Here is a 57,671-nt window from a genome sequence, read left to right on the forward strand (position 1 = left end):
GAATGTAAATTCGACAAATACCTTATAGATACGTTATTTCAGGGTTTTTACGAAAAAAATGTATATTGATTTTATCGTGCCGACTTACTTAACTAATATTACTATATTCGGACAAAATGAATATTATCATGTCATTTCAGTGATTTTTCACTCTCTTAGCTATCCGATAACTATTTTTTGTTGATTCCTACTTTTTCAGGGATATTGTAGCTGCTATAATGGGACTTATATGACTAAAGAATATTTAATTTATGTTGGTTCAGTGTTTCAGTTGGAGTGGTATTTTAATGAAAATGGTGAAAGCAAAGCTCAAGAGTATTTTAATAGACTAGATGAGAAACAACAATTAAGATTTTTATTTTTAGTCAAACGAATTGGTGATTTTGGTCAAATAAGTAATAAAGAGCAATTTCGTAATGAAGGAGATAAAATTTACGCTTTTAAACCACAACCAGATCGATTTTTATGCTTCTTCTTTACTGGTCAAAAAATTATTGTTACCAATGCTTTTGAGAAAAAACAACAAAAATTACCAAAAAACCAGAAAGAAAAAGCTATCAACTATATGAATGATTATATTAAACGTAACCAAGAAGGAGCATATTATGAAGAAAATTGAAGAACTATCAACTTTTGATAGAATGATGCAAAGCCCCGATTTTAAAGCTAAATTTACATCAGGATATCAGGAATTTTTACTATCTGAGTTATTAATCTCTATTATGGAGAATGATCATATATCCATTGCTCAATTAGCCGAAGAAGTTAATATTCCTCCTGCTGTTATTCAAGATATTTGTTCTGGTCAGCAAAAAGATATGAACATTAGTAATTTTTTACAGATAGTTCAATCTTGTGGTTATCGTCTTATTCTTGAAAAAGGAGAAGAGCGTATTTCTTTAGTAGCGTAAATTTTAAGCTCGCTATCTTAGTTGGGTAAAACGGAATTAAGGTCATAATTTGCTATTTTACCCAAAATATAATACATTGCCAAAAACTGATATTATTTTAAGGAGGTTTAACTATGACTCAAATTATTAATCATCAATCTAATTATCAAAAATTAACCGAAATTGTCAAAACTTTAATTGACAATAATCCTCTTTATCAAGAAAACTTAGATAAAGAGAAAATGCTGGAAGTAATTAATCGTACTTTTGATCCTGTTGCTGTCCCTGATGTTAATAGTATATCTGAGGAAGAATTAATGAAACGGATTAAAAGTATTTTATCTTTACATTTAGTTTCAGGAATGTTAAATGATGTGACTCCAGAGCAAATGCTAATTTTTGATGAATCTGTAAAACATGGAGGTTAAATGGGTTATTTATTAGATACTAGTATTGTGTCAGCATCGCTAAAACAAAATGTCCAAAAATACAAAAACAAAAGTATCTATGACCTTAAAAGATTTAGAACCAGAACTTCTGGCATTAAGTCCATCCGAAAAAGCACAAGCCATCCAACTCTTAGTCCGAAGTTTAAGCAATGTTTGGCAAGGAATTGAAAAAACTCCCGGAGTGTGTGGTGGTGATGCCAGAATCGCCAATACTCGCATCCCTATTTGGTCGCTGGTCAATTATCGCCGCCTAGATGCTTCCGATGCTCGAATATTACAGGATTTTCCCCACTTGAAAGCAGAGGATTTAGTCAATGCTTGGGGTTATGCTGATGCTCATTCAGAGGAGATTGAGGCTGCCATTCATAGGAATGAGGAAAGTTGAAAAATGGCACGTCTTTATGCCGATGAAAATTTTCCTCTGCCTATTGTAGAGTTGCTGCGGATATTTGGTCACGATGTCCTTACTACTGAAGAAACAGGAAACTCTAGATTAGGAATTCCCGATGAAGATGTTCTAGAATTTGCGATCATGGATAAACGCGCTGTTTTGACACGTAATTGGGATGATTTCAGGCGACTGCACCGATCTCAACCTAACCATTTTGGAATTATCCTCTGCAAGGAAGACTTAAATACAGAAAGACAAGCAGCGCTTATCAATAATGCTATTTCTAGTGAAGGTACTCTTGAAAATAGATTAGTTAGAGTAATTCGTCCACAGCAATAATCGGAAAAATTATTCAGGACGCAGATATTTTGATAGCTGCTACTGCTATTATTCATAATTTAGTTTTAGTTTCTCACGATTCTGATTTAATTAGGGTTAAAGATTTACAGTTAGAAAATTAGTTCTGGACGTAAAATATATTTTTGTATATACTTAATATTAAGTAACCACACTCCTATTATCAGGAAAATCCAACCTTATGAAAATTAAAGCAATAATTCATACAGCCGAAGAAGGCGGTTATTGGGCTGAAGTACCAATTTTTCATGGATGTTACACTCAAGGAGAAACCATTGAAGAAGTATTAGAGAATCTTAAAGAAGTAATCAGTTTATATGCAGAGGATGAACCAGAAAACTTACTGAGCTATTTTATGATCACACAATAAATGTAAATTATTTATTTTTTAACTCTATTTTTTCTTGTAATTTATTGATTTGTTGTTGTAATTGTTCAATTTGACCATCTTTTTCTTCTAACCGACGATAAAGTTCTTGAACAGATTTCTCTAAATTTTGATTATCATTAGAGTTATTACTAGATTGTACTGAATTATTCTCACCTAGTTTTATTGGTAATTGTTGCTGTGGATTAGATTCAGTATTTTTAATACTTGAATTTGGTGTTTTTGAATTAGGAGATGTATTTTCAGATTTATTGGTTTCATTTTTATTAATATTAGAATCATTAAAAACATTTCCAATACGACCACGACCACCATATTCTAAAGAAAATCCTACTCTTGTTTCCTGACCTGTAACACTTAAAGTAGTTTTAAAACCAAGTTCTGATCCACCTTTTTGATTTAAATTATATCCTGTCCGAAAACCAAGAGATGTGGTAGAAAAACTTGCATCTTCTAATGGAACGCTATGACTAGCGGTAGCACTAAAGTTAATATGTTCATTGGCTATAAAACCAGCACCTATACCGAACGCAATACTATCTTGATCAAATTCTAAAGATTTGTTATAAGCTAAAGAACCTAATAAAACTACTGGGTCTTTTAATAATGTAGCTGATGTTTGTACATTAATTCCTAAAGGATAGGATACCCCTACTGATAATCGAGGATCTAAAACTGCTTGAGGTGCAAAACGATATTCTAAAGCTAAACCTCCTGCGATATCTGTTTCTGTGTTTGTTGTGGTGATTGACTCATTTATAAACTGTTGCTTTTCTTCTCTAATGAATAAGGAAGGAGCTACATTACCATAGATGCTAATATTCTTATTAAAATTATAACTGCCAGAAAAAGAAAGATTAAAATTGTTATCTATACGAGTTAATGTACCAGGATCACCAAAAAAGTCAACAAATTCTCTTTGTTGTCCATAAGGACTATAATTTATTCCCAATGTATAAACATAACTTCCCGCTTCACTATCTGGTAATCTTAAAGGATCAATAGGAACTTGAGCTAATACAGGAAGAGGAAAGAGGGAAATAATCAGGCTTGCAATTAGTTTTTTCATTAGTTTTTGACTCCTTTACCTAACCTATATAAACGATTTTTAGCCCAATCTAGAGTATTATTTTGCTCTTGTTTAACCTGACTTAATAAAGTTCGAGGCGTTAAAGGAATTAACGTTACTCCTTCAAAACCTTTCTCATTAATTAAATCATTGAGATGGATGATTTTCCGTCCCCAAGAAGGATCAGCTATGACTACCCAATCTCCTACCATTCCTACTGCTAAAACATAATGAAGTTGAGGTTTTGTAACATGAAGAATTAAGGGTACACCACCACGATTAAAATAATCAGATAAATTGGCAGGTGCAATTTTAATTCCTCTGGATACAATACCTTTTTTAGCTAAGGATTTTTGGAGAGCAAAAGCATTAATACCTTTTCCTTCTTCTGGATTTTTACCACTTTCTTTAATGGCTTGATTTGATAATTCTAATATTTCGGTTTCACTGGTATTTATGCCGTAATAATATCTTAGTAATGTGGCTACTGCTGCGGGTCCACAGGTATAGTAACTGGTTTGTCCTACTACTCCTTGATAGCGGATATTTCGATATGACTGAGGTAAAGCTGTAGCGGAAACAGTAGTCAAGTTAAAAATACTTAAAATAAATAATCCTTGTATTAATTCCTGTGGCTCTACCGCTCCCTTTATGATATTTTCGGTAAAATATCCCTGAAACCCCTACACCGATTGGATTTGAGGTTTTAATATTTTCAAAAAGATTAAACCCATGTACACCAATGGTTTTGGATATATTAAAAGGATGTTTGATCATAAGGGGAACGGTAGAACCATTCCTGTTTAATTTTAGAGCTATTCATAATCAAGAATATTTGATTTATTTGTGAACCTAAATTAGGTTATGAGAATAAATAGACTTACAAACATTTAAGCCTGTAAGTCTAAATTCAATTTATTAGTAGTAATGGTTCACTTACCACCCCATATTGCTGCGGTTATTCCAACCACGAAGGGCTGTCCCAGCACAAGCACCGTTTCTCGCCCATGCACAGCTAACGGAACCAGCGCCTATCGCTGCTGAAGAACCCCAATTTTGATGCCAAGGTCGTCCAGCTTGGATGTTTTGATAAGCATTAACACCCACACCAGCGGCTGCTCCTCCTACGTAACTAGCAGCTACCCACCAAAATTCACCTTCTACCTTTTCCAATTCTTGAGCAGATAGCTCTTGACCTTGAGGAAGCACAACAAAGTAATCTGCTTCTGGTGTTAAACTAGATTTATTATTTTTGCCAGAATCTTTGTCATTTTTATTGCGTGCAGAAGTTTGAGGAATAATTTCTAAAATTTGTTTACCTTCCAGACTAGCTTCACCTTTTAGAGCGATATAGTCTTTAACAGGAATCATTTGAACTGCACCAGGAGTATCTTTGGTTGCTGGAGTCAGGACTACAGAATTTTCAGCAGCATTGCTTTGAAGTTCTTGCTTTTCACTTCTTTTCTGCTCAATTACAGGGTTTGCTAAAACAGGAGCTAAACTAGCATTAGTCATTACAAGGGTCATCAAACTTGTTAAAAAGATTTTGCTATTCATGTCTTCGTTTTATAATCTACTAACAAACTTATTTTACTTCCTTATATCTAAACATGAGTATTGCTTGGTACATGATTTGGTGCATAATTTTTCGTACATTTGGTTATATTTAAACACCAGCAAGATTTGGTATACAATTTCAGTACATTTAGTGTATTTGGTGCAATTTGGTACATTTTTAGTGGAATTTGGTTAAATTTATTTGTTTAACATCCTGATGTATAATTAAAACGGTTAATAAATTAACTTTCCATAAATGCTTACTTGTTTGACTCCATTAGGTAGGGGTTTAGCATTGCTAAACCCTTACAACTTGTAATAGGATAAAAATTATAATTTCAACAGTTTAGAGTGTAACTACAGATGAATAATATTGAAGATATTTTACAATACATTGATAATTTGATGTTTGAGGAAACTGAATCAAATCTAACTCCCATAGAGAAAACAATATTAACAGGTGTTTGGCAAAAACAAGCATATTCTATAATAGCTAAAAATTTTCACTGTAGTGAATCTAAAATCAAACAGGAAGCAGCTAAATTATGGAAAAAATTAGGTCAAGTATTAGGAGAAGACATTAATAGTGATAATGTTCGTTCTAGAGTAGAAAAGAAATATCGTGTTTCTCAAGCTTCCCATTCCGGGGATTGTTTGTTACTTGATAATATTAATATTGGTGGTCAATTTATACAAACTAATAACTATAGACAAGAGCATTTTAAACCTCCCCAACCCAAACACCAAACCCCAATAATTGATTTAACAAAAGTACCAGAATTAAACTATAATTATGGACGCAATTCAGAAGTTACTACTCTGAAAGAGTGGATATTAGAAAATAAAACCAGACTAATCACAATTTATGGATTAAGTGGAATTGGTAAAACTGCTTTAACTCTGAAACTAATCTCAGAAATTAAAACAGAATTTGATTATATTATTTATCGCAGTCTTGATCATCTTCCTCAACTAATAACTCTTAAAGATAAACTTAAACAATTTTTTTCTCAATCACAATCAAACCCATTACCTGAAATCATAGATTATTTTAACTCATCTCGTTGTTTACTAATCATTGATGACGTAGATAATATTTTTCAATTTGGTAACTTAGCAGGTCAATATTTAACAGAGTATAAAGATTATAGTAAATTTTTCCAACAAATTGCCACATCATCTCATCAAAGTTGTTTAATTTTGATTAGTTCAGCAAAACCCCCAGATATAGAAACTTTAGAAATTCAAAACAAACACACAAAAACATTACATCTTCAAGGTTTAGGAAAAGATGCTAAAGCAATATTGAGAGAAAAAGGTTTAAAAGATGAGGATAAATGGGATGAATTAATAAGACTTTATCAAGGTCATCCTGATTGGTTAAATATCATTATATTAACTATAATAGAATTTTTTAATGGTAAAGTATCCCTATTTATAACAGCTAATGATGATCTATTTTTAGGAGATATAGAAGCACTTTTAGAAAATCATTTAGAACGTTTATCAGAATTAGAAAATAAGGTTATCAACTGGTTAGCAACACAAAATGAACCTATAGATATTTTCCAAAAACCCGCTGATTTTGAATTATCAAATGCTAGATTTTTGCAAATTATACAATCTTTAACACGACGGTGTTTAGTAGAAAAAGTGTTAAGAGAAGAAGGAGTTAAATTTCAGTTAAATTCTTTATTAAAAGTATATTTGGACATGAAATAAAGGAGAAAGATTTGAGCTACGATAACGCTTGTAAATATTTAGCTGAACAGTATCCTGCTGATTTTGTGCGTTGGTTACTGGGGGTAGAACCAACACAAATTGAAGTATTGAAAACAGAATTAACACTTGAACCCATTTGTGCTGATTCTGTGACATTTCTGCAAACAGCAAACCAAATTCTGCATATTGAATTTCAGACTTTACCTAAATCTAAAACTCCCCTTAATTTCCGAATGCTTGATTATTCTGTCAGGTTGAAGCGTCAATATAAATGTCCTGTAACTCAGGTGTTAATATTTTTGCAGGAAACTGATAATGAAGTCGCTTTTACTGAAGAATATCGAGATCATACCACCATTCACAAATTTGAGGTTGTGCGTCTTTGGGAACAAGATTCAAGGACATTTTTAGATAATTCCGCATTATTACCTTTAGCAACTTTAACCCGCACTGACTCAGCACAAAGTTTATTATCCCAAGTAGCTCAAAAAGTCGCTACAATTCCAGATAGGGAACAGCAACAAAATATTGCTGGTTGTGTAGAAGTTCTCGCAGGTTTACGGTTTGAAAAAGATTTAGTTCGTCAATTTCTCCGGGAGGATATTATGAAAGAGTCTGTCATTTATCAAGATATCGTGCAAAAAGAAGCATTGAAAATGATTAATCGTCTTTTAAAACGGCGTTTTGGTGATGTTAATGATCCATTAATGACCAAGATTAGAAATTTATCTGCTGACGATTTAGAAGATTTAGGAGAAGCCTTATTTGATTTTTATGAAGTTGCTGACTTGGTAACTTGGTTAAATCAAAAAGTTAGCAATTAGAAAGATAATATTTTTAAAAGAGACGTTATCAATAACGTCTCTAAAGTCATTAAAACTCCGCGTTTTCTGGTGTGCGAGGGAACGGAATGACATCCCGAATATTCCCCATACCTGTCATAAATTGTACCAACCTTTCAAACCCCAAACCGAAACCAGCATGGGGAACAGTACCATAACGACGCAAATCTAAATACCACCACAAATCTTCCGGGTTCATACCTTGTGCTAATACCCGTTTTTCTAAAACATCAAGTCTTTCTTCCCGTTGTGAACCACCAATAATTTCCCCTATTTTCGGTGCGAGAATATCCATAGCGCGGACGGTTTTTTCATCGTCACTTAACCGCATATAAAAAGCTTTGATTTGTGCGGGATAATCTGTAACAATGACAGGCTTTTTAAACAGGTTTTCGGCTAAATAGCGTTCATGTTCTGATTGTAAATCTGCACCCCAACTCACAGGATAATCAAATTTAACATCGGCTTTTTCTAGAAGTTTGACTGCTTCTGTATAAGTCAACCGTTCAAATTGATTGTTAATAATGTTATTTGCAGTTTCTAAAACAGTATTATCAATCCGTTCATTGAAAAATTCCATGTCTTCAGGACAGGTTTCCATCACATATTTAAAAATGTGTTTGAGAAACTCCTCAGCCAAATCCATATCACCTTCTAAATCACAAAAAGCCATTTCTGGTTCAACCATCCAAAATTCGGCTAAGTGACGCGAAGTATTAGAATTTTCCGCCCGGAATGTGGGACCAAAGGTATAGACATTAGTAAAAGCCATAGCCATAATTTCGGCTTCTAATTGGCCACTAACTGTTAAATATGCCGGTTTACTAAAGAAGTCTTGGCTATAATCAATTTCCTGATTTTCGGTTTTGGGAACATTCTTTAAGTTGAAATTCGTAACACTAAATAATTCCCCCGCACCTTCACAATCACTAGCGGTAATAATGGGAGTATGTACCCATAAAAAGCCCCGTTGTTGAAAAAATTGGTGAATAGCAGTCGCGCAAGCATTTCTCACCCGGAATACCGCACCAAAGGAGTTAGTTCGAGGACGCAAATGGGCAATGGTTCGCAGAAACTCAAAGGAATGACGTTTCTTTTGCAGAGGATAGGTATCAGGATCAGCGTCTCCGTATACTTTCACTGTATCTGCTTTTAATTCTATTCTTTGTCCTTTTCCTTGAGAAGCTACTAGCACTCCTGATACTTCTATAGAAGCACCTGTATTGATTTGTTTTAATATTCCTTGATAATCTGGTAAGTCTTGATTAATGACAACTTGCAAATTCCCCAAAGATGAACCATCATTAACTTCCAGAAACGCAAATCCTTTCAATTCGCGTTTTGTTCTTACCCAACCTTGGACTACCAAAGTTTCTTCGGGTTTACCACTTCTTAATATTTCAGCAATACGACGATTTAGCATTTTCTAAAATTTGTATTTTTTAAAGGATCAGATCCCCGACTTCTTGAAGAAGTCGGGGATCTTAGAAGTCGGGGATATTTTAAATCACCCCACCCAAGATTTTAATAACCAACCTATAATAACGCCTAAACCACCAAAACGAATAGCTTGCCAAAAAGGTCTTTTCAGGCTATTCCAAGAAAACAACTGGCTTTCTAAGTTGATTTCTAAGGTTTCTAACTGTTTTTGCAGGCGGCTTAGTTCGTTCTTAATTTCTGGAGTCTGCTTTCTATTTTGCTTTAAATTTTTTAATTCCTGTTGCCATTGTGCCTTTTGTTGTTGATCATTTTGCACTTGGGTATATCTATCTTTCAAGAATCGCAGTGAAGTTTCTACCTCCTCTAATTCCTGTGCAAAATCTGGCTGGGGATTTTCGTCTAAATTAGTCATTGGTGATTAGTCATTGGCTATGATGATTAAATCATAACTTTTACTCTTAACTCAGCACTTAGTCTTATGTCACAAACTAGCCAACTAAATGAAATTAGCACTCTAGAACTAGCACAGGCACTCATGGAAAGGCTGAGTATCTCTCCTAATGATTGGCATCGTCTCAAGTCTAACCGCAATTCCCGCGCTAGTGAACAGGCAGCCGCCGCAATGGTATTTTTGGTCAAAAATGAACCCCAAGAGGCACAGGCAAGGCTACAACAGGCTGTAGGCTGGCTAGATAAGTCAATTTCCGCCCCTCCCTGCCCAACTCACGGACATCAGCGTGAGGAAATTAAGGAATAGGGAAATATATATCTTTTTGCCTGTTCCCTTTCATCTTCGCAAAGATAATAAACGACGGCTTTCTAATTGCTTACAAAGCGTGAGTTCTGTACCTTTGCGATTCCATTCTACTTGATCAAAAATCTGATGCAGTAAAGACATACCCCGTCCACTTTCCGCTTCGTCTGGTGGTAAATAGTCATCGGGATCACTATCATCTTCGAGGGAGGGAGTGAAGCCGCTACCCTGATCTGAGATAATCCACCAATACTGATTATCTATTAATGAGAACCGAACGACGACGAATTTGCCGGGATCAAGATTATTCCCATGTTTAGCGGCATTTACTAGGGCTTCTTGGAGTCCTAGTCGCAGTTCAGATTGTAATTTTGCCGGAATATCAGTCAAGAGTAAATCTAGGATTGGACAAAGATAAAGGGTGGAGGCAAAACTAATTGTCCCCCAATAACGCCCAACTGGACGAAGAGAAATGGTAATCACAAGAGAAACCCCGTAGCTTTATATTTAGCTAGACATCAGTTTGCTTTTTTGGGCATTCTGATCAAAATTAGGTAGTCATGCTGCCTTCAAACTTGCGTCTGTAAAACTAAATTTATAAAAATGCTAGAGCATAACAATTCAGTGGGAGAATTCATATTGCTTATTTACAATTTGCTTAAGTTAATCTGTTCATTTAGCAGATGAGTAAAAACTGCTATTTTTGAACAAGAGGAGAAAGATATTCTCGTTAACTGCTCATTTTGTAATTAACACAATTTTATTCACCTTTATTAAGATTCTATGCAGCTTCGATTTCTTTAAAACAAAATGAGTTTCTATTTTTATGTAATTTCATTCTAGCATTATGAGTATCCACTAGACTACAAATTTCTGATTTTTATTTTTGTGAAGAATTAACTATCCTGATCATTGTCCGATAACACCAGAAAAGCGGCTGCTTCTACATGAGCCGTTTGCGGAAAAAAGTCCGCAGGTTGCACCCTTGTGAGTTTATATAGCCCCTCTTCGCAAAGTAACTTTAGGTCACGGGCAAGAGTGGCTACTTTACAACTGACGTAAACAATTCGAGATGGTTTCAGGTTTCTTAATGTTTTGATAACGTTAGCTTCACATCCTTTTCGGGGTGGATCAAGTAAGACCACGTCTGGTATAATTTCCAAATTCTGGAGAATTTTTTCCACTGGGCCGACTTGGAAAGTCACATTATTAATTCCATTCTGTTGGGCATTAACAATTGCCTGTTCTACTGCTGTTGATTGCAATTCTAACCCGGTGACGTGCCGTGCTTGTTTGGCCAGGGGCAAAGTTAAAGTTCCTACACCACAATAGGCATCTACTAGGACTTCATGACCTTGTAAATTTAGTTCTGACTGAATCACCTCTAAAAGTGCTTCGGCTGTTTCTGTGTACACTTGGAAAAAGGTATCTGGTCCGATTTGAAAATCCAGTCCGGCGAATTTTTCTCGCAGGTAAGGAATTCCAGCTAGACAACGGGTTTCTGATCCAAATATAGCATTTGTGCGATCGCTATTGCGGTTGAGTGACACGCAGACCAATTGAGGATAACGCTGTAACCATTGCTGTGCCTGGGTTTCGATTCCTGGTAAATTCCAATCTTTGACGACCAAAGTTAGCAGCATTTCTCCTGTGCGGCGGCCAATGCGTAAACCCAAATGGCGAATTAAGCCTTTGTGGCGGGTTTCGTCATAAATTGACCAACCCTGCTTTTGAATATCTAATTTTATTTCAGCTAATAAAGGATTTAACTGCTGGTCTTGAACGGGACATTGATTCAAGTTAATTAATTTATGGCTACCTTTTTGATAATATCCAGCTTGGACATGACCTGTAGCAGACATACCAATAGGATAAGTAACTTTGTTGCGATAACCAAAGGATGCAGCAGCCACTAAAACTGGATCTATTGGTGGATTTACAAAACCGCCAATTCTTTCTAAAGCTTGGGTTACTTGATTGCGTTTGGCTGATAACTGGTAATCATATTTAATATGTTGCCATTGACAACCACCACATTTATCAGCGACAATACAACTTGGACGCACCCGTTGAGGCGAAGCTTGCAATAATTCCTGCACCTGTCCATGAGCATATTTTGGCTTAACATTGAATAATTTGACAAGTAGGATATCTCCTGGTACGGTATCAGGAACAAACACCACCCGTTGCTCAAAGCGTCCCACACCATCACCAGTGTCGCTTAAATCAGTAATTTCCAGTTCGATAATTTCATCTTGTCGCCACATTGTATTAGTCATTAGTCAGTTATAAGGGAAGAGGGAACTTTTTCACAGGGAAGGGAGAGTTCCCAATGTAGAATTGTAAATTCATTTATCCCTATCTTCCCATACACTTCACGAATGTCCCTCTAAGTCGGTAAACTAGCAGATATAAATATTTCAGGTCATTTAGATAATCATGACTGTAATTAGCCAAGTTATTCTCCAAGCTGACGACGAACTGCGTTACCCCAGCAGTGGCGAACTCAAAAACATCAAAGCATTTTTGGAAACAGGTGTAAAGCGGACAAGAATCGCTGCTACCCTTTCAGAAAACGAGAAAAAGATCGTTCAAGAAGCTACCAAAAAACTTTGGCAAAAACGCCCTGACTTTATCTCCCCTGGTGGTAATGCTTACGGCGAAAAACAACGGGCTTTGTGTATTCGGGACTTTGGCTGGTATTTACGCCTAATTACCTACGGTGTACTTGCTGGTGACAAAGAACCCATTGAAAAAATTGGTTTGGTTGGTGTGCGGGAAATGTACAACTCTCTAGGTGTTCCTGTTCCTGGAATGGTAGAAGCTATCACTTCCCTCAAACAAGCGTCTTTGGATTTATTGAATGCAGAAGACGCTGGGGAAACCGCACCTTACTTTGATTACATCATTCAAGCGATGTCTTAAAGGTCTTTAATTCCCCACAATTGGTAGTGGCTATGGCAATATCCATCAGGTTATTAACCAGTTGTGGGGATATGTTATGATTATCGTCAGTTTTTACGTTACTTATAACAAAAAAAGCGACAGGCTTATGATAGGCTGTCGGCGATTAGTGTGTTCCCTATTAATGACTCGGCTAGAGTTTAGTTACTATTAATTATACCAACATGGCGATTTCTATGGGAGGATCTAAATCATATATATATGTGATTTACGTCACTTAATAGGAACAACTGAAATCGAAGTTGGGTTTTTATTCGGTAAAAACAAAGAATATCCATAACACTAATAAGCTTGATATTATTAACATTAGCTACACCTAGCGTAGCTTCAATGAATCGAAAAGAATATAAATATTGTGAAAACTGATACTATATTCTATCAACTATTTCAAACTTTATCTAGTATCTTTTTTAACTAAATAGGTGGCCGTAAAATAACCAAAATGTGTGAAGAAAAGTAAAATCTCTCAAAACTTCTTCACTCTTGCCTCTGTCCTTGCCATAACGACAATTTTTAACGCCAACCTACTTAATTGGCAAACCATTATACAGCACTTTTCGGAGACATATTTTAGTTACAAAGATATTCAATCAATGCTGCAAAATTATGTTGAAATCTTAAAAGATAGAGTTTATGGATAAAAATTGCTGGAAACCTATCAAACTTTTATATGTAGTTAGGCTTTAGCCCTTTCGACGAGTTAATTAGGAAGATTTAAACATGAAAACCCTGATTATTGATAACTACGACTCTTATACTTTTAACCTTTACCAATTGATTGCAGAAGTTAATGGAGAGTATCCAACTGTAATTTATAATGATCAAGTTATATGGGATGAACTGAAACAATGGGAATTTGATAACATCGTAATTTCACCAGGTCCTGGCCGTCCAGAGAAATCAAAAGATTTTGGGATCTGTCGTCAAATGATTGAAAATGCCCAAGTACCACTTCTAGGCGTTTGCTTGGGACATCAGGGACTAGGATTTGGCTATGGAGGAAAAGTTATTCACGCACCTGAAGTTCGGCATGGTCGGCTCAGTGAGGTTTATCATACTGCTACTGATTTGTTTACAGGAATACCTTCTCCTTTTTCTGTGGTGCGCTATCATTCTTTGCTGGTTGCAGATGACCTACCGGACTGTTTAGAAAAAATAGCGTGGACAGAGGACAACCTGATTATGGGAATGCGCCATCGCTCTTTACCAATGTGGGGTGTACAGTTTCATCCAGAGTCAATCTGTACTGAGTATGGACATACTTTGTTTGAGAATTTTCAAGAGATTACTCGGAAATTTGCCCAAGAGCAAGGCAAAAGCCTGAAAAAACATTATTGGACAGGAAATAACGGGAATGGAACTTTACCCACAAATTCTACTAAGAAAAAACAGCAACAGGAATTTGAACTTTGTACGCGCAAATTGAATTTGTGTCCCGATACAGAACAGATGTTTGTACATTTGTTTAGTAAATCAGCCAGTGCATTTTGGTTAGATAGCAGTCGGGTTGAACCTGGTCTTTCTCGCTTTTCTTTCATGGGAGATAACAGTGGTGAAAACAGTCTCCTAATCCATTATCGGACGCAAGGGCAAGAACTGACAATTACACAGTCCGATAATGTCAGTTTCAAAACAGAGGGAATTTTTGATTATCTCCAGCGGGAAATTGAACGGCGACATTGCTCATCTGAGCATTTACCTTTTGATTTCAATTGTGGGTTTGTGGGTTATTTTGGCTATGAATTAAAGGCAGAATCTGGAGGAAAATTCAATCACACATCTGCCTTACCTGATGCCATGTTTATGTTAGCAGATAGAATGATTGCAGTTGATCACCAAGAGCAAACTATCTATCTGCTTTGTCTAATTCAGAAAGGAAAAACAGCCTCCGCCGAAGATTGGTTTGAAGCGATCAAAAACCAAATTGACAATCTTCCTCCTCTGTCGCCTATTGTTCCTCAAAACAAAAAAACACCTGTTATTTTTAGATTGAGCAGGTCTGAAAAGACTTATCTTGATGATATTGAAAAATGTTTACAAGAAATTCACGAAGGAGAAACTTATCAAGTTTGTTTAACAAACCAGATTTACACAGATACAACACCTGATCCGCTAGAGTTCTATCGTTCATTACGCCGCATCAATCCTGCTCCTTATGCTGCATTTTTGCGCTTTGGTGATGTGGGAATTGCCTGTTCATCTCCAGAACGATTTCTGCAAATTGATCGCCAAGGTTGGGCAGAAACAAAACCTATCAAGGGAACGTTACCACGAGGAAAAACACCCGCAGAAGATTTTATCCTCTGTGAACAATTGCGGAACAGTGAAAAAGATCGAGCGGAAAATCTGATGATTGTGGATTTACTTAGAAATGATTTGGGACGGGTTTGTGCAGTGGGAACGGTTCATGTTCCCAAATTAATGGCTGTGGAAACCTACGCTACAGTACATCAATTGGTGACAACAATTCGCGGTCAATTACGAGCTAATATGAGTGCCGTAGACTGCATTCGGAACGCCTTTCCTGGGGGTTCTATGACGGGCGCACCTAAGATTAGAACCCTGGAAATTATTGATAAATTAGAGCAAGAAGCGCGGGGAGTTTACTCTGGGTCTATTGGCTTTTTAGGATTAAATGGTTCAGCCGATTTGAATATTGTTATTCGTACCGCTGTCCTGACCCCAGAACAAACTTCGATTGGTGTTGGTGGTGGTATTGTAGCACTTTCTGATCCCCAGATGGAGTTTGAAGAAATCATGCTGAAAGCTAAGGCATTGATTCAGGCAATGATGATCACAACAAATGGAAGCAATTATCAAAGTATTGTGGCAATCCCTGAGTGCGAACAATTTACAACAGAGATATGTGCGTTTACGGATCTACCACCTGCTATTTGTATTCCCCTCAATAATTGGGGGGGAGTGCCAACATTGATAACTAAGATTTTACGTCAAAATCGCGCCACCCATTAACCGCTCATACCTATACTTCAACTCATCCTGCATTAATGGCCAACGCGCTAAACTTGCATCCATCTCAATCACCTTTTCCGCTGCTTGTCGTGCTAACAGCAAAATGTCCTCATCTTCCACCAAACTAGCCAAAGTAAAATCCGCTACACCTGATTGGCGAGTTCCCATCACTTCTCCAGGACCGCGAAACCGCATATCCATTTCCGAGATAAAAAAACCATCTTGGGACTGTTCCAACACTTTCAAGCGTTGTTGAGCATCAGGACTTCTAGAACTACTCATTAATAAACAATAAGATTGCGCTGCACCCCGTCCTACACGCCCCCGTAATTGGTGCAATTGTGATAAACCAAATCTTTCCGCGTGTTCAATCAGCATCACAGTGGCATTAGGAACATCCACTCCCACCTCAATCACAGTGGTAGAAACGATAATTTGAGTTTCATTATCGCGGAATTTGTGAATTGCTGCTTCTTTTTCGGCTGAAGTCATGCGTCCATGCAATAACCCAATTTGAAAATCAGGAAAAACACTTTCTTGTAACTTTTGATGTTCATCTACAGCCGAACGTAAATCTAATTTTTCCGATTCTTCTACCAAAGGCAAAACTATATAAACTTGTCTACCTTGGGCAACTTCTCGACGGATTAAATCGTAAGCCTGGGGACGTTGTTGACCACTTAACATTGTGGTTTTAATTTGTTGTCTTCCCGGTGGTAATTCATCAATTTGACTAACATCTAAATCCCCATGTACAGTTAATGCCAAAGTCCGAGGAATGGGCGTAGCTGTCATGGTTAAAACATGAGGTTGTTCGCCTTTTTGCTGTAACTTTGCCCGTTGTTGTACCCCAAAACGATGCTGTTCATCTATTACTACTAAGCCCAAATGTTGAAAATTAACTTTATCTTGAATTAAGGCATGAGTCCCGACTAATAAAGGTAACTCTCCTGTTTCTAACTGAGAATGAATTTCTCTTCTTTTGGCTATTTTTGTCGAACCTGTTAATAATTCCACAGGCAAATGTAGTAAGTTAAACCAACTAACTAACTTACGATAATGCTGTTCTGCTAATACTTCCGTGGGAGCCATTAACGCCGCTTGATAACCTGATTGAATTGCTGCCAAAATAGCAATAACAGCAACCACAGTTTTCCCTGAACCAACATCACCCTGAACTAAGCGATTCATGGCTACAGGTTTTTGTAAATCGGTGAGAATTTCATTAACAACTCGTTGTTGTGCGCCGGTCAGTTGAAAAGGGAGAATTTCGTTAAATTCTTCTAATAATTTACCTGTGGGTGCAAGTATGGCACTAGTTTGAATTTCTCGCGCTTTTTTTTGCCGTTGCAATAAGCCCAGTTGTAAGTAGAAAAATTCATCAAATACTAACCGACGACGAGCAATTTTTAAGGAGTCACTATCTTTAGGAAAATGAATATTAGGAATTGCATCTTTCAATTCCATCAAAGCATATTTTTCTCGTAAACCTTTAGGTAAAGGATCTTTTAAATTCACTGCTGCTGTTAAAGCGATCATCATTGCCTGTCTGACTGTATTAGCCATTACTCCTTCAGTCAGGGCGTAAATGGGAACAACTCGCCCAATAGTGAGAGAATCAATGGTATCTCCTGGATTTGCCAAAACTTCCAATTCTGGGTTATCCAAAGTTAAACCATATTTACCACCTTTTACTAATCCACAAGCTGCTAACATACTACCTACAGGATATAGGCGTTTTAAACTTTCTTGCCAACCACGACTACTAAAACGCGCACCTGCATAAAAACGGGTAACTTTAATTTGTCCAGTATTATCTTTGAGGATTAATTCTAAAATTGATAATTTCTTATTTTTAGGACTGGTGAAAAAATTAAACCGTTTTACTGTCGCTATGATAGTTACTGTTTCTCCTCCTGCCAACTCACTAATATTTACTTGACGGGCATAATCAATATGATCACGAGGATAATAAAATAGTAAATCACGGACTGTATATAAATTTAATCGCCCTAAATTCTCGGATTTTCTGATGCCAATTTCTGGTAAATCTCTCAGTTGTTTATCCAGTGTTGGTGCTAGTCTTTTACTAACTTCGGCAACAATTGGAGTTGTGGGATGTTGATTTTTAGATTCGTAATTTATTTGAGGTTCTTCTGTTTCTAGTTCTTGTTGAAGTTGATTTAGATATCTTCTAACTTCTGCTACTAAATGTTGTCTTTCTGGTAATGTTAAATTTGGATAATTGGCAAATTGCATTCCTACTTGATGCCAGCGGAGTCTTTCTTTTGGTGGTAAAGCAGTTGGGAAATTACCAAAAGTCAAACAAAGAAATTCACTAAAGCGATATTGCTTACCTACTAAATCTATAAAGCCTTTTTCTGCCTCAAATGCTAAAGCTTTATGTAATCTTATCCAATCGGGCATTTCATTAGTCATTGGTTAATTGTCAGTTGTCAGTTGTTAGTAGGGGCGAAGCATTTGGAAGATAAATTATCGGTCATTGCCAAAAATAGTTCTCCAAATGCTTCGCCCGTAGTATGTAGTTTTAATAGATATATATTTTCAATAACCTATACAGGTTCTAATTTTTAATTTTGCATTTTTCATTCCGCCCTGCGGTACTAATCCTCAAACCAACTAGCACGCCAAGCGGCTTCAGCTTCAGCAATTTTAAGTTCTCGTTGTCTTTTTTGATATTCTCGTCCGAGTTTATTCAATTGCATTAAAATATTACGAACTGCCTTGCGTTCTGACAATAGTGTTGCTTCAGCAAATTCTATTTCTCCTAGTCGTAAGTGAATAGCCATAATCTGAGTGAGGCTAGAATCTTCGGAATCTTCCTCATTACTAATTTCTATGACTAAGTTTAATAAATTGGGAGGGCTGGGTATCATATTACTAGAAGCTTCTGAAGAAGCAGCAGCAGCGGTGGCAGCGACTAAAATCGGTTCTGGTAGTTTTTTGGGTAAAACCCCTGTTTTTTGGATGAAGATATTAGCTGATTGGGAGACTTTTTTTAAAGTTTCTTGAATCTCTTCTTCTAAATTTTGTTGCCATTCAACTAGTTCTATGGGGTTAGAAGGATCTAATGCTTGAGGTTGTTGTTCGTTTTCTTCGTTTTCTTCGTTTTCTTCTTCCTCCTCAATTTCTACAACTGCTTCTGTTTGGGTAACTTCTGGAGGTTGAATATAACTAATTAATTCTTTAGCGGCTTGTTGACTTAATTTACGAAGGCTTTGTTGTAATTTTTGCCGTTGATTTAGTGATAAGTTCAGAAATTCATCAGGATATCCTTGGGTACACAGGTAATAACTAGCCAAAATCAATTGTTTTTGTAAGGCTGATCCCAAGGTATTTATATATTTAGTATAGGCTAAATTGAGTTCGTGAGCGATCGCACTAATCGCCTCTTTTAATTCAGTAATGTCTTTTTCTATCCGTTCAATTGCTCTTGTCATAACTTTAAGCTAATTAGTTGTCGGTTGTCAGTTGTTAGTTGTCAGTTGTCAGTAGGGGCGAAGCATTTGGAAGATAAATTATCGGTCATTGCCAAAAATAGTTCTCCAAATGCTTGTTAGTTGCTTTCTGTAGTACAAATATACGGATTTTAAATAAATAATCATCATTTAAATAAAATACAGGCCACGCAGAACGCGCTGGCCTGTAAATGGGAATAGTTATTAGTCAAAAATAAAAGTCCATAATCAACAACCAATTATTAAGTATATATTCTTAACAACTGACCACTGACAACTGACCACTGACTAATCACAAAATTACTTAGCACCCATTTGGGCAGCAACTTCATCAGCAAAGCTCATTTCGTTCTTTTCAATGCCTTCACCGAGTACATAGCGCACAAAGCGACTAACTTGAATTTCTTCGCCAACTTTGGATTTTACTTGTTTCACCAATTCTTCTACCGAAATACTTTGATCACGGATATAAGGTTGATCTAGTAAAGTCATTTCTTTGAGGCGCTTATCAATTCTACCTTGAACAATCTTTTCTTTGATGTTCTCTGGTTTGTTACCCAAGTCGTCCTTACCCATTTCGATGCCTTTTTCTTTAGTGACAATTTCGGCAGGGATTTGGTCTACGCTAACGTATTCAACGTTGGGACAAGCGGCAACTTGCATTGCTGCATTTTTAGCCAAACTTTGGAACTCTTCATTAGCAGCGGCTGAAGCACTTTGAGCGGTCAATTCCACTAATACACCAACCCGACCACCAGTGTGAATGTAGCTATCTGCTACTCCTGGTGTATCAGTGGTGAGAGAGAAATTCACAAAGCGCCGCACTTGAATATTTTCACCAAGAGTAGCAATGGTTTCTTTGATGAATTCATCAACAGTGACGCTGGACTTTTCAATATATGGTTGAGTTAATAAAGACTCAACACTATCAGCAGTTGCAGCTTGTTGTGCTAGATTCTTAACTAAGGTTTTAAAAGCTTCATTGCGGGCAACAAAGTCAGTTTGGCAGTTGACCTCTATGAGTACACCTATCTGTCCATCAGCTTGAATATAGGTGTCTACTAAACCTTCTGCGGCAATGCGAGCGCTTCCTTTGTCAGCTTTAGCAATACCTTTTTGCCGTAGCCAGGTTATGGATTCTTCGACATCGCCATTATTTTCCTTCAGTGCCTTTTTGCAGTCCATCATGCCAGCACCGGTTTTTTGGCGTAGCTCTTGGACGAGTTTCGCAGATATTTCCGCCATATTGCCTCAATTCTTAACTTGACAGATACAAATATTATTCAAGATTATCAGACGATCAGGACTCATTTGAAAATCATTTAAGAGACTTCCAATCAAAAAAAATATCCCGATCTGTAGTATGGATGTAGGGGTAAAGCGCAGTCCCTTGAAGCCGGGGAATAAATTCCCTGTCTAAAAGCTAAAGTCGGTTAAAACCGAATATTTTAGCGTAAATAGGATAATTATTGATTTTGAGTTAACCAGAGTGCGTTTTAACGCACTTTAGTTTTTAGACCGGAACTTAAGTTCTGGGCGGGAATGTTGCAGCCAAACAAATAAGTTATCCCTAGCCTAAGTTGACACCAATGAGAGCTGCTAAACCCCTACTTATTTGCCAGACTACTTATGCTTCGCCTTCAGATTCAGTGCTATCACTTTCATCATATTCGTAATCTTCGTCAGCATAATCATCGTAATCTTCTTCTGCTTCTAGTTGACCGTGACGGCCTTCGTAGATAGCATCTGCTAATTTACCAACAATTAGCTTAATGGATCTGATTGCGTCGTCGTTGGCTGGGATAGGAATATCCACAACGTCTGGATCACAATTTGTATCCAACATGGACACAATGGGAATACCTAATTTTTCGCATTCTTGAACTGCGTTATATTCCCGCTTCTGGTCAACAATAACCACGATATCGGGAACTTTCCTCATGTTTTTAATGCCGCCCAAGTATTTTTGTAGCTTCGTCATTTCCCGACGCAGCATAGAGGCTTCTTTCTTTGGCAATAAATCCAGTGCGCCGGTTTCTTCTCTCCGCTCTAAATCTTTGAGACGCTCGGCTCTGGTTTTAATGGTTGCCCAGTTGGTGAGCATTCCACCCAACCAACGTTGGTTAATGTAGTGAGAACCACAACGGAGGGCTTCTTGGGCAATAATTCCCGCTGCTTGGCGCTTAGTGCCAACAAACAGGAATTTTTTACCTTGCTCTGATTGTGTCCGCATATAATTATACGCGTTATCCATCAACTGGGCTGTTTGTACCAAGTCAATAATATGTACACCATTTCGTGAGGTGTAGATATAAGGAGCCATTTTAGGGTTCCAACGTCTGGTCTGGTGACCAAAGTGAACACCTGACTCCATCATTTGAGCCAAGGAAACTACTGGCATATTTTGTTACTCCTATTCGGGTTAAACCTCCATCTAGGTGCATTTCTCAATTTAAGAAACACCCGAATTCCCAGATGTGCGGATTTTAGACAACTGTACTAGGGTAACACAAATATATTGAATTTTGTGGTGAACTTGGATTTTTTATTTTCCGTATCATTATTTGAAGGATACTGAAAGAGCTAAAAATCATGCTAATTTAGTAATATAGTTAACATTTGATTACGATACAAAACTATATGAATACGATTTTAATTATTGAAGATGAAGTTCAAATCAGAAACAATCTTAGGCAGATATTGCACTTATCAGATTTTGATACATTAGTTGCAGAAAATGGGTTACAGGGTTTAGAGTTGGCTAAAGATAAACATCCTGATTTGATAATTTGCGAAGTATAGCTGGGGAAATTGCCAAAAAAGCTGATAGAGAAGCTGATTTAACTATTGATATCTCAGAGGATGTTTGAAAAGTGGTATTCCGTAATTTTCATCACATTGCTACCCCCCTTAGTCCCCCCTTGTAAAGGGGGGAAACAATAAATAGGGTGGGGTAAAAAATATTTGATACATCAACCATAACTTTTCAAACACCCTCTCAGATGGTATGGCGCAAATATCTCCTGCAAAAATAGCTAAAATTACTGAATAAATAATTAAGAATGCCTTTAAATTTTCTCCGCCTAATACACCAGTGAAGATTGTCGGAAATAGTCATAATAATGCCTTTTATTTGTCTGTAATTGACTATGGACGTGGTATGACTCAGGAGCAAATTAATAATGTTGGGGCTTATGTCCAATTTGAACGTAAAATGTATGAACAACAAGGTTATGGTTTAGGATTATTAATTGCTAAAAGATTGGTAGAACTACATGGAGGAGAGTTTTCCATTGAGAGTATCTATGGGGCGCAAACTATTATGAGAATTGTGCTTCCTCAGCCGAAATTTTAAGAAATTCTGGTCATAGACTTGACTAGAAAAGCAAGAGAGAAGATTTAGAATGTATTCAAAGCTATATCGAACATTTTGGGAAGGGAACAGGGAACAGAAGAAGATGTCAGGGTTTTCGGCATTTTCCCTATAATGGAAATTGTGGATTTGTGGAGATATAGAAAAAAATGACTAAGCTACGGGTGGGTTTACTGTTTGGTGGACGTTCTGGAGAACATGAAGTTTCAATAATTTCGGCACGGGCGATCGCTCAAGCCCTCAGTTTAGAAGAAAATGCTAATAAATACGAAATTTTGGCTTTTTATATCCAAAAAGATGGTGTTTGGCAAGCAGGAGAAGTTGCACAACAAGTTTTAACATCTGGTGTTCCCCAAGAAATCCCCTCCATAACCCCTAATTTATGGCAATTCCCGCCCGAAACTGCCCAAGTTGAGCTTTGGTTTCCCGTTCTTCACGGTCCCAATGGCGAAGATGGTACAATTCAAGGTTTATTGACTTTAACCCAAGTTCCCTTTGTTGGGTCTGGGGTATTGGGTTCAGCAATGGGAATGGATAAAATTGCCATGAAAATGGCCTTTGCCCAAGCGGGACTACCTCAAGTAAAATATAAAGCTGTGACGAGGGCGCAAGTTTGGTCAAATGCTTGTGTATTTCCCAAATTGTGTGATGAAATTGAAGTTGCATTAGGCTATCCCTGTTTTGTCAAACCTGCTAATCTAGGTTCATCGGTAGGAATTGCTAAAGTGCGATCGCGTCAAGAATTAGAAACAGCTTTAGATAATGCAGCCACCCATGACAGACGGATTATTGTCGAAGCTGGAGTTGTGGCCAGGGAAGTGGAATGTGCAGTTTTAGGTAACGACAACCCCAGAGTTTCCGTCATTGGTGAAATTACCTTTGAGAGTGATTTTTACGATTACGAAACTAAATATACCCCAGGGAAAGCCGATTTATTCATTCCTGCAAACTTACCAGAGGTGGTAGCACAACAAATTCAAGATATGGCTTTACAAGCTTTTGCGGCTGTTGATGCGGCTGGGTTATCCAGAGTAGACTTTTTTTATGTGGAAGCTACGGGAGAAATTTTCATCAACGAAATTAATACTTTTCCAGGTTTTACCTCTACAAGTATGTATCCCCAACTCTGGGCTAATACGGATATACCCTTTGCCAAATTAGTAGATCAGTTAATTCTACTAGCAATTTCAAGACATTCTCCAATTAATTAAGGGGATTAGGGAGAGAAGATAGCGGATTAGGTAAAGAGGGAAAATAAATATTTTCCTCTTGTCTAAACTATGATTTGTGTGATTAATTTGATTAACGTGATGGATAATGAGCAAGAGGTTAAAAAAAATAGATTTATTAGAGTTTTTCTAGTAAATCTACTGATAAAGTACCCTGGGATCTGGTTCTTGAGTTTGTTCCTAATTCCTATAGGAGTTGCAATTTTTGCATATCATCAACTGAGTTATATTAGCTATGTACCACAAAAAGAACAAAAAGAAACCCCACTTATCCCTGTACAATCAACCATTTCCACATTTTCCGATCCGAGTAATCCTCTACCTTTATGGTTGATAATTGCAGTTATCTTCTGCTGTTCTAGTGGTTCTTTTGTAATTTTCTACCTACTGCAAAACTCAAGAGAAGGCACAAAAGCTATTCAACGCACTCGCAATAGTCAAAAATTGTCCTCGCCGAAACGTCATAAATCCCCAAATTTTCCATCTGACAGCAAAAATTTGCTCATAATTTCGCCACCAGAGAAAATCTATCCCCTCAATACCAATGCGGAATTTGTCAGAGACAGACAAGATTCACGATTCCTCTAGAAACTTGTAAACACAAGATTTTTAAGAAAGTGCCAACTTGGCAACCAAGTTTTAATTACCTAAGTTACATTGATGCAAGATAAACAAATTCAATATTGTGGCTATTAGAGGCTAATACATATTGATTTTTTTCATGCAGTACCAGAGTTTATGCTAACATTTTTCAAGCATAAATAACAATGATTTACAAATAATTGATTGACCATTGATGGAGTCAAAAATAATCACAATAATCAGGTTTGACATTTGCTGCAATGGGAATATTAACCGCATCTAGATACTGTTTTTGCTACATTACCCCCCCAATGACTTGACAGTATTTGTATATATTTCTAAACGCTACAGCAGTAAATGTAGAGTGGGAGATTTCAGGCTTTTGGTATGCCTCCTCCCACTCTCTTTTTATTTTGTGTAGGGGTGAAGCATTCGCACGAGAAAAATATGGAACAAACAGATAAACTATATTGGCGAATGCTTCACCCTTTCCACGAGAAAAATATGGAACAAACAGATAAACTATATTGGCGAATGCTTCACCCTTTCCCATAAAAATGACAAAGAAATCCATCTATTAAATTTATGCCCTACAATTCCAATATTCACCACCGTCGTTCCATCCGATTAAAAAGATACGACTATACTCAACGGGGAGCATATTTTGTCACCATTTGCACCCATCAACGTAATTGTTTATTTGGTGAAATTGTAGATGGTGAAATAAAATTAAATACAAATGGCGAGATAGCAAGGGGTTCTTGGTTATCTATTCCTCGACATTTTAAAAATGTCGAGTTAGATGAATTTGTGATCATGCCCAATCATTTACATGGGATTATTATCATTGATAGTTCTGAGGTGGTGGGCGAAGCATTGGCAAATCAAGATTTTTCACAATTGTTTTCTGAGGTGGTGGGCGAAGCATTGGCAAATCAAGATTTTTCACAATTGTTTTCTGAGGTGGCGGGCGAAGCATTGGCAAATCAAGATTTTTCAAAACAACAAAATTTATCAAGCCAATGCTTCGCCCCTACAGTCTATACGGGTGAAACAGTTAAAATTAATGGGACAAAACCACAATCTTTGGCGGCAATAACTCAAAATTATAAATCAGTTTCTACACGCCAAATTAATCGGATGAATAAAGCTAAAGGAAATGTAATTTGGCAGCGTAATTATTATGAACATATTATCCGCAATGAGGAAGCATTAAATAATATTCGTGAATACATTGTCAACAATTCGATAAATTGGGTAAAAGATCAGGAAAATCCTGCTAATTTTCAGACAATGCAATTATTATCTAATAAAAATCCAATCAGATTTATTTAAAAGAAATTGGTATCTTTTAAAAACTCCAAAATTGCGGCATTCACAACAGTAGAAGAACCAGTTGAGGCATCATGATAGCAATTTTGCAAAATTTGTAACCGAGAATTGGGAAGATGTTGATGTAATTTTTCCCCATGACTAGCAGGAAACCAACTATCTTGATCTCCCCATAATACCAAAGTTGGACATTCAATATTTTTGAGATTTTTTTGAATATTACTCAACATACTTGGCTGATTTGTTCGCAAATTCTCAATTTCTTGAGCAGCAATTTGTAAATCTTCCGCAACTTTTACCAAAGTCCCCGGAATTTCAATAAATGGGTAAGTAATCCAGTAAATATCTTCCTCTGTTAACAGGGAAGGATCATACAATACCTTTCGTCTTTCTGTTCCCATAACTTTTCTAACTAAAGGTGCAAACCAATATGCGAGACGTAAATTATCAACTGCATGGATAATCTCTATTGGTGTTTGTGCCAGTAAACCCATAGACCAATGAGGTAAGCTTTCTGTAAAAATAGGGGCATTAATTACTACTAAACGTCCGATTAAATCAGGATTTTTACCAGCTAATCCTAAAGAAATTAATGCTCCTATAGATTCTGCTACTATTATGGGTGGTTCATCACATAAAGCTTGAATAATGCGTTTTAATTCAATAATTTGATGTCCATTTTCTTCTCGACGAGATACAGGCTTTTCGGAAAAACCAAAACCTTTAAAATCACAACAAATTACCCGAAAATGTTGAGATAATGGTTCAATACTATGTCGCCAATTATAACTCCAACTGCCTAAACCATGTAATAGAATTAGCGGTTTACCTCGACCTTTTTCACCATAAGCTATTTGAATTGGATAACCTTGAGCATCAGGAATAACGAGATATTGCCGTCCTTGAGGAAAATTATCTTGCCACCAATCTTTCATAATTTTATAGGATAATTTAATTACCAGTGAAGACTTGCCATAATATTCTTAGTAATATCACGGGGATGGATATTAAGACAATAGCCAGTAGAAATAAACCCACAGCAAAAATGAGGATAAATGATTTATCTGCTTTTTGATTTTGCTGAGGAGATTTTAAAGATTCTTCCAATAAAATAATATTGTAATTATTAGCTTTCCACGCAAAATCAAACAAGTCTCCTAACATGGGAATAGCCCCAACTAAGGAATCAACAATTACATTCATTACCATCCTGCCTAATGTGGCTGTAGGTACGCCTAATTGTGCAGCTTCAATGATAATATAAAATGAAAGTATGAGTCCTAAAGCATCACCTCCTATGGGAAGTAATCCAATAATAGGATCTAAACCAATTCCTACTTGTGTTCCGGGAACGGTAATTATATTATCTAATACCTTACTAAATTGACGTAGACGCTTTAATCGAGGTGCATAAGCATCAGGTGTAATTGAAAACTGTTCAGAAGAATTAGGCATTATTAATAATTTTCGATGACTTGATGATCAACTTTTCTATTATCTCATTTATCTAACTAAAATTTTTTCATATTTGCTTAATAAAATTGTAGCTAGATTAACTATTCTTTGATAATTGTCGAATCGGTTTATATTATCAGCATTTTTGCTTAATTAATGTTTAGAAAAATGTCTAAATAAGTACCATAATACAGCTATATTAACTATGAAAACTAACATTTTCAAAACTGTCAAGCCTTGAATTAACTCAAATATTTCGGGAAGAATACTAATACCAACTAATCCAATAACTAATATCTTTGCCCAGGTTTTCTCATACCATAAACCTACAGATTCAATTGCGGTAACTAAAGCATAAATTCCCGCAGCCATACCACTAAATTTTAAAGTTGAACTTTTGATATTAATGACTTTTTCTAAAAGCCATTCAATTATCTCCAGTTTTCCTTCTAAAACATAGGATTGAGAGAGCATAATTAGAGCTTCATGATTTTTCAAAGCTAAAAGTAAAACGAGGGATGTTGCCGCTAATAGTAAAGCAACAAATCCCTTATAGATAACGATTGCCACTAAACCAGGAGGACGCTTTTTATTCATTAAATTTTGATTATTGATGATTTATAGAAATTCGGTTTGATTTTTGTATCCTTCATAAAAATAAGTAGGGTGTGTAAAACCCTTGCTTTTCGGTTTGATAGTTGTCAACAGAACACAGACTCCAAGTATTGACAGCAGGACTATAGACGAGCCAATAGTAGCATAACCGAGTCCGCTTTTCTCATGTTGTTTGGTGAGAATATCCCCCAGTGTTGCCCCAAATGGTCAAGTCAGAACAAATGCCACCCAAAACAAGATAACTTGGGAAATTTCGGTATAATAATATGCTGCCAGTACGAAAGCAAGTAAACTAGCAATTAAAACATATCCGCAGGATCAGCAGATTGGAGTTTATTAGTAGCAATTACTCCGGAAATAGCACACATAATTATAGTTAATAATAGCACTTGTAAACCACGAATTATGGTCATATACATGGGCAAATTTGTCGCTGTTCGGGTTAGCTGATAAAGTCCTAAAGATACGGCTACCCCTGGGAAAAATCCCAAAGCTGCTAAAATTAAAGCTTCTTCAAAAATAATAGTTAGTAAATAAAAATGACGATATCCGATGGCTTTAAAAGTTGCATATTCTCGCAAATGGGCATTAACATCTGTGGAAAGAACTTGATAAACAATAATTACTCCAACCACAAATCCCATTGATACACCGAGATTAAAAATAAACCCAATGGGAGAATTGCTCCTCCAAAAGTTATTTTCAAGTTCAATAAATTCCTGATGGGTGAGAACCTTAACATCATCTTTCAAATAAGCCTTTAATTGGGCAACAACTTGGTCAGTTTTATAACCTGGTTTGATTTTAACTAAACCGATGTTCACACTACTTGTAGGCTGCCTGGCAAAGATTTGGGAGAAGTTATTTGCACTGGTAATTAAACTACCGTCAGCGGCAAAGGAAGCACCAAGTTTAAATAAACCACCAATAGTAATTGTGCTACCATTAATTTCAGTTGTGACAGTTTTACCTTCTTGAATTTTCTTTATTGCTTGTTGATATTCTCCTCTGGCTGCCCGATCAAATAAAACTGTATTTGGTAATTTAATCTTCTGTAATTGTTGATTAATTTCTGGTAAATCAAAAGCTGGTTGATCTGGATTTATCCCAATAATTAAGACTCCGGTTTCCAAATGTGTTTGGGGATTCTTCCAAATAATATGATTGCAATACATAGCTTCAGCCGATTTCACCCCCGGTATATCCATTGCTTGATACAGTCGTCTCCGGGAAAAAATAGACATACTTTGTAAACTACGGGCTTGGGGACTAATGAGAATAATATCAGCTTGTAAACTGCGATGTAATCTAGTATTGCTGTCATATAAAGCAGTTTGAAAGCCTGACTGCATAAACATAAGAACATCAGCGAAAGCAATACCTGATATTGCTACGAATAAACGACTTTTTTCATGAGTAAGTTGCAACCAACCCAAAGGAGTTCGTCGTCGAAATTGTTGAAAAATACTAATCATAGGAATGATAATTGACAACTAACAACTAACAACTGACAACTGTACGGGCGAAGCATTTGGAGAACTATTTTTGGCAATGACCGATAATTTATCTTCCAAATGCACAACTAACTAAAGACTAATAATTACCTTAACTTGCATATTAGTAAATTTAGCTGCTTGCTGACTGGAAGCTGTATTTAGTCGGATATGAACCTTGACTATTCTGTTATCAATATTGCTAGAAGGATCTGTATTAGTGAGATTTTGCTTGCTTACCTGTAAACCGATTCTTTCTACTTTTCCTTGCAATTCTTGAGAAAAAATATCACCAACTATCCGCACCTGTTTACCTTGAATAATTTTGGTAATATCACTTTCGTAAACTTCAGCAATTACATACATTTGACTGGTTTTACCAATGTCAGCAATGCCATTATTAGTAATTAATTCTCCTGGGTGGGTATGGATTTCAAATACTTGTCCATTTTGAGGAGATTTTACATAAGCTTTCTGGAGATTAATAGTAGCTTTTTTCACTAATACTTCTGCCCGATTTAATTCGGCTATTGCAGCTTCTACATCTACTTTCCTAACTTCAGAAATCTGATCTAGTGTTGCTGAAGCTTCCTTTTTTCGTTGTTGGCTACTTAATTCCAGCTTTTTTAATTGTGATTGTGCCGCTTCAAGACTTTTTTTAGCCGTTTCTACATTCAAGCTTTTACTATCTCTTTGAGACGCAGAAATTGCCCCTTCTGTATATAATTCTTGATAACGTTTATTTTCAGATTCAGCATTGAGTAATTCTGCTTGCAATTTTTCTAGAGTTGCTTTTTGAGTATCAATATCACCTTGACTTTCTACAGTTAATCTGTCAATTATCGCTTTTTGAGCCGTAATTTCTCCTTGTTTAACACCTGCTTGAATTTGAGCTATTTTAGATTGAATTATCCTCACTTCTGCCTTGGCTTCTGTTAATTCTGCTTGCAAGCGATCGCTATTATCTAAAATAGCAATTGCCTGTCCTACTTTGACCATATCTCCCTCCTGAATTAATATCTTTTCGACTCGACTTCCTTCTCCAGATACAGGTGCTGATAATTTAATTACTTCCCCTTCTGGTTCAATTCTACCTAGGGCTGTGACTGTTTTTATCTCTGGTATTGCTATCGCACCAGTTGCTAATTTTTGATTATCTATATCCCGAAATTTTAGGACAATAAAAACACTAATACTAGCCACAGATAAAGATGCCAGCATAGCAATAGCAATAGCTAATCGGAGAATAGACTGAGAAGATAATGAACCTTGTAGCTTGTGGTTTTGCACAACTGCATACCTTTTCAGTGCTGTTTCAAAATTAGTTAATGAAAAATACGAGGTAGAAACCGCAATCCTGGAAAACCTAAAAATGTAGATCTAGACAAAATCGGTTTAGTCAATTTATTGCATTACAGATGACAAATCAATTCTAGATTTTTGACAGAAACGAACATTTAGAGATGATATGCCAGAATAGAAAGTCAGATGGTTAACCAATGACAGTTTTAATAAAAATAGTATGTTTTTGACAAAATGATTTAATTTAAATTCACTCTTAATTTCTGATAAAAAACGTAAATACTGACAATTTAAGTTTTATCAATTAAAACAAACCCCGTTTCCCATTTGGACGCACTGTGAGCCAATTGGTCTTAGCTACAGCCAATTGCTCATCAGTTATTTTAGCACCAGTAAGATTAGCTCCAGACAAATTAGCTCCCCGCAGATTAGCTTGACTGAGGTTTGCACTTCTGAGGTTTGCACTTCTGAGGTCTGCTGCTTCTAAATCAGCATTATTAAAATAAGCCTTGCTTAAATCCGCATCTTTGAAATTTGCTTCTTTTAAACTTGCTCTCCCAAAGTCGGTATTGTGAAGATTAGTTCCTTGAAAATTGGATTTATAAAATTGAGCAGCATGAAAATTAGCTGCTGATAAGTTAGAGTTAGCCACAATCAAGCGGATAAAATTGTAGCCAGCAAAATCTCGTCGTCCTTTCTGATATGCTGCTATTAGACTTCGGGAATCTAATGTTCGCGCAGCGAATGGGTCACCATGATAATTTACATCTCTAGCTGCTGATTTTGGCGCTGATTTAGATGCAAATTCTCCACCCTGAGTTTGTCCATGTTTCCATTCCATTCCTCCTGGTGTCTTGTCTTTTCTAGCTCGAATAGATGCAGCTAATTTTGCTACACTATCATTGTTAGCACGAGTATAATTAATAGAATCAATACCAGAATTTGAATTGTTCTGTGTTGATGCAGAGCCGGAGGGTTTGGATAGTAATCCTTGGGCTAAACTATCTAAATATGGCTCCATGTCCAAAGCTTTGAGTACGTCTTGCGCTACCTGATAGCGATTGCGTACTGTTACCTCCAACATTTTTTTCAATACATTGGTCAAATGGTCGCTGATGTCTACCAGATGCTCCCACATCATGTCCCCTGTGGTGGGATTGTATTCTAAATCTTTAGGAATTTTGGCAGTCAGCAAATAAATACAAGTCACTCCTACTGCATAGATATCACTGGCATAAACCGGACGCATCGCCATTTGTTCTGGGGGTGCAAAACCAGGGGTTCCTATCGCATAAGCTGTTAAAGCTGATTGTTCTGATTGACTGGTTGTGACTTGACTAAATTGGTTTTTGACAGCACCAAAATCAATTAGTACCAATCTGGCATCTTGAGAACGACGAATTAAGTTAGCTGGTTTAAGATCACGGTGAATTACCTGTTGCTCGTGGATATATTGCAGCAAGGGCATGATTTCACTTAAAAATTGTCTGACTCCGGTTTCACTATAAACTCCATTTTTTTTCACTTCTTGCTGGAGAGTAAAACCGCTCACATATTCTTGAACTAAATAAAATTGATTGTTATCTTCAAAATAGTCCAGCAGCCTCGGTATTTGGGGATGATTACCGATCTTACCTAAAGTTTCCGCTTCTCTGGCAAATAGCTCCCGTGCCATTTTTAATATGTACGGAGTCGTACTTGATGGACGTAATTGCTTAATTACACAAGGAGGTTTCCCTGGCAGCTTTTCTTCTATTGCTAAAAATGTTGCCCCAAAACCACCTTGAGTAATTGGTTTCATCGTCCGAAAGCGATCATGCAACAATAATTGCGAGCCACAAGCTTGACAAGTTTGAACAGATGCTGAATTTTTGGGATCGGGACAAGTCGGATTTACGCAGTAGCTCATGCACTATTAACTCATTGCAAGATGATTGACACTCCCCGGTCTAAAGACACGGGGATTCTTGGTTCAACGAGACCACTTAAACTAGTGGTCTGTCAAATTTATTTTTGACGGGTTTTTGGTAATGCGGGCATACTATGGCTAACGCCACGCTGCGCTATCGACAAGTGTTACAGTGAGCTTGCGATGCCCTGAGCTTGTCCAAGGGTCGAACTGCTCAATACAAGTCTTGCCCGCGTGAGCGAGACGCTCACACTACAGTCCATCATTTTTATCTTGACAGACTACTAGGAGGAAACTAGAACAATGCAGTAGAACCGCATAGATTTAATTGTCAAGGTACAGAAAAGCCATTAGGCAGTTAGGTTTTTAGACAGATTGATTACCCTTCCTGTGAAAAATAGTATAACACTAATCGTCACTGGTGACTCTTGCCTATTACCTATTTACAGACTAGATAGCACCTCTTTAGCAGCAGCTAATGTCTGTTCAATATCTTCGGAAGTATGTGCTAAAGAAGTAAAACCAGCCTCAAATTGAGATGGGGCTAGGTAAATACCATGCTCTAACATTCCGCGATGGAAACGACCAAATTTAGCTGTATCAGCCTTTTTGGCATCTTCATAGTTATGCACAGGTCCAGCGGTGAAGAATAGCCCAAACATGGCACTAATATGACCACCACAGGCAGCATGACCCGTATCTGCACAGATTTTTAGCAATCCATCAGCTAACTGTTTGGTAATTTTTTCTAAATACTCATAAGTACCGGGTTTGCTGAGTAGTTCCAGGGTTTTAATTCCTGCTGTCATGGCTAAAGGATTACCGGAAAGAGTTCCAGCTTGATAAACAGGCCCTGCGGGGGCAACCATTGACATAATCTCACGACGACCACCGTAAGCACCGACGGGTAAACCACCACCAATGACTTTACCCATTGTAGTTAAGTCGGGGGTAACACCAAATTTAGCTTGTGCGCCACCGTAGGCAATGCGGAAGCCTGTCATGACTTCATCAAATACTAATAATGCCCCATATTCTTGAGTAAGTTCCCGTAGTCCTTCTAGGAAACCAGCATCAGGGGTAATAAAACCAGCGTTACCAACTACGGGTTCAAGAATAACTCCGGCGATTTCGTGGGGGTTTTGTTCAAATAAGGCTTTTACGGCTTCCAAATCATTGAAAGGCGCGGTTAAGGTGTTGGCTGTGACGGATTTTGGTACTCCTGGGGAGTCGGGTAAACCCAGGGTAGCAACACCAGAACCGGCTTTGACCAGGAACATATCTGCGTGTCCGTGATAGCAGCCTTCAAATTTGATCAATTTTTCTCGATTTGTAAAGGCTCGCATCAGGCGTAATACCGCCATACAAGCTTCTGTTCCAGAGTTGACGAATCTGACCATTTCAACGCTAGGAACAGCATCAATGACCATTTCGGCTAAAACGTTTTCGAGAGCGCAGGGAGCGCCAAAACTTGTGCCTTTATCTAGGGCTGCGTGTAGTGCGGATATGACTTCTGGATGAGCATGACCACAAATAGCGGGGCCCCAAGTCCCAACATAGTCAATGTATTTGTTGCCGTCTACATCCCAAATATATGCGCCATTCACACGATCAAATACGATGGGTTGTCCACCGACGGATTTAAAAGCGCGAACAGGAGAACTGACTCCTCCGGGCATGAGGTTTTGAGCAGCAGCAAAGATTTCTTGTGATTTTGTGGTTTTAATTGTGGTGTTTACCAAGGGTATCTCCTATGAGGTGGTGATTAAAATTGAGCTTCTATCTTAGGATAGGGTGAAAAGTTGCTTGTGAATTTCTCTGGTATGGGATTAGCTGAAAATGGTATCTTGAGTCAAAGAATTATTGTAAATTAACTGGTATGTCTTCTTCTGAACTGAAATCGCTTTCATCTGCTATCCCTGTGGAAAAAATTCGCTACGATGACAAGGGTTTAGTGCCGGCAATTATCCAAGATTATTTGGATGGAACTGTGTTAATGATGGCTTGGATGAATCGGGAATCGTTGCAAAGGACTTTGGACACTGGGGAAACTTGGTTTTGGAGTCGTTCCCGGCAGGAATTTTGGCACAAGGGCGCGACTTCTGGACATATTCAGAAGGTACAAACTATTCGTTATGACTGTGATAGTGATGCTCTGTTAATCGGGGTGGAGCAGTTGGGTGATGTAGCTTGTCATACTGGAGAACGTAGTTGTTTTCATCGGGTTGATGGCACGGTGACACCACCACCAGGGGATAGTTTATCACAATTGTTTGCGGTAATTTGCGATCGCCGTGATCACCCCAATGAAGATTCTTATACCTGCAAGTTATTGGCTGGTGGTGATAATAAGATTTTGAAAAAGATTGGTGAGGAAAGCGCGGAGGTAGTCATGGCCTGTAAGGATGATGATGCCGATGGAATTGCTGGTGAAGTTGCGGATTTGTTTTATCATACTCTTGTAGCCTTAGCGTATCATCAGGTTGATTTAACAGCAGTTTATCGGAAGTTGCAAGAAAGAAGGAAATAGGCGAATTTATGAAGAGAAGACCGCTCACGAATAATAGTTGCCAAAGAGGGAATATTAGACTATAAGCAACTCCGAAATTTTCGGCAGCGTTAATTGTTTTGGCTCATCCAACTGGGGTTAAATACGACTAACCCCAGTATACTATGTTATTTTGAGATTAGATCATTTTCACAAATCATCAGTTATCTTATTTGATACGAACCACAGAGGCACAGAGGCACAGAGGACGCAGAGGTGGAGAGAAAGGAGACTGTTAGATTTTATTTAGCAACGCTATCTTTGTAATTATTCGCTTTTCACCCCTTTACTAAAAATCCGATAGTACAACCAGGTACTAAATTCTTTGATGGGAAATAGGATATAAGTCAAAGGATTTACTGTGACAATAATATTTCTAAAATCCCGTTTTGCAAAAAATACAATCCCCTTTGCAACCTGATTTGCTGACATCACACCATAAGGATTTAATTGACTTTTGAAAGGTCCTAAAATTAATTTGCGAATGACACAAACTTGATCTAATCTTTTAAGGGTGACAATATCCCCTAATGCTCTTTTGCTCAGTTCATACAAGGGGCTTAAAGCTGAGGAAACTTCCGCTTCTGAAGTATTTACCCAAATTTCTTTAGTGGCTTTGTCTTGGGGTCCTGTGACAGTTGCAGAAAAAACATCTATTAATTCCAAAGCAGAAAATGTGTTAACTTGATAGGAATTTTGAATGGCGGCTGAAGTGCGATCGCCATAAACATTTATGCCATGATTGATAATGAGAATATCAACTTTATTTAAACTTTCTTTTAGTTGATCTTCATTACCCAATTCCCATTTTACAATTTTGACCCGCTCTTGAATTGCGATTTTTTCAGGATTCGTTGTTAATGCCACAACTTTAGCATTATGCTTTAATAATTCCGCTGCTAATGCTTGTCCTAATGCACCGGAAGCACCTGTTAAGGCTACGGTTTTACCTTTAAGAGAAAGTCCTGTTCCTAATATTTTATCCACTAGGGGAAAAACACCACTATAGTAAGCATTAACATCATCAAAATGATGTCGCCAATGATAGGTTCTATTTACCCACAAAACTGAGGGAATTGTGTCTAAAGGTCCGGGTAAATGATTGTAGTCTGTGTCTATTGTTCCTTGAAAATATCGCAGAGATGCGCCGTATAAAAACGTAACTGCATAAGCAACTCCTAACCATAATCCCCATTGATGCGCTAGTAAGGCAATTATTGTTAATATTGTTACTAATATACCCGATTCGACGATATCGTGATACAACTGGGAATCTACGTAGGCTTTTTGGGAAATTAACGTTAAATCCCGCCGATACACAGCATGATGTTTATTATGCCATTTCGCTAACCATGTTATCTGATGACACAAAGCATGGTAAGCATCTCTGACAATTTCCGCGAGTAAGAGGGAGGAAAATCCCCAGGTTGTGAACTGGATACAGTTGTTTACTAACACCGAATCAATAGTTAAGCTTTGAGCCAAAATCATCATCTTTCTGGTGATACCACTTTTTCTTAATTAAACCAAGTTATTACCATCTTTGTCTAAAGTTATATCAATCCCTGATTTGCTCAATTAATCGCTGTTCTAGTAAATCTAATAATTCATCTACATTTTTTCCCACTTCTTGAAAACAGGTTTCTGGTGATGATTTGGGTGCAAATTGAATTAACTTAATTTCCCCTTTCCCAATTCCAATCATCACTACTTCTGTTTCCGGTTTGTTATTATCAATAATTCCTAAGATTTCTTGGAGACGATTTTCAACTCGCTCGTTTAATTTTTCTATTTCGGTTTGGGGACAATAGACAAAATGGGGAGTTGGTTGTAAATCAATCCCAATAGTTCCCTGACGATTACCATTTTCTAACCACAATCCCCAAAAAAGTGCGGCTAGTTCTAACTGATTGTTTTTGACAAATCTATCTAATTGTCCGCGCCATTTGTTCTCTGCTGTTTCGGGTTGAGGAATACTAAACATGATGATTAATTTGTAATTTTATTTTTGCTATTTTAACCCAGATTGCACACGCCATAAACTGGTGTAAATGCCATTTTTCTCTAGTAGTTGTTCATGAGTTCCGGCTTCGACTAATTTGCCATATTCCATGACATAAATGCAATCAGCATTGCGAATGGTGGAAAGACGGTGAGCGATCGCTATTGTGGTACGATTGACCGTAATCCGTTCTAAAGAACGTTGAATAGCAGCTTCTGTTTCATTGTCTACCGCTGAGGTAGCTTCATCTAAGATCAAAATTGGTGGATCTTTTAATACTGCGCGAGCAATTGCAATCCGTTGTCTTTGTCCTCCCGATAATTTCTGCCCTCGTTCCCCAACTATTGTCTCATAACCTTGGGGCAAACTCATAATAAAATCATGAGCCTCGGCTATTTTCGCCGCCATGATGATGTTTTCATCGGTAGCGGTAAAAGTCCCATAGGCAATATTTTCTCCCACTGTACCATGAAATAAAAACACATCCTGACTCACCAAACCAATAGAGCGGCGTAAATCTCGCAAATTTAATTGTTGTAAATCAATTCCATCCAGAGTAATTTTACCACTTTGCACCTCATAAAATCGCAGTAATAGTTTAACTAAAGTGCTTTTTCCTGAACCCGTCGAACCCACAATTGCAATTGTATTTCCTGCGGGAATTTCCAAAGATAAATTGTGAATAATTGGATTTCTATTTTGATAAGCAAAACTCACATTTTGAAATTCCAAAGCCCCCCGAATCATATCTACAGGTAAATCAATATTTCCCGGATGAATTGTCATGGGAGTATCTAACAAATCCATAACTCGATTAGTAGAAGCCATTGCCCTTTGATATAAATCAAAAGTATCACCTAATCTGGTTAATGGCCACAGTAAAAGCTGGACTAAAAACACCAAAGAACTATAAGCACCTACAGCCAATCTTCCTTCTACCGCTGCCATACCGCCAAATAATAGTAATATTGTAAAGGCGATTAAAATGAACATCCGAATAATCGGAATATACCCCGCAGATAAAGCAATTGCTTTCGCATTACTTTGACGATAAGCATTACTTTCAGATTCTACCCGCGCCGCTTCATAAGCTTCTGCTGTAAAACTTTTAATAGTGGTAATTCCACTCAAATTATTAGATAATCTCCCATTTAATAAACCGACTTTTTCCCGAACTTCTGCATAACGAGGCGCAAGAAATTTCTGAAAAATTATCGAACCAAAGAGAATAAATGGCATAGGCAAAATTGCCATCCCAGCTACACTAGGAGCTAAAATAAAAAACGCAGCCCCAACAATAATAATAGTTGTAGTTACTTGAATAATGTCATTTGCACCCACATCCAAAAACCGCTCTAATTGGTTAACATCATCACTCAAAATAGACATTAAACCACCGGTGCTGCGTTCTTCAAAATAAGCTAATTCTAATTCTTGCAAATGTTTATATGCGTCCAGTCGTAAATTATGCTGAATATTCTGTCCCAAATTGCGCCATAGTAACTTATAGGCATATTCAAACAATGACTCCAATACCCAGGTAATCACCGTCAACAAGGATAAAATCAGAAATTGCCCATAAATATCTTTTACGCCTAATCGGGCGATGATAGAATCTTGTTGCTTGACTACCACATCCACCGCAATCCCAATTAATACAGGGGGTGCTAAGTCAAAAACTTTATTGAGGATAGAAGCACCAATGGCCAGTCGAATTTGTTTAGTATACTGATGTCCATATTTAAATAGCCGCTGGAGGGGACGAACAGAATGTTTACGCCTTTTGGATAATCGGAGAGATTTAAATGGCATAGCCATATTAATTGATAATTACTTGCAGTTAATACTACCACATAATTGAGTTGATTTGTGATCAATATTGAAGCAATAGATACAGTTATCTTCCTTTAGGAACAGAAGAGATAATTTTGAAAAATTGGTAACTTGTAATTTGGCAAACTTCACTTTTGGGAATTATATTAGAAAATATTGTCGCTAAAATAATTATTCCCCGCAGCAAACAGCAGGGTATAATAACCGTATCAATAAACCAGATGTGCTAATTTTCAGTGAAGACTACCAAAACAGCAAATATTCCTCCTAAAACTTAGGGAATATGCCATATCAATCTTGATTTTGTGCAAAAATGCCAGTAATGTTGAGCAAATCTCCCTCCCAAAACCAGAACCAGACGTAAAAACTAGACAAATCAATATTATGTCTACTCCCAATCATCAGCAACTCTCACTCCCAGAAGCCAAGAAAATACTCAACAAATTTAACTGTCTGGATATTGCCCCCATTCTTAAACCGTCCGAAAAAGTTCCCACTCGTGAGGCATTAATTTTTCTCACCAGTCTTACTGATTATCAAATCTTAGGTATTTGTGCTGATACAGCCGCAGAGGGAATTTTAGCCATGAAAACCTATTCTCGCGCTTTGGGTTATCAAGCACCAATTGATTTACCACAACCAGAAGGCCCAGTTTACATCAAGTTAAATGGCAAAAATGGCTTGTGTTATCTTGATTCCTATGCTGGACATCATCGGGGAGTGTTAGTATCTTGCCAGTCTTATCAAGAGGGAGGAGTTAACGAGATGTATGGACATTTACCCCTCGATTTATTTGTCTAGAATTTCGTTTACAATCATCTTTAGGGTGGGCTATGCCCACCTCATTCTTAATCACTAATTACCGCATAATATGAGCATTGTTACATTACAGTCAGTTAAGAAAGATTTTGGAATTAAAGAACTTTTAAAAGATGCTAATTTCAGCCTTGATACTAATGATAAAGTTGGTTTAATCGGCACTAATGGTTCTGGTAAATCAACTTTATTAAAAATGATTGCTAGACTAGAATCAATTGATAGTGGGCAAATTTTAGTGAATTCTGGGGCAAAAATTGTTTACTTGCCTCAACAGCCCGATATGGACGAAAATCACACTGTTTTAGAACAGGTATTCGCTGATAGTGGTGAACAAATGAACCTCGTCAAAGAATATGAAGAATTATCTGATAAATTGGCACATTATCCCGATGATAGTCAGTTAATGTCTCGTCTTTCTACTGTGATGGAGCGCATGGATGCAACTGGTGCATGGGAAGTAGAAACTAACGCCAAAATCATTTTAACAAAGTTAGGAATTGTTGATTTTGATGTGAAAGTTGGCACATTATCAGGGGGATATCGCAAACGAATTGCTTTAGCAGCAGCCTTGATATCAGAACCTGATTTATTATTAATGGATGAACCAACAAACCATCTTGATGCTTTGTCTGTAGAATGGTTACAAAGTTATTTAAATCGCTATCGCGGCGCACTTTTATTAATTACTCATGATCGTTATTTTTTAGATAAAGTTACTAATAGAATTATCGAAATTGATCGAGGTGATATTTACAATTACACAGGTAATTATTCCTATTATTTAGAAAAGAAAGCTTTAGCTGAAGAATCTGCTGTTAGCACTCAGCGGAAACATCAAGGTCTTTTACGCCGCGAATTAGAATGGTTAAAGAAAGGCCCAAAAGCTAGAAGTACCAAACAAAAAGCCAGAATTGATCGCGCTCATGAATTGAGAGATACTGAATTTAAAGAAATTAATGGTAAGGTTGATATTTCTACCGTTGGCCGACGGATTGGTAAGAAGGTTATTGAACTCAAAAATGTTAGTAAAGCCTACAATAACAGGACTTTAATTCATAATTTTACTTATGAATTTAGTCCAGAAGATCGGATTGGTATTATTGGCGGTAATGGTGCAGGTAAATCTACTTTAATGGATATTATGACTGCCAGAATCAAACCAGATTCCGGTAGTGTGGAAATTGGGACTACAATTCATATTGGTTATTTTAACCAACATTCAGAAGAATTGTTGACGGCTGTAGATGATAATCAACGAGTGATTGATTACATTAAGGAAGAAGGAGAATTTATTCAAATTTCCGACGGGACAAAAATCACTGCTTCCCAAATGTTAGAGAGATTTTTGTTTCCAGGAAATCAACAATATGCACCCATTAATAAACTTTCTGGTGGAGAAAAACGCCGTTTATTTTTATTACGGATTCTCATTAGTGCGCCCAATGTGTTGATTTTGGATGAACCGACTAATGATTTAGATGTGCAGACATTAGCAGTATTAGAAGACTATTTAGAAGATTTTAATGGTTGTGTGATTGTAGTTTCTCATGATCGTTACTTTTTAGATCGGACAGTAGACAGAATTTTTGCCTTAGAAGAAGGTGGAGGTTTACGTCAATATCCGGGTAATTATTCCATCTATTTAGATTATAAAAAAGCTGAAGAAGCAGAAAAACAAGAACCGTCAAAAACTGTAATTGTAGAATCAAAGGTTGTATCTCCAGTTGCAGAGACTAAAAAAGCCCGGAGGTTATCCAATTGGGAAAGACGGGAATTTGAGGAATTAGAACATAAAATTGCCAAGTTAGAAACAGAAAAAACAGCAGCAGAAAAGAAATTAACAACTGTGGTTGGAAATTATAGCCAAGTGCAAAAGCTATATGAAGAGGTGGAAACTCTCAAGAAAAATATTGATTTGTCCACAGAACGCTGGTTGGAATTAGCGGAAATGGATTCTTAGGTTGCAATTAAATTAATCGTCTTGTTGAAATCTTCAAATATACGTAGGGTGGGTTAGCAAAAGCGTAACCCACCATCTGATTAGGTAGTTATGTAAAATAAATTGCATATCTCATATAATTTATGCTTATAAGAGCTAATATATAGCTCCAACTTATTTAATAATTTAGGGATCTATTTATATTTAAGTTAATAGGCAAAAGTGACAAAATTGCAGCAATTATGTCCCTTTTTTTGGCTATTTTCAGTCCGTAATTGTCTATTTTTTAGTGATATTTTCAACCTAAAAGGGCAATTTTACGGATATTTGTGCGGAAAATGCTGTTATCATCAAGCTATTGAAGGTGACAAAACTGAAACAATTATGTCACTTTTATTTTGTCTAAGTCTCTAGACAGATGTTTTTATTTTTAATAGGATGTAGTCAGGAAATGAAAAATTACAACATTTCCAGATTTTTTGATTTTTTAAACCAAGGAGAATACCAAGATGGCTAATATTCAAATCTTTGAAATTAATGAAGATGGAGAATTACTAGTAAATGATCCAGCATTAGCAGGGGCGCTTCAAGAGTTAACGCCTGAAGAACTTAACATGATAACTGGTGGTAGAGGTTTTAACATCGGTAAATGTTCTCCTGATTCTACAGGTTTTAACATCGGTAACTGTACGGTCACTAAAACTGAAACTGTAATTGTAAAAGTAAAAGCACTACAATAGCTGCGATTTCGCTCACTAAATAAGCTGCGATTTCATAGCATCAAACCCAACAAATGCCTTGGGTTAAGCTGTTGCTTAACCCAACCTACAAGAAATTGCGAAGGGTAACATAAGGAATTTCTCAGATGACAATAATAGAAACTGTAAAACAAGCCAACTTGGTACGTGCGCGATTAATATCAGATAAAGTTTTTGAATTAATCATTTTGCCAACAGAACAGTGTAACTTTCGTTGTATTTATTGCTATGAAGATTTTTCCATAGGGAGAATGAAACCTGAAGTAATCTCAGGTATCAAAGCTCTTTTAGACAAACGATCTTCAAAGTTGAATTTTTTAAATCTATCCTGGTTTGGTGGTGAACCCCTGATTGCTAAGGATATTGTTTTAGATATCTCTGAATATGCTACATCTTTAGCAGCCAAAAATTCTCATTTGCAGTATTCAGGATCTATGACAACCAATGGTTATTTACTAGATATTAATACTGCTTCTGCTTTAGCTAATGTAGGGGTTACACATTACCAAATTTCCCTTGATGGACCAAAGGAAATTCATGATCAGAGCCGGATTCGAGCAGATGGTAAAGGTACATTTGAGCAAATTTGGAATAATTTACTAGCAATACGGGATAGTTCATTACCAGTTGCCATCTTGTTACGTCTTCATTTTAATCCAGATACATTTAACTTTCTTGATCCTCTGTTGGAAGATATTAAAAGAGAATTTTTACCCGATTCCAGGTTCTCTATTTTATTTAAAGGTATTGAGCATCTTGGTGGACCTAATGATAGTTCAATCAAGGTTTTTTCAGAGACTGAGAAGGAAGCAGCTAATAAAATACTTCAATCTAAATTATTTGGTGATGATTTAAAATCATCACAGAATGGTGATACACCAGCAGACTATGTTTGTTACGCTTCCCGTCCTAACTCTTTAATGATTCGTGCTAATGGAAAAGTCGGTAAATGTACAGTAGCGCTTACAGATGAACGTAATGACGTTGGTACTTTACAGCCAGATGGTCAGCTTAAACTTATACCAGGGCGTTTTGCTCCTTGGGTTCGTGGAATTGAAACCCTTGATTTTGAAACATTAGGTTGTCCTTTAGTTTCATTACCCAGTAGCGATGAAATTAGTGCTAATTTATCAAGAAAGTCTGTTGCTGTGTAAAAAAGGATTTTTTTCTCGTTTCCTCGTTCCCAGTCTTCGACTGGGAATGCTACTGAGAGGCTCTGCCTCCATAATTTAGTATCAATGAAGGCAGAGCCTTCCGTAATTCATTCCCATACAGAGTATGGTCTGCCTCCATAATTTAGTATCAATGAAGGCAGAGCCTTCCGTAATTCATTCCCATACAGAGTATGGGAACGAGAAACTATCATATCATTTGTTTATAATGAATGATAAAGAATAAAATACCCCATTTTAATATTATTAAAGATGGGGTTTTGTCTATTCTGAAATTAGTTAAATACTAATACTGTTGAGAATAAGTCCGGGTTGGAGATATTCGTAATTTACTAAACGTCCCTTATTATTCAATTCAATTTTTCTCTGTACCACACTCAATTCTTGCTGAAATTTATTCACAACTTGGTCAGCATTTGGATCTGTAAATTCTTCCTCTTCATAATATCCCAGTCTGTCATAACGATAGTCTGAAAGTATGTACACAGTTGATAATTGGGTATTTGTGGGCTTTGCTGGTGGTAGAAAATCTATCAGGGCTTGACGGTCTTCAATATCACCGTTTTGTTGAATTTCTTGATAAGCAGCTAGGGGCATATTAGGAATAAAACCCATGTATTCATATTGGGAGAAATTAACCGCCGAATGCTGAGGACCACAAATATATATGATAGTAGTAACAATCTCAACTAATTGTTCTAAGGTATCAATGCGATCGCTCATACCCTTAACTCTACCACCATCCTGAGCCACCAATTCCCGCGCCCAAGCTTGTAGTTCTCCGTCTGCTTTCAAGTCTGCTGGACTCTTGTAATAAAGCTGCAAATAGTTAAATACAAACTTATTAATCGCATTCCATAACAAAATTCCATCATCCCGATAAGGATAATGTGGCAAGTTTTTCACATCATCTACACCGCGATTTTTGAGTTCCCTGGGTAGAGCAAACTGGTCTAGACTCCAACTTTTATAGGCATCTACCACAATTTGCAATGATTCTTGCAGAGTTCCTGCTAATAATTCATCCACAAAACCGCCCCTACTAACCAGACGTTTGCGAGCTAAATCATTATTAGCCAACATAAACCGGAAATGGGGTCTGAGTAATATTCTCAGAGGATGATTTTCAGCCAGTTGACGCGGGGTGACAACAGCAAAGGGTTCCATTACTAAGTGAGTCCGACATAAATGGCTACTCATTTCATGATGATTAGCATCAGCAATTTGCACGCAGGACTTAGCATAAAACCAGGTTAAAGGGTCATCAAAAGGAGTCAGCAAGGGGCTGGCTTTACCTGCTTTGGGATTGATTTGAATGGCTACAGGGACTAATTGTCCTCGATCTTGAAAGCCCGAACTGCGCCAACAGAAAAAGGCCAGAGGTGCTGGTAGGTACTTTTTTCCTTTGGCATAAGTGCCACCTTGAATGAACGCCAAGGATCTATAATCAGCGACATATAGATTTCCTGTTGCCAATCTTTCGATTAAATTAATAGAATTGCCAAACTTAGCCTGTAATTCTTCGATGGTAAAGGCAAAGTTAGCTGGCATTTGCTTAATTTGACGTAAAACCATCGGATTCACCCCACAAAGCCGTTGTTCGGCGAAAGAATCATCGGTTTCATAGGTTTTCATCACATTAGGTTTTTGCAAAATTGGGAAAAAGTCCTCATAATCTTGCAATTCATCTAAAGGATCCCACATAGCATGAGTTTTAACAGCCATCATATTCAGAGGAAGTTCTGCTGCCTCTAATGTCCGTTCAGCAATATACTTAGTAGAGAAATTCTCTGCGGGAGGTACGCTTTTGAGCATCGCCATAGGAGGCAAAAAATCATACATGAATTGATACTCTTTGCGTCCTTTCTCTAGACAAGATTGGCGTTGTGCGGGGTTCGGGTCATTTTGAGGTAGAAATGGCTGCATGATATTTATTTATGATATGGACTAGGATATTTGGCTTAAGTAAGAGCGACGAGCTTTACCCACGCTAATAATAACATTGGTCAACATTTCTAATGCTAAGTCTTTCCCCGGACAAATGCGGCCAGCATGACGGGAACCAACGGAATTAAAACCCATGTGAAAAGGGCAAAGATTTTCTCTGTCTGCATTAAATTCATAAGCAGTTTTTCCCCAAAAATCTTCACTTAACATCCCCAAAAGCATAGGAATTAAAATTTTAGTTCCTTTCGGAAAGGTTCGCGCTTTACCCGCCAATGTCACCGTAAATGGTTCTGTAGCAACTCGGTGGGAGGCACTTACAGGCATAAACAGACGGGCGCATTCTAACAGAAAAAGTTGAATACTAGGACGATCATTAAGATCGAGCCTGTCCCAATAACTCTTAATGTCAATTTTATCAGTTTGACGACCTTGGTAAGCAGGAAGGGATTGATAACCCAATGCTGTTTTTCCCAAGTGTAGTGGCCCTTGCAACCCGGCAATACTCATTAAAGACACCATCAGTTTTGCAAGTTCTCGCCGCGTCATTTTATGATATTTAGGGTCGTTCTCTTGAAAATTAGCTAAGGCTGGAGAATTTTCGTAAATCGTCGCTACTTGCTCTACCAGTTCAGGAACTTGACGAAATCCCCATATATTTAACTTTTCTAAACTACTGCTGCCAGCAAAATAATATAATGTTCCCCTTTTGGTATAGTGCAAGGTTGTAATAATTTTTATTGTTGCTTGATCATCAGGATTAATACCAAAAATAACATAGTGAAGATACCGGACTAAAAAGCCCATCCAATCCCCTTGATCATTATTGAAAAATTCTTCTAAAGTATTATTGGTAATTCTATCTACATAATCAGCCGCTAACTTATTGAACAACCGTTGTGCTACTTGATCATTTTGACGCATTACCATTTCTTCATTAAAGAAGTAATTATCAACACACTTACGGAAAGCATGATAATTTTCCCCTCCGGCGGCTGCGTCTGAGAGAGTAATTAAAAGAACATTGCGACCTCCTTGATCAACTCCTGGACCATGACTAGAACTAAGCATGGAAGTTCCTAGTCTCCAGTCACGGGCTTGGGGTGAGGTTAAGGCGGTTTCTAGGGTTTTAAAGTCTCCTAAGACTACTTCCCCTGCACAACAAAAGGCATCCCCCAGCACTTGCCTTTTCCTATCTAGGTAAGGTGGATTATTGGCAATTGTTCCCTCTACAAAACTGATTATAGGTAGAAAGGTACGGCTGACTAGGTTTTGAGGGTTCTCTATTGCCCAAGCCTGAAAGTTATTCAGGGCTTTGTCTAACAATGATGGCTGAAGATTGGTTTTTGGTATGGTAGTTGGCTGCATAAAGGTTATTTTTCTTCCTAAGTATAAATAAATTTAGTCCATAATCAAGATGTTCAGATCCCCGACTTCTTTAAGAAGTCGGGGATCTATGTTCTATTATATTTAAACAACTTCTTAAAAAAACTTCCCATGAGCCAAACTGCCATAAATCTCGTTGCTATATTCGTCTTTCTCATGACTTTTTCCAGCCTGTTAGGACCATTAATACATCTTTCCCCAACGATACCAGCTTTAGCTACTGTGACATTTTTAGGAATTGCAACTTTAGATAATTTCAGCTTTCAGGGAAAGGGAGGAACGATAGTATTAGATTTAGTGGCGCGATTTTCTCCAGAATATAAAGAACGCATTTTACATCATGAAGCAGGTCATTTTCTCGTGGCTTACCTGTTAGGAATTCCGGTGACTAGCTACACTCTCAGCGCGTGGGAAGCTTGGAAAAAAGGACAACCAGGACAAGGGGGAATAACTTTAGAAGATAGGGAGTTAACAGCGCAAATAGAAAAAAGTCAAATTACTGCTCAAATGTTAGACCGTTATTGTACTATTTGGATGGCGGGAATTGCGGCGGAAACTTTGGTTTTCAATTCGGCTGAAGGTGGCAATGATGATAAAATTAAGTTAAATGAATTTTTGCAAGTTATCGGGTTTTCGGCAGCAGGTTATCAGCAAAAACAACGGTTTCATCTTCTTCAATCTAAAAATCTGATTCAGGAAAATTGGGATAGTTATCAAGCTTTGGTGACAGCAATGAGAAAAAGAGCTTCGATTGTCGAGTGTTTAGAAATAATTACCTCACACAAAGGCACTCCAGACGGGGAGAAAATGAGCGGTTATCACTAGAAATCTTTGACACTGAATCGGACGCACCTTCAAGGGTTTTCGGCATTCTCCTTATAATTCTTGCGTCCTGAAAATCCTCAAATCCTATAAATTCTGGTATGTTCACGCCCGAATATCAGGCAGTTAACCGTTTCCAAGAGAGTTCTTTGCCAATTTGATCCCAGTTCCAGCGTAATAAATGAGCGGGCTGATTAGCGGCAAATGTTGGTAAATTAATAGCTTGTCTAGGTGCGTCCGTAGCGAGGCTAATGGCGGTTTCTACGTCACAAATTCCCCATTTGACCAGATTTTGCACTCCCACTAATAATGGTAGGGTTGTTCCCGTTAATGTCCCATCTTGTAATCTGGCTGTACCGTTGATAATTTCTATTTGTCGGGTATCCCAAGGATAGATGCCGTCGGGTAATCCTAATGGTGCAAGGGCATCACTGACAATGAATAATCTTTCACTGGCACGCAGAAGAATTTTTAAGATCATCGGGGCAACGTGCTGACCATCGGCAATAAAAGCACAAAACACATCAGGATTGTTCATTGCTGCGCCTAATAGCCCTGGTTCGCGGTGGTGTAGGGGTGGCATGGCGTTGAAGGAATGAGTTATCATTGTAGCACCTTGAGTAAAGGCTTGTTGGGCTTCCGCTGCGGTGGCTTGAGAATGTCCTAAGCTGACGGTGATTCCCAAAGAACGCAAATATGGGATGACTTTCCCGGTGGTGTCTAATTCTGGTGCGAGGGTGATGAGTTTGACGATATGGGCATAATCTCCCAATACACGTTTAATTTGATCTATGGTGAGGGGAAGAAGATACTCGGCTGGATGTGCGCCGCGTTTGTAGTAGTTTAAAAATGGTCCTTCGAGGTGGACTCCGAGAATTTCTGCGGAGGTTGGAGAATTGGGGGTATAATTGGCGAGAATGGCAAGCGATCGCTGAATATTTTCGATAGAGGTGGTCACTAAGGTTGGTAAATAACCGTCAACTCCTGCTTCCCAAAGAAATGAAGAGATTTTTGGCAGCATAGAGGAATTTTTTACTGTTAATTCTGGAAAGGCCAAACCCAGTCCACCATTAATTTGTAAATCCACACCACCTAAAGAAATCCAGTCTCCAGACACATCTAAAACTTGTAAGTCTTGTCGTACAACTTTTTCCCATGCTGTATTCATAGACATAATTTGCTCAATTATGCCTGCTTGGTTAACTAAGATTCTTTGTAAATCTTGATAACCGGGGACTTTTGCGTTGATAATATCTACATTTGCCAGCATGGTATTTTTGTCAGTTGTTCGTTGTTCGTTGTCAGTTGTCAGTTGTCATTGGGAAGAAATATTCCCCTACTTCCCCTACTTCCCCTACTTCCCCCACTTCCCCTACTTCCTCTACTTCCCCTACTTCCCCTACTTCCTCTACTTCCCCAGTCCCCAATCCCCAGTCCCTAAATTATATGAGTCTCGAAGTTGGTATTATCATGGGTAGTGATTCCGATTTGCCTACAATGAAGGATGCGATCGCTATTTGCGAAGAATTTGGTATTGTAGTTGAAGTTGCCATTGTCTCTGCCCATCGTACCCCAGAACGAATGTTTGAATATGCTAAAACTGCACATCAACGCGGTATCAAGGTAATTATTGCTGGTGCAGGTGGTGCGGCACATCTTCCTGGTATGGTAGCATCTTTAACTCCTTTACCTGTTATTGGTGTTCCCGTCGCTACTCGAAATTTACAAGGTGTGGATTCTTTATATTCTATAGTGCAAATGCCAGCAGGAATACCTGTTGCTACTGTCGCTATTGGAAATTCTAAAAACGCTGGACTTTTAGCTGTCCAAATTCTTGCTACTCACCAACCAGAATTACTCGAAAAAGTGCAAGTTTATCGCCAAAGTCTTTGTAATATGGTCATGGAAAAGCAAGCTAAACTAGATCAGTTTGGATATGAAAAATATTTGCAACAATAGATATTAACATGATTTCATATATAAGCCGTGAACCCTCCTATTAACACCTCAGCCCAAACCCAAAATCGCAAAGCAGATCATATCCGCATCTGTTTAGAAGATAATGTCCAATCTCCAGTAATTACCACTGGGTTAGAAAAATATCGCTTTACCCATACTTGTTTACCAGAAATTGATGGTAAGGATATTGATGTGAGTACGACATTTTTGGGAAAATATCTCCATGCACCTTTGTTAATTTCCTCCATGACGGGAGGTACAGAACAAGCGGGAATTATTAACCGTCGTCTAGCCGAAGTTGCCCAAGAATACAAATTAGCAATGGGTGTAGGATCTGTAAGAGTGGCAGTGGAAAAACCCCAAGTTGCAAATACCTTTGCTGTTCGTAAATATGCGCCGGATATTCTCCTCTTTGCTAATTTAGGCGCGGTACAGCTTAATTATGATTATGGTATTGATGAATGTTTGCGAATTATTGATCTGGTGGAAGCCGATGCTTTGATTTTACATATTAACCCTTTGCAGGAATTCATTCAACCCAGGGGTGATACTAACTTTCATGGATTACTTGACAAAATATCTAACTTGTGCAACAACTTACCAGTTCCCGTAATTGCCAAAGAAGTAGGTAATGGAATTTCTGCAACTATGGCAGAAAAACTGATAGCTGTGGGAGTGCAAGCTATTGATGTGGCTGGCGCTGGTGGTACGTCTTGGGCAATGGTTGAAAGTGAACGGGCAGAAACTGTCTTACAGCGGCGTTTGGGGCAAACATTTGGGGACTGGGGGATACCCACAGCCGATTGTATTGCCAGTATTCGGGAGCATGATCCCGATGTTCCCTTAATTGCATCTGGGGGCTTACGCAATGGTTTAGATGTGGCTAAAGCGATCGCTTTAGGGGCTGATATTGCTGGTTTAGCAATGCCCTTTCTCAAAGCAGCAGCAGTATCGGAAGCGGCTGTAGTAGAATTGACAGAGGTATTAATTGCCGAAATCACCACTGTCTTATTTTGCACTGCTAACACCAATCTGTATAAATTAAAACAATCTCAAAATTTACAGTTAATAATTGACAAATAACAACTGACAACTGTACGGGCGAAGCATTTGGAGAACTATTTTTGGCAATGATCGATAATTTATCTTCTAAATGCTTCGCCCCTACTAACAACTAACAACTGACTTATAAATAACCAATGAATAATTTTCTTAAACAAACCTTAGCAAGTTTAATTGGCAGTTTACTAGGACTGACAATTTTCTCTGGAGTCAGCACAGTGGGATTCTTATTAATATTAATTGCGGTTGCTAGTTCTCAAAGTTCAACCCCAACAGTGAAAGATAAGTCAGTTTTAGTTTTCGACTTGTCTATGAATATCACCGATAGTGAACCTAATTCCAGTCAATTATTGCAAAAAACTTTTAGCGGTGTTGAAGAAAATAACATCACACTTCGCAAAATTGTGGAAACCTTAGATAAAGCCGGACGTGATCAAAATATTGTGGGTATTTATATAGATGGAACTAATGCTAATAGTGCAGTTGGTTATGCTTCCTTGAAAGAAATCCGTCAAGCATTAGAAAAATTCCGCAAAACTGGCAAAAAAATAATTGCTTATAGTACAGATTGGAGTGAAAAAGAATATTATTTAAGTTCCGTAGCCAATCAAATCGTAGTTAATCCTATGGGAGCAATGGAAATGAACGGTTTAAGTTCACAACCAATGTTCTTAGCGGGAGCATTTGAAAAATACGGTGTTGGGGTGCAGATTGTGCGGGTTGGTAAATTTAAGGGTGCAGTAGAACCGTTAATCCTCAATAAACTCAGCCCAGAGAACCGGGAACAAACGCAGAAATTGTTAGATGATGTGTGGGGAGAGTGGCGGAAATCTGTGGGTACAAGTAGAAACATTCTACCCCAAAAATTGCAAGCGATCGCTAATAGTCAACCAATTTTAGAAGCCACAGCAGCTAAATCTAATGGTTTAGTAGATACAATTGCTTATGAAGATCAAGTATTTACTGATTTGAAAAAATTAACTGGTAAGCAGGAAAAAGATAAAACATTCACAAAAATCAGCTTGAGTAATTATGCAGAAGTTCCTGGAAAATCCTTAGATTCAGATCATAAAATTGCCATTGTTTATGCAGAAGGAGAAATAGTCAACGGTAGCGGTGACGAAGGACAAATTGGCGGTGATAACTTTGCAAAAGTATTCTCAAAAATTAGGCAAAATAATCAAATAAAAGCAGTAGTTTTAAGAATTAATAGCCCTGGTGGTAGTGCTACCGCAGCCGAAATCATGCAGCGAGAAATCAAATTAACTCGTCAAATTAAACCCGTCATCGTTTCCATGGGAGATGTGGCTGCTTCCGGTGGTTATTGGATTGCTAGTGATTCCAACCGCATTTTTGCCCAAGCTAACACAATTACAGGTTCTATTGGTGTTTTTGGCGTATTATTTAATGGTCAAAAATTGGGCAATAATAATGGCATAACTTGGGATTCCGTGAAAACATCCCAATATGCAGATCAACAAACCATTTCCCGTCCTAAATCACCTCAAGAATTAGCAGTTTATCAACGCAGTGTTAACCGCATTTATAACCTATTCTTGGAGAAAGTTTCCCAAGGACGGAAAATCCCAACTGCAAAAGTAGCAGAAATCGCCCAAGGAAGAGTTTGGTCAGGAACAGCAGCCAAACAAATCGGTCTAGTTGATGAAATTGGTGGTTTAAATGTAGCCATTGAATATGCAGCTAAACAAGCAAAATTAGGAACTGATTGGGAAATACAAGAATATCCCAGAGTTAGTACATTTCCAGAACGCTTATTTGGTAAAAAATTAGATGAAACAAAAGCCAAACTAGGAATAGAAAAAACCCAAACTAAAAATTCCAACCCCCTCATAAATGAATTGGGAAAATTACAACAGGAAATAAAAACTTTACAAACAATGAATGACCCTCAAGGGATTTATACTCGTTTACCCGTTAACTTCAAAATTGAATAGGGAATAATTATTAATCCAACTCCTCCTAGTAGTCTGTCAATCCAAAAATGACGGATGAAGACAAGCAGGGTGAGCAGGGGAGGAATAGAACCATTAACCATTAAAATGTCTTTAACAGACTACTTGTTAATTAACTAACAGCTTTTTGTTGCTGATATAACTGCTTAAATAAAGCTTGCTGTTGTTTATGATCAACAATTGGTTGCGGATAATTTGTTCCATAATAATCTAACGGGGGAATTTTCCCAGTTACCAAATATTCTGGATCTACATAACGCAATTCTGGTATCCATTGCCGAATATACTCTGCTTCTGCATCAAATTTTTGGGTTTGACTAGCTGGATTAAAAATGCGTAATGGTTGGGGGTCCATACCACTAGAAGCACTCCATTGCCAACCTCCATTATTAGCAGATAAATCACCATCAATGAGTTTCTGCATAAAATATTTTTCTCCCCATTGGGGATTAATAATTAAATCTTTAGTCAAGAAACTGGCAACAATCATTCTACATCTATTGTGCATCCAGCCTGTTTCATTTAATTGCCGCATAGCCGCGTCAACTATAGGATAACCTGTTTTGCCCTCACACCAAGCCTGAAAATATGTTTCATTATTTTGCCAAGGGAAGGTTTTAAAAGTATCTCTATATGCACCATTAGCTAAGGCTGGAAAATGGTACATAGCGTGTTGAAAAAATTCCCGCCATGCTAATTCTTTTTGCCATGTTTGGATACTGGCATTTACTTCTTCACTATTACTATTTGCTAAGGCTTCTATAGTAGTTTGCCAAATAGTTCTAATACCAATGATACCAAACTTCAAAGCTGCACTTAATTGAGATGTACCATCAACTGCGGGAAAATTCCGCTGTTCTTGATATCCATTAATAGCAGATTTTGCAAAATTATCTAATTTTTCTTGTGCTGCCAATTCTCCGGGAGAAATTATTAATTCTGCATCCCAAATAAAACCTAAATCTTCAGCAGCAGGTAAATTAACTGTTCCCTCTTGTTGAGCAATTTCTTCTTCTTTAGCTGTTAAATTCTCTAGATTTGCTAAAGTTTTAACAGGTTTAGCTTTAGATTTAGTAATCCAATTTTTCCAGAAAGGAGTATAAACAGTATAGGGAGTTTTTGCACCGCTAAAAATTTCCGTTGGAGATTGCAATAATTGATCCCAATTATAGTTAAGAAATTCAATTCCTTCAACTTTCAAAGCCTCACTTACTGCTAAATCTCTTATTTGGGAATAAGGTTCAACATCCCAATTCCAAAATACTGCTTTTGCTTTCAATGCTGCTGCTAATTTAGGAATTGCAATAACAGGATCATTTTGTAAAATCAATAATTGACTACCCGCTTGCTGATATCTTTCCTGAAGAGATTGCAAACACCCCATCATATACTTTACCCTAACAGGGGCAATATCATCACCTTCGAGAATTTGGGGATCTAGACAAAATACACCCACAATCTTCGCACTTTTTTCTCTAGCCGCAGCTAGTCCCGTATGATCAGAAATGCGTAAATCTCGACGATGCCAAAACAGAATTAGATCAGACATGGAATATTAATATAGTTCTGATATACTAAATAAGATTATACCAACTTTATGTAAAGCTGCACAGAATAATCATCATTCATATTTATCTGTGTTTATCCGCGTTCATCTGCGTTCAAATAATCTTAAAATCTTACAATTTAGTATTACACCAAACTTGCACAACCCGACCTGTAACTTCTTGACCAAACCAAGGAGTATTATAAGAAAGTGTCTGAAGATTTGCCTTATTTACCTGCCAAATTTGCAGAGGATTAAATAAAGTTAACTCGGCTTTTTCACCGGGTTGAATCGCTTTAACTTCTTGTTGTAAACAAGCCGCAGGTTGATGACTCAAAACGCGCCATAATTCCAAAGCTGTAAATTCCCCAGTCGCTACGAGATTTTGCCAAAGTAGGGGTAATGCTAATTCTAAACCAATTGCCCCCGGTGGTGATTCGGCAAAGGCTTGAACTTTCTCCTCATAAGTATAAGGTGCGTGATCAATAGCGATCGCATCTATTACCCCTGTTCTTACCGCTTCCCGCAAGCATAGCATATCTTGGTGATTTCCCAAGGGCGGATCTAAATGCAAGGATGTGTGATAACTTCTAATAGCTGTTGTATCTAGTAAAACGTGCATCCATGTGGTACTAGCGGTAACAGGCACACCTTGAGCTTTAGCTTGAGCAATTAATTCGACACTGCGAGCAGTGGAAACACGCATAATGTGGACTGGTGTACCAATATCCGCAACTAATTCTAATAATGCGGCAATAGCCGTTGTTTCCGCACTGGCTGGAATCGGGGGTAAACCTATTCGCAAGGCTTCCGCACCTTCTCGCATCCTACCATTAGCCGCTAAATGGCGATCGCATGGCCAAAAAGCCACCGGTTTGCCAAAGGGTTGCAGATACTCCAAAACCCGTCTAACTATCCCCAAATTGTCCCAAGGTTTAGCATCAGTAAAACCCACAACCCCCGCTGCGGCTAAATCTGCTACCTCTGTTAATTGTTTACCTGCTAAATCCAAGGTAATTGCCCCCCAGATGTGCAAATGGGGACAAGGTTTTTCCCTATCTCTCTGTTGCTGTAAATGTGTCACTAAAGCAGGTTTATCAATGGGTGGTGATGTATCTGGTAAAACACCAACTCTAGTAAAACCACCAGCAGCGGCAGCTTGTAATAAAGAACTTAAAGTTTCTCGTTCTTCAAATCCCGGTTCGCCTGAATGACTATATAAATCAACTAATCCAGCCCCAAGAATTAAGCCTTGACAATCACGAATAGAAGTATCAGCACTAAAATCTGTAATTTGTGGGACGATCTCTTGAATATAACCATCAATAATTAATACATCTGTTACTGTGTCAGTTTTCTGCACAGGATCAATTACTCTTACTTGTTTTAATAGTTCTTTAGTCATTGGTCAGTTGTCAGTTGTCAGTTGTTAGTTGTCATTGGTCATGGGAAAAATTCTTTTTCACTCCCCCTACTCCCCCTACTCCCCCTACTTCCCCTACTTCCCCTACTCCCCTACTCCCCTACTCCCCTACTCCCCTACTCCCCCTACCCCTACCCCTGGCCAGTAAACCAGGAGTTTAAAAGAGGTAAATACAGATTTACAACCTATGCAGCAAATTAAAGCCGTGCGAATCAGTACCACAGGTGCTAAATAAATCGAATTTTTCCGCTAATTGTTGAACTTCCTCAGTTTCCACCACACTAGGTTTCCAAGGTTTAGGATTATTGTAAGCGTAGAAAGTCTCAACACCATCAATACCATCACCCGCAGCCGCAGGAATGAGGTCAAAATGCGATCGCCTATACCGGGCTGGGTGAGCAAGTACCGCTAGTCCTCCTGCTTCGTGAATAGCTGTAATCACGTTAACTGCTTGATAAGCCTTGCCGACACTAGGAATTTTTTGTAAGTATGGCTTCATACTGGGATGTTCTGACTCAAAAGCATAAGCCAGAATGTGAACTTCATTATCCAGCAGATTGGCATTAATTTCTGCACCACTCCACAAATATGGAACATGAGCATCAGAATTACTCCACTTCCAATCTTCCAACCAAGTCAGGGCTGCTTGGTAGCCACTGATACTGTGATGATCAGTGATAGCCAGACCTTTTAAGCCAATTGCGATCGCTTGACTCATCAAATCACCCGGTTCTAGTTTGCCATCCGAGTGAACCGTGTGCATATGAAAATTAAATAACTGGGGACAACTTTGTGCATCAATGCGTTGGAATACTTGCTTTAGTAGTTCCTTAGAAACAGTAGTCCGGGCAAAATTTATAACCATAACCCCTCTACACGAAAATTACATTTTTCTCAAAACACCAACACGCCACACTTATAAATGAGATATAACCAATACCACTAACCAGTAAATACAGATACTTCCTCAACTGCACCAATTGATTTTTGCAATATGTTAAGACTACGTTAGCAAATATTAACGCTGATGGCGATGAGTATTTTTAATTACTTCCATCAAGAAAATATGAATTTTGCGTATAGGTTCTATCTGTATACCACCATTGTTACAACAAACCGACTAATTCACCTGCTCCAGTGACAACTTCACCAATTATATTAGCGGAGATATCCTGAGATTGAAAATGAGTAATTACCTGTTCTGCTTGCTGGGGTGGAACTAATAACACAAAGCCAATACCCATATTAAATGTATTATACATAGCCTCAGCACCCACAGAACCAGCCGCAGCTAACCAATGAAAGACAGGAGGAATAGTCCAACTATCAGGGATCATTTTAATCCCTTGACCCTTACTTAAACATCTTGGTAAATTTTCTGGTAAACCGCCACCAGTAATGTGAGCCATGCCATGAATCTCTAAATCTGATTGCAACGCAGCTAAAACAGATTTTACATAAATGCGTGTAGGAGTGAGACAAGTTTCCCCAATAGATGCACCATTTAATAAATCTGGGGTATCAGTCCAAGCAAAACCACCATCACTGACAATTTTTCTGACTAAACTCAACCCATTACTATGGACACCTGAACTAGCTAAACCGATAGCTACGTCACCCACCTGCATCTGGGAACCATCTAGCATTCGGCTCTTTTCCACAATTCCCACGCAAAAACCCGCCAAATCGTATTCACCAACTTGGTAAAAACCGGGCATTTCCGCCGTTTCTCCCCCCAATAAAGCCGAACCAGCTAATTTACAACCGGTAGCGATTCCTGCTACCACCTGAGTTAATTGTTCCTTATCTAACTTACCTGTAGCCACATAATCTAGAAAAAACAGCGGTTCTGCACCCGATGTCAACACATCATTAACGCACATCCCCACCAAATCTATGCCCACAGTATCATGACGATTG

Annotated in this window: 56 protein-coding genes and 2 pseudogenes (1 of these 58 only partly in view); 27 read left to right on the forward strand and 31 right to left on the reverse strand. The window is 37.7% G+C overall.

Annotation, left to right across the window (positions count from 1 at the left end):
- Window positions 1–229: 229 nt before the first annotated feature.
- From AN490_RS22060 to AN490_RS22090, 7 genes and pseudogenes are all read left to right on the forward strand, one after another.
- Window positions 230–619 carry a type II toxin-antitoxin system RelE/ParE family toxin gene (locus AN490_RS22060; protein WP_300007058.1) on the forward strand — a complete coding sequence of 130 codons (390 nt, stop codon included), beginning with the start codon at window positions 230–232 and terminating at the stop codon, window positions 617–619.
- Entirely contained in the window at window positions 606–911 is a 306-nt protein-coding gene (locus tag AN490_RS22065; protein WP_300007060.1) for a hypothetical protein, read from the forward strand. The genes AN490_RS22060 and AN490_RS22065 overlap by 14 nt, the downstream gene beginning before the upstream one ends.
- Window positions 912–1,024: 113 nt before the next feature.
- Complete coding sequence (locus tag AN490_RS22070; protein WP_300007062.1) at window positions 1,025–1,318, forward strand: hypothetical protein; 294 nt, start codon at window positions 1,025–1,027, stop codon at window positions 1,316–1,318.
- 79 nt (window positions 1,319–1,397) lie between these two features.
- Window positions 1,398–1,724, forward strand: coding sequence for a DUF433 domain-containing protein (locus AN490_RS22075; protein WP_300007278.1), 327 nt, complete (start codon window positions 1,398–1,400; stop codon window positions 1,722–1,724).
- A gap of 3 nt (window positions 1,725–1,727) precedes the next feature.
- The gene (locus AN490_RS22080) at window positions 1,728–2,069 is read left to right on the forward strand and encodes a DUF5615 family PIN-like protein (RefSeq protein ID WP_300007064.1); all 342 of its coding nucleotides are present in this window, start codon (window positions 1,728–1,730) and stop codon (window positions 2,067–2,069) included.
- A gap of 2 nt (window positions 2,070–2,071) precedes the next feature.
- Window positions 2,072–2,191 (forward strand): annotated as a pseudogene (locus AN490_RS22085) (VapC toxin family PIN domain ribonuclease); the annotation flags it as partial.
- 77 nt (window positions 2,192–2,268) lie between these two features.
- The gene (locus AN490_RS22090; RefSeq protein WP_300007066.1) at window positions 2,269–2,457 is read left to right on the forward strand and encodes a type II toxin-antitoxin system HicB family antitoxin; all 189 of its coding nucleotides are present in this window, start codon (window positions 2,269–2,271) and stop codon (window positions 2,455–2,457) included.
- Between the two features lie 7 nt (window positions 2,458–2,464).
- Here AN490_RS22090 and AN490_RS22095 read toward each other — a convergent pair whose 3' ends face one another.
- From AN490_RS22095 to AN490_RS22105, 3 genes are all read right to left on the reverse strand, one after another.
- The gene (locus tag AN490_RS22095) at window positions 2,465–3,544 is read right to left on the reverse strand and encodes an outer membrane beta-barrel protein (protein WP_300007068.1); all 1,080 of its coding nucleotides are present in this window, start codon (window positions 3,542–3,544) and stop codon (window positions 2,465–2,467) included.
- Window positions 3,544–4,134, reverse strand: coding sequence for a cysteine peptidase family C39 domain-containing protein (locus AN490_RS22100; RefSeq protein WP_300007070.1), 591 nt, complete (start codon window positions 4,132–4,134; stop codon window positions 3,544–3,546). The genes AN490_RS22095 and AN490_RS22100 overlap by 1 nt, the downstream gene beginning before the upstream one ends.
- A gap of 346 nt (window positions 4,135–4,480) precedes the next feature.
- Window positions 4,481–5,101: a hypothetical protein gene (locus tag AN490_RS22105; RefSeq protein WP_300007072.1), complete on the reverse strand. Its 621-nt coding sequence runs from the start codon at window positions 5,099–5,101 to the stop codon at window positions 4,481–4,483.
- A gap of 363 nt (window positions 5,102–5,464) precedes the next feature.
- Here AN490_RS22105 and AN490_RS22110 point away from each other — a divergent pair, with 363 nt between their 5' ends.
- The gene (locus AN490_RS22110) at window positions 5,465–6,823 is read left to right on the forward strand and encodes an NACHT domain-containing protein (protein ID WP_300007074.1); all 1,359 of its coding nucleotides are present in this window, start codon (window positions 5,465–5,467) and stop codon (window positions 6,821–6,823) included.
- 11 nt (window positions 6,824–6,834) lie between these two features.
- Window positions 6,835–7,647 carry a DUF4351 domain-containing protein gene (locus AN490_RS22115; protein WP_300007076.1) on the forward strand — a complete coding sequence of 271 codons (813 nt, stop codon included), beginning with the start codon at window positions 6,835–6,837 and terminating at the stop codon, window positions 7,645–7,647.
- A gap of 49 nt (window positions 7,648–7,696) precedes the next feature.
- Here AN490_RS22115 and asnS read toward each other — a convergent pair whose 3' ends face one another.
- Both asnS and AN490_RS22125 read right to left on the reverse strand, forming a co-directional pair.
- A complete protein-coding gene (gene asnS, locus AN490_RS22120; RefSeq protein ID WP_300007078.1) occupies window positions 7,697–9,088 on the reverse strand; it encodes an asparagine--tRNA ligase in 1,392 nt (463 codons plus the stop codon).
- A gap of 84 nt (window positions 9,089–9,172) precedes the next feature.
- The gene (locus tag AN490_RS22125; RefSeq protein WP_271823879.1) at window positions 9,173–9,517 is read right to left on the reverse strand and encodes a hypothetical protein; all 345 of its coding nucleotides are present in this window, start codon (window positions 9,515–9,517) and stop codon (window positions 9,173–9,175) included.
- A 66-nt stretch (window positions 9,518–9,583) separates the two neighbouring features.
- Between AN490_RS22125 and AN490_RS22130 the strand changes: the two genes are divergently transcribed.
- Window positions 9,584–9,862: a DUF6439 family protein gene (locus tag AN490_RS22130; RefSeq protein ID WP_300007081.1), complete on the forward strand. Its 279-nt coding sequence runs from the start codon at window positions 9,584–9,586 to the stop codon at window positions 9,860–9,862.
- Between the two features lie 30 nt (window positions 9,863–9,892).
- On the opposite strand, the gene AN490_RS22135 is transcribed toward AN490_RS22130, so the two are convergent.
- Together AN490_RS22135 and rlmD are read right to left on the reverse strand one after the other, a co-directional pair.
- The gene (locus AN490_RS22135; RefSeq protein ID WP_168694936.1) at window positions 9,893–10,342 is read right to left on the reverse strand and encodes an anti-sigma regulatory factor; all 450 of its coding nucleotides are present in this window, start codon (window positions 10,340–10,342) and stop codon (window positions 9,893–9,895) included.
- A 413-nt stretch (window positions 10,343–10,755) separates the two neighbouring features.
- Window positions 10,756–12,138 carry a 23S rRNA (uracil(1939)-C(5))-methyltransferase RlmD gene (gene rlmD / locus AN490_RS22140; RefSeq protein ID WP_300007084.1) on the reverse strand — a complete coding sequence of 461 codons (1,383 nt, stop codon included), beginning with the start codon at window positions 12,136–12,138 and terminating at the stop codon, window positions 10,756–10,758.
- 160 nt (window positions 12,139–12,298) lie between these two features.
- Here rlmD and apcD point away from each other — a divergent pair, with 160 nt between their 5' ends.
- Together apcD and pabB are read left to right on the forward strand one after the other, a co-directional pair.
- Window positions 12,299–12,784 carry an allophycocyanin subunit alpha-B gene (gene apcD, locus AN490_RS22145; protein WP_015083049.1) on the forward strand — a complete coding sequence of 162 codons (486 nt, stop codon included), beginning with the start codon at window positions 12,299–12,301 and terminating at the stop codon, window positions 12,782–12,784.
- 759 nt (window positions 12,785–13,543) lie between these two features.
- Window positions 13,544–15,796: an aminodeoxychorismate synthase component I gene (gene pabB / locus AN490_RS22150; protein WP_300007086.1), complete on the forward strand. Its 2,253-nt coding sequence runs from the start codon at window positions 13,544–13,546 to the stop codon at window positions 15,794–15,796.
- Here the strand turns inward: pabB and recG are convergent.
- Window positions 15,770–18,235, reverse strand: a complete 2,466-nt coding sequence (recG, locus tag AN490_RS22155) for an ATP-dependent DNA helicase RecG (RefSeq protein WP_300007088.1) — start codon at window positions 18,233–18,235, stop codon at window positions 15,770–15,772. The two genes, pabB and recG, sit on opposite strands and share 27 nt — an antisense overlap.
- 21 nt (window positions 18,236–18,256) lie before the next feature.
- On the opposite strand from recG, the gene AN490_RS22160 reads away from it, so the two are divergent.
- Entirely contained in the window at window positions 18,257–18,391 is a 135-nt protein-coding gene (locus AN490_RS22160) for a hypothetical protein (protein WP_300007090.1), read from the forward strand.
- 29 nt (window positions 18,392–18,420) lie between these two features.
- Here AN490_RS22160 and AN490_RS22165 read toward each other — a convergent pair whose 3' ends face one another.
- From AN490_RS22165 to rpsB, 3 genes are all read right to left on the reverse strand, one after another.
- On the reverse strand, window positions 18,421–19,257 hold the full coding sequence (locus AN490_RS22165) for a hypothetical protein (protein WP_271823887.1): 837 nt from the start codon (window positions 19,255–19,257) through the stop codon (window positions 18,421–18,423).
- A gap of 318 nt (window positions 19,258–19,575) precedes the next feature.
- On the reverse strand, window positions 19,576–20,520 hold the full coding sequence (gene tsf / locus AN490_RS22170) for a translation elongation factor Ts (RefSeq protein WP_300007094.1): 945 nt from the start codon (window positions 20,518–20,520) through the stop codon (window positions 19,576–19,578).
- A 382-nt stretch (window positions 20,521–20,902) separates the two neighbouring features.
- On the reverse strand, window positions 20,903–21,676 hold the full coding sequence (gene rpsB, locus AN490_RS22175; RefSeq protein ID WP_015083055.1) for a 30S ribosomal protein S2: 774 nt from the start codon (window positions 21,674–21,676) through the stop codon (window positions 20,903–20,905).
- 239 nt (window positions 21,677–21,915) lie between these two features.
- Between rpsB and AN490_RS22180 the strand changes: the two genes are divergently transcribed.
- The 5 genes from AN490_RS22180 (at window position 21,916) to AN490_RS22200 (ending at window position 25,794) form a co-directional block, all read left to right on the forward strand.
- Window positions 21,916–22,077 carry a response regulator gene (locus AN490_RS22180; protein ID WP_300007097.1) on the forward strand — a complete coding sequence of 54 codons (162 nt, stop codon included), beginning with the start codon at window positions 21,916–21,918 and terminating at the stop codon, window positions 22,075–22,077.
- A gap of 253 nt (window positions 22,078–22,330) precedes the next feature.
- Complete coding sequence (locus tag AN490_RS22185; RefSeq protein WP_300007280.1) at window positions 22,331–22,630, forward strand: ATP-binding protein; 300 nt, start codon at window positions 22,331–22,333, stop codon at window positions 22,628–22,630.
- Window positions 22,631–22,797: 167 nt separating this feature from the next.
- Window positions 22,798–23,859 carry a D-alanine--D-alanine ligase family protein gene (locus AN490_RS22190; protein WP_015083057.1) on the forward strand — a complete coding sequence of 354 codons (1,062 nt, stop codon included), beginning with the start codon at window positions 22,798–22,800 and terminating at the stop codon, window positions 23,857–23,859.
- A 186-nt stretch (window positions 23,860–24,045) separates the two neighbouring features.
- Window positions 24,046–24,465, forward strand: coding sequence for a hypothetical protein (locus tag AN490_RS22195; protein WP_300007099.1), 420 nt, complete (start codon window positions 24,046–24,048; stop codon window positions 24,463–24,465).
- A 579-nt stretch (window positions 24,466–25,044) separates the two neighbouring features.
- Window positions 25,045–25,794 (forward strand): transposase, encoded by a 750-nt coding sequence (locus AN490_RS22200; protein WP_300007102.1) that lies wholly within the window; start codon window positions 25,045–25,047, stop codon window positions 25,792–25,794.
- Here the strand turns inward: AN490_RS22200 and AN490_RS22205 are convergent.
- The 8 genes and pseudogenes from AN490_RS22205 to hemL all read right to left on the reverse strand — a co-directional run bounded on the left by AN490_RS22205 (window position 25,791) and on the right by hemL (window position 34,307).
- Window positions 25,791–26,726, reverse strand: coding sequence for an alpha/beta hydrolase (locus AN490_RS22205; RefSeq protein ID WP_168694924.1), 936 nt, complete (start codon window positions 26,724–26,726; stop codon window positions 25,791–25,793). The genes AN490_RS22200 and AN490_RS22205 overlap by 4 nt on opposite strands.
- Window positions 26,727–26,742: 16 nt before the next feature.
- Window positions 26,743–27,246, reverse strand: coding sequence for a DUF4112 domain-containing protein (locus AN490_RS22210; RefSeq protein WP_148762312.1), 504 nt, complete (start codon window positions 27,244–27,246; stop codon window positions 26,743–26,745).
- A 153-nt stretch (window positions 27,247–27,399) separates the two neighbouring features.
- The gene (locus AN490_RS22215; protein ID WP_148762314.1) at window positions 27,400–27,843 is read right to left on the reverse strand and encodes a DUF2127 domain-containing protein; all 444 of its coding nucleotides are present in this window, start codon (window positions 27,841–27,843) and stop codon (window positions 27,400–27,402) included.
- Window positions 27,844–27,864: 21 nt separating this feature from the next.
- Window positions 27,865–28,056: pseudogene (locus AN490_RS22965) on the reverse strand (hypothetical protein); the annotation flags it as partial.
- A gap of 104 nt (window positions 28,057–28,160) precedes the next feature.
- Window positions 28,161–29,336 carry an ABC transporter permease DevC gene (devC, locus tag AN490_RS22220; protein WP_300007109.1) on the reverse strand — a complete coding sequence of 392 codons (1,176 nt, stop codon included), beginning with the start codon at window positions 29,334–29,336 and terminating at the stop codon, window positions 28,161–28,163.
- Between the two features lie 111 nt (window positions 29,337–29,447).
- Window positions 29,448–30,644, reverse strand: coding sequence for an ABC exporter membrane fusion protein (locus AN490_RS22225; RefSeq protein ID WP_300007111.1), 1,197 nt, complete (start codon window positions 30,642–30,644; stop codon window positions 29,448–29,450).
- Window positions 30,645–30,960: 316 nt separating this feature from the next.
- Window positions 30,961–32,565, reverse strand: a complete 1,605-nt coding sequence (locus AN490_RS22230; RefSeq protein WP_300007114.1) for a serine/threonine-protein kinase — start codon at window positions 32,563–32,565, stop codon at window positions 30,961–30,963.
- Between the two features lie 443 nt (window positions 32,566–33,008).
- Window positions 33,009–34,307, reverse strand: a complete 1,299-nt coding sequence (gene hemL, locus AN490_RS22235; protein WP_168652588.1) for a glutamate-1-semialdehyde 2,1-aminomutase — start codon at window positions 34,305–34,307, stop codon at window positions 33,009–33,011.
- 137 nt (window positions 34,308–34,444) lie between these two features.
- Here hemL and hisIE point away from each other — a divergent pair, with 137 nt between their 5' ends.
- On the forward strand, window positions 34,445–35,095 hold the full coding sequence (gene hisIE / locus AN490_RS22240) for a bifunctional phosphoribosyl-AMP cyclohydrolase/phosphoribosyl-ATP diphosphatase HisIE (protein WP_300007117.1): 651 nt from the start codon (window positions 34,445–34,447) through the stop codon (window positions 35,093–35,095).
- A gap of 285 nt (window positions 35,096–35,380) precedes the next feature.
- On the opposite strand, the gene AN490_RS22245 is transcribed toward hisIE, so the two are convergent.
- The 3 genes from AN490_RS22245 to AN490_RS22255 form a co-directional block, all read right to left on the reverse strand.
- On the reverse strand, window positions 35,381–36,604 hold the full coding sequence (locus AN490_RS22245) for a bifunctional sterol desaturase/short chain dehydrogenase (RefSeq protein WP_300007282.1): 1,224 nt from the start codon (window positions 36,602–36,604) through the stop codon (window positions 35,381–35,383).
- Window positions 36,605–36,671: 67 nt separating this feature from the next.
- The gene (locus tag AN490_RS22250; RefSeq protein WP_213720085.1) at window positions 36,672–37,097 is read right to left on the reverse strand and encodes a hypothetical protein; all 426 of its coding nucleotides are present in this window, start codon (window positions 37,095–37,097) and stop codon (window positions 36,672–36,674) included.
- A 27-nt stretch (window positions 37,098–37,124) separates the two neighbouring features.
- On the reverse strand, window positions 37,125–38,933 hold the full coding sequence (locus AN490_RS22255) for an ABC transporter ATP-binding protein (RefSeq protein WP_300007120.1): 1,809 nt from the start codon (window positions 38,931–38,933) through the stop codon (window positions 37,125–37,127).
- A gap of 399 nt (window positions 38,934–39,332) precedes the next feature.
- On the opposite strand from AN490_RS22255, the gene AN490_RS22260 reads away from it, so the two are divergent.
- The 4 genes from AN490_RS22260 (at window position 39,333) to AN490_RS22275 (ending at window position 43,618) form a co-directional block, all read left to right on the forward strand.
- Window positions 39,333–39,749, forward strand: a complete 417-nt coding sequence (locus AN490_RS22260) for a DUF1824 family protein (RefSeq protein WP_168651326.1) — start codon at window positions 39,333–39,335, stop codon at window positions 39,747–39,749.
- Window positions 39,750–39,819: 70 nt separating this feature from the next.
- Window positions 39,820–41,727: an ABC-F family ATP-binding cassette domain-containing protein gene (locus AN490_RS22265; protein ID WP_300007124.1), complete on the forward strand. Its 1,908-nt coding sequence runs from the start codon at window positions 39,820–39,822 to the stop codon at window positions 41,725–41,727.
- 488 nt (window positions 41,728–42,215) lie between these two features.
- Window positions 42,216–42,446, forward strand: coding sequence for a hypothetical protein (locus tag AN490_RS22270; protein ID WP_300007126.1), 231 nt, complete (start codon window positions 42,216–42,218; stop codon window positions 42,444–42,446).
- A 125-nt stretch (window positions 42,447–42,571) separates the two neighbouring features.
- A complete protein-coding gene (locus tag AN490_RS22275; RefSeq protein ID WP_300007128.1) occupies window positions 42,572–43,618 on the forward strand; it encodes a radical SAM protein in 1,047 nt (348 codons plus the stop codon).
- A gap of 297 nt (window positions 43,619–43,915) precedes the next feature.
- On the opposite strand, the gene AN490_RS22280 is transcribed toward AN490_RS22275, so the two are convergent.
- Window positions 43,916–45,562 carry a lipoxygenase family protein gene (locus AN490_RS22280; RefSeq protein WP_300007130.1) on the reverse strand — a complete coding sequence of 549 codons (1,647 nt, stop codon included), beginning with the start codon at window positions 45,560–45,562 and terminating at the stop codon, window positions 43,916–43,918.
- Between the two features lie 21 nt (window positions 45,563–45,583).
- Entirely contained in the window at window positions 45,584–46,948 is a 1,365-nt protein-coding gene (locus tag AN490_RS22285; RefSeq protein ID WP_300007133.1) for a cytochrome 450, read from the reverse strand.
- A gap of 129 nt (window positions 46,949–47,077) precedes the next feature.
- Between AN490_RS22285 and AN490_RS22290 the strand changes: the two genes are divergently transcribed.
- On the forward strand, window positions 47,078–47,791 hold the full coding sequence (locus AN490_RS22290) for an ATP-dependent Zn protease (protein WP_300007135.1): 714 nt from the start codon (window positions 47,078–47,080) through the stop codon (window positions 47,789–47,791).
- A 115-nt stretch (window positions 47,792–47,906) separates the two neighbouring features.
- Here AN490_RS22290 and nagA read toward each other — a convergent pair whose 3' ends face one another.
- Both nagA and AN490_RS22300 read right to left on the reverse strand, forming a co-directional pair.
- Window positions 47,907–49,058, reverse strand: coding sequence for an N-acetylglucosamine-6-phosphate deacetylase (gene nagA, locus AN490_RS22295; RefSeq protein WP_300007137.1), 1,152 nt, complete (start codon window positions 49,056–49,058; stop codon window positions 47,907–47,909).
- Between the two features lie 31 nt (window positions 49,059–49,089).
- Entirely contained in the window at window positions 49,090–49,215 is a 126-nt protein-coding gene (locus tag AN490_RS22300; protein WP_300007140.1) for a hypothetical protein, read from the reverse strand.
- Window positions 49,216–49,234: 19 nt separating this feature from the next.
- Between AN490_RS22300 and purE the strand changes: the two genes are divergently transcribed.
- Window positions 49,235–49,747 carry a 5-(carboxyamino)imidazole ribonucleotide mutase gene (gene purE / locus AN490_RS22305; RefSeq protein WP_168697343.1) on the forward strand — a complete coding sequence of 171 codons (513 nt, stop codon included), beginning with the start codon at window positions 49,235–49,237 and terminating at the stop codon, window positions 49,745–49,747.
- Window positions 49,748–49,774: 27 nt separating this feature from the next.
- Window positions 49,775–50,830 (forward strand): type 2 isopentenyl-diphosphate Delta-isomerase, encoded by a 1,056-nt coding sequence (fni, locus tag AN490_RS22310; RefSeq protein ID WP_300007143.1) that lies wholly within the window; start codon window positions 49,775–49,777, stop codon window positions 50,828–50,830.
- Here fni and AN490_RS22315 read toward each other — a convergent pair.
- Complete coding sequence (locus tag AN490_RS22315) at window positions 50,769–50,921, reverse strand: hypothetical protein (protein ID WP_300007146.1); 153 nt, start codon at window positions 50,919–50,921, stop codon at window positions 50,769–50,771. The two genes, fni and AN490_RS22315, sit on opposite strands and share 62 nt — an antisense overlap.
- Window positions 50,922–50,946: 25 nt before the next feature.
- On the opposite strand from AN490_RS22315, the gene sppA reads away from it, so the two are divergent.
- Window positions 50,947–52,764, forward strand: a complete 1,818-nt coding sequence (gene sppA, locus AN490_RS22320) for a signal peptide peptidase SppA (protein WP_300007150.1) — start codon at window positions 50,947–50,949, stop codon at window positions 52,762–52,764.
- Window positions 52,765–52,894: 130 nt separating this feature from the next.
- On the opposite strand, the gene AN490_RS22325 is transcribed toward sppA, so the two are convergent.
- The 4 genes from AN490_RS22325 to purM form a co-directional block, all read right to left on the reverse strand.
- Entirely contained in the window at window positions 52,895–54,331 is a 1,437-nt protein-coding gene (locus tag AN490_RS22325; RefSeq protein WP_300007151.1) for an FAD-binding domain-containing protein, read from the reverse strand.
- Between the two features lie 130 nt (window positions 54,332–54,461).
- Window positions 54,462–55,733 carry a dihydroorotase gene (locus tag AN490_RS22330; RefSeq protein WP_300007153.1) on the reverse strand — a complete coding sequence of 424 codons (1,272 nt, stop codon included), beginning with the start codon at window positions 55,731–55,733 and terminating at the stop codon, window positions 54,462–54,464.
- Between the two features lie 196 nt (window positions 55,734–55,929).
- Window positions 55,930–56,616, reverse strand: coding sequence for a PHP domain-containing protein (locus AN490_RS22335; protein ID WP_300007155.1), 687 nt, complete (start codon window positions 56,614–56,616; stop codon window positions 55,930–55,932).
- A 241-nt stretch (window positions 56,617–56,857) separates the two neighbouring features.
- Window positions 56,858–57,671, reverse strand: partial view of a phosphoribosylformylglycinamidine cyclo-ligase gene (gene purM, locus AN490_RS22340; protein WP_300007157.1) — the 3' portion only. Its footprint extends 212 nt past the window's final position; 814 of the gene's 1,026 nt are visible here — the last part of the coding sequence; its start codon lies off the right edge, out of view; the stop codon is at window positions 56,858–56,860.

It is taken from the genome of Anabaena sp. AL09 (assembly GCF_001672255.1).
GTDB classification, from domain to species: domain Bacteria; phylum Cyanobacteriota; class Cyanobacteriia; order Cyanobacteriales; family Nostocaceae; genus Dolichospermum; species Dolichospermum lemmermannii.

Bases quoted from the DNA above. Each gene is read 5' to 3' on its own strand.
- AN490_RS22060 (WP_300007058.1), top strand. From the start codon at position 230: ATGACTAAAGAATATTTAATTTATGTTGGTTCAGTGTTTCAGTTGGAG.
- AN490_RS22065 (WP_300007060.1), top strand. From the start codon at position 606: ATGAAGAAAATTGAAGAACTATCAACTTTTGATAGAATGATGCAAAGC.
- AN490_RS22070 (WP_300007062.1), top strand. From the start codon at position 1,025: ATGACTCAAATTATTAATCATCAATCTAATTATCAAAAATTAACCGAA.
- AN490_RS22075 (WP_300007278.1), top strand. From the start codon at position 1,398: ATGACCTTAAAAGATTTAGAACCAGAACTTCTGGCATTAAGTCCATCC.
- AN490_RS22080 (WP_300007064.1), top strand. From the start codon at position 1,728: ATGGCACGTCTTTATGCCGATGAAAATTTTCCTCTGCCTATTGTAGAG.
- AN490_RS22090 (WP_300007066.1), top strand. From the start codon at position 2,269: ATGAAAATTAAAGCAATAATTCATACAGCCGAAGAAGGCGGTTATTGG.
- AN490_RS22095 (WP_300007068.1), bottom strand. From the start codon at position 3,544: ATGAAAAAACTAATTGCAAGCCTGATTATTTCCCTCTTTCCTCTTCCT.
- AN490_RS22105 (WP_300007072.1), bottom strand. From the start codon at position 5,101: ATGAATAGCAAAATCTTTTTAACAAGTTTGATGACCCTTGTAATGACT.
- AN490_RS22110 (WP_300007074.1), top strand. From the start codon at position 5,465: ATGAATAATATTGAAGATATTTTACAATACATTGATAATTTGATGTTT.
- asnS (WP_300007078.1), bottom strand. From the start codon at position 9,088: ATGCTAAATCGTCGTATTGCTGAAATATTAAGAAGTGGTAAACCCGAA.
- AN490_RS22125 (WP_271823879.1), bottom strand. From the start codon at position 9,517: ATGACTAATTTAGACGAAAATCCCCAGCCAGATTTTGCACAGGAATTA.
- AN490_RS22130 (WP_300007081.1), top strand. From the start codon at position 9,584: ATGTCACAAACTAGCCAACTAAATGAAATTAGCACTCTAGAACTAGCA.
- rlmD (WP_300007084.1), bottom strand. From the start codon at position 12,138: ATGACTAATACAATGTGGCGACAAGATGAAATTATCGAACTGGAAATT.
- apcD (WP_015083049.1), top strand. From the start codon at position 12,299: ATGACTGTAATTAGCCAAGTTATTCTCCAAGCTGACGACGAACTGCGT.
- pabB (WP_300007086.1), top strand. From the start codon at position 13,544: ATGAAAACCCTGATTATTGATAACTACGACTCTTATACTTTTAACCTT.
- recG (WP_300007088.1), bottom strand. From the start codon at position 18,235: ATGACTAATGAAATGCCCGATTGGATAAGATTACATAAAGCTTTAGCA.
- AN490_RS22165 (WP_271823887.1), bottom strand. From the start codon at position 19,257: ATGACAAGAGCAATTGAACGGATAGAAAAAGACATTACTGAATTAAAA.
- tsf (WP_300007094.1), bottom strand. From the start codon at position 20,520: ATGGCGGAAATATCTGCGAAACTCGTCCAAGAGCTACGCCAAAAAACC.
- rpsB (WP_015083055.1), bottom strand. From the start codon at position 21,676: ATGCCAGTAGTTTCCTTGGCTCAAATGATGGAGTCAGGTGTTCACTTT.
- AN490_RS22180 (WP_300007097.1), top strand. From the start codon at position 21,916: ATGAATACGATTTTAATTATTGAAGATGAAGTTCAAATCAGAAACAAT.
- AN490_RS22190 (WP_015083057.1), top strand. From the start codon at position 22,798: ATGACTAAGCTACGGGTGGGTTTACTGTTTGGTGGACGTTCTGGAGAA.
- AN490_RS22200 (WP_300007102.1), top strand. From the start codon at position 25,045: ATGCCCTACAATTCCAATATTCACCACCGTCGTTCCATCCGATTAAAA.
- AN490_RS22205 (WP_168694924.1), bottom strand. From the start codon at position 26,726: ATGAAAGATTGGTGGCAAGATAATTTTCCTCAAGGACGGCAATATCTC.
- AN490_RS22210 (WP_148762312.1), bottom strand. From the start codon at position 27,246: ATGCCTAATTCTTCTGAACAGTTTTCAATTACACCTGATGCTTATGCA.
- AN490_RS22215 (WP_148762314.1), bottom strand. From the start codon at position 27,843: ATGAATAAAAAGCGTCCTCCTGGTTTAGTGGCAATCGTTATCTATAAG.
- devC (WP_300007109.1), bottom strand. From the start codon at position 29,336: ATGATTAGTATTTTTCAACAATTTCGACGACGAACTCCTTTGGGTTGG.
- AN490_RS22230 (WP_300007114.1), bottom strand. From the start codon at position 32,565: ATGAGCTACTGCGTAAATCCGACTTGTCCCGATCCCAAAAATTCAGCA.
- hisIE (WP_300007117.1), top strand. From the start codon at position 34,445: ATGTCTTCTTCTGAACTGAAATCGCTTTCATCTGCTATCCCTGTGGAA.
- AN490_RS22245 (WP_300007282.1), bottom strand. From the start codon at position 36,604: ATGATTTTGGCTCAAAGCTTAACTATTGATTCGGTGTTAGTAAACAAC.
- AN490_RS22250 (WP_213720085.1), bottom strand. From the start codon at position 37,097: ATGTTTAGTATTCCTCAACCCGAAACAGCAGAGAACAAATGGCGCGGA.
- AN490_RS22255 (WP_300007120.1), bottom strand. From the start codon at position 38,933: ATGGCTATGCCATTTAAATCTCTCCGATTATCCAAAAGGCGTAAACAT.
- AN490_RS22260 (WP_168651326.1), top strand. From the start codon at position 39,333: ATGTCTACTCCCAATCATCAGCAACTCTCACTCCCAGAAGCCAAGAAA.
- AN490_RS22265 (WP_300007124.1), top strand. From the start codon at position 39,820: ATGAGCATTGTTACATTACAGTCAGTTAAGAAAGATTTTGGAATTAAA.
- AN490_RS22270 (WP_300007126.1), top strand. From the start codon at position 42,216: ATGGCTAATATTCAAATCTTTGAAATTAATGAAGATGGAGAATTACTA.
- AN490_RS22275 (WP_300007128.1), top strand. From the start codon at position 42,572: ATGACAATAATAGAAACTGTAAAACAAGCCAACTTGGTACGTGCGCGA.
- AN490_RS22280 (WP_300007130.1), bottom strand. From the start codon at position 45,562: ATGCAGCCATTTCTACCTCAAAATGACCCGAACCCCGCACAACGCCAA.
- AN490_RS22285 (WP_300007133.1), bottom strand. From the start codon at position 46,948: ATGCAGCCAACTACCATACCAAAAACCAATCTTCAGCCATCATTGTTA.
- AN490_RS22290 (WP_300007135.1), top strand. From the start codon at position 47,078: ATGAGCCAAACTGCCATAAATCTCGTTGCTATATTCGTCTTTCTCATG.
- nagA (WP_300007137.1), bottom strand. From the start codon at position 49,058: ATGCTGGCAAATGTAGATATTATCAACGCAAAAGTCCCCGGTTATCAA.
- purE (WP_168697343.1), top strand. From the start codon at position 49,235: ATGAGTCTCGAAGTTGGTATTATCATGGGTAGTGATTCCGATTTGCCT.
- sppA (WP_300007150.1), top strand. From the start codon at position 50,947: ATGAATAATTTTCTTAAACAAACCTTAGCAAGTTTAATTGGCAGTTTA.
- AN490_RS22325 (WP_300007151.1), bottom strand. From the start codon at position 54,331: ATGTCTGATCTAATTCTGTTTTGGCATCGTCGAGATTTACGCATTTCT.
- AN490_RS22330 (WP_300007153.1), bottom strand. From the start codon at position 55,733: ATGACTAAAGAACTATTAAAACAAGTAAGAGTAATTGATCCTGTGCAG.
- AN490_RS22335 (WP_300007155.1), bottom strand. From the start codon at position 56,616: ATGGTTATAAATTTTGCCCGGACTACTGTTTCTAAGGAACTACTAAAG.